The following is a 57,082-nucleotide window of genomic DNA, read 5'->3' as shown; positions in this document are numbered from 1 at the left end:
GCCAGAACCGGACGCGCGCCGCCGCCGGTGCATTCCGTGACATCCTTGCCGGTCATCTCGACATGGATGCCGCCGGCATGGGTGCCTTCCGCACGATGAACCTCAAAGAAGGTCTCGACCTCCTTCAGGATGCGGTCGAAGGGGCGCGTCTTGTAGTCGTTCACGGTGATCGTGTTGCCGTGCATCGGGTCGCAGGACCAGACGACCTTGCGCCCTTCCCGCTCCACGGCGCGGATCAGCGCCGGCAGATGATCGCCGACCTTCTCGTGGCCGAAGCGGCCGATCAGCGTGAGGCGGCCGGCCTCGTTCTGCGGGTTCAGGATGTCGATCAGGCGCAGGAGATCGTCCGGCGCGAGCGACGGGCCGCACTTCAGGCCGAGCGGATTGCGGATGCCACGGCAATATTCGACATGCGCGTTGTCGATCTGGCGCGTGCGGTCGCCGATCCAGATCATGTGGCCCGAGGTCGCGTACCACTCGCCGCTGGTCGAATCGACGCGCGTCAGCGCCTGCTCGTAGCCGAGCAGCAGCGCCTCGTGGCTGGTGAAGAAGTCGGTCTCACGCAGCGAGGGATGCGTCTCGGAATCGATGCCGATGGCGCGCATGAAGGCCATGGTCTCGGAAATGCGATCCGCGAGCTCGCCGTATCGCTCCGCCTGCGGCGAGCCGGACACGAAGCCGAGCATCCACTGGTGAACGTTGTCGAGATTGGCGTAGCCGCCCTGCGCGAAGGCGCGCAGCAGGTTCAGCGTCGCCGCCGACTGCCGGTAGGCCATTTCCTGGCGTTCCGGGTTCGGGATGCGCGAGGTTTCCTCGAACTCGATGCCATTAATGATGTCACCCCGGTAGGACGGCAGCGTCACGCCGTTCTTCGTTTCCGACCCGGACGAACGCGGCTTGGCGAACTGGCCGGCGATGCGGCCGACCTTCACCACCGGCGACGAGGCCGCGAATGTCAGGACGACCGCCATCTGGAGGAAGGCGCGGAAGAAATCGCGGATATTGTCCGCGCCATGCTCGGCGAAGCTTTCCGCGCAGTCGCCGCCTTGAAGCAGGAAGGCACGGCCTTCGGCCACCTCGCCCAAGGCCCGCTTCAGCTTTCGCGCTTCGCCTGCAAAGACAAGCGGGGGAAAGGTGGCAAGGCGCTTCTCGGTTTCCGCCAGGGCATTCGGGTCGGGATAGAGCGGGACCTGCTCGATCGCCTTGCTGCGCCAGCTCGCGGGGTTCCAATCCTTGGCCATGAACCTCTCCTTTCCCGAGCCTTGTCCGGCCGTCTCCCTTCGGGTTCTGTCTTTTCGGGACGGCTTCGCGGGCAGGCCAATCAAGAGGCCATCAACGCTCGGTCGTGGCGTAGTGGCACGAACCGCAGCATTTGTCACGAATGGCTTTACGTGCTTCTCACGAGCACTCGATGAAGCGCGCGCCGCGCTGGGTGACGAGGCGGTCGAACAGTTCCGCCTCGCCGTCGGCCAGCGTCACCGGGCGGGGGTAGAGCGGCGCGGCGCGATCCTTCAGGATGGAGGTCTCGAACCCCTCGGTTTCCGCCATGAAACGCCGCAGCCCGGCCTCCTCGTAAAGTGAGTAGAAGCCCTGCATCACCGCGTCGAGATAGGATTGCAGGATCGCCGCCCCGGTCTGCGAGGCATCCGGCTCCTCCGGCTTGCCCTCGTAGATGAAGAGCGGCACATCCGGGAGGGCGTGGCCGCGAATGGTGATATGGCCTGGCATAACGACGCGGCGATGATAGGCCGCCTCGCGCTCGTCCACCGATGGCAGATGGTCGGCCAGATCGTAGACCACGACGCCCTGCGTCAGCGCCGTTTCATCCGGCCGCACCGACAGAAGCGCCATGGACTGCCCCTTGCGCGGCAGCCAGGCCCGCCGCCATCCCAAGACCTCGGCACGGCGAATGCCCAAGAACTTGGTGCGCAGCGTCCGCTTGTTCACCAGCGAGCCATAGCCGAAATAGGCGATGACCCGCCCCTCACGGGCGAGCCGCTCCAGCTGCGGATCGTCCTGATGAATAGGCGGCTCGACATCAGCCATCCACGCGCGCTCCGCCGCGAATGCGATAGGTCGGCTCGTACATGGTGACCAGCTCCTCTGCCGCCGAAGGGTGAAGCGCCATGGTGCGATCGAAATCGTCTTTGCGCAACTTCGCCTTCACGCAGATGCCCAGAAGCTGCCCCATCTCGCCGGCATCGGGGCCCAGAATATGGGCGCCAACCACGACATTCGTCTTGGCATCCACGACGAGCTTCATCAACATGAACTCCTCGCGGCCCGTCAGCGTGTGTCGCATCGGCTTGAAGCGGGCGCGGAAAATGTCGAGATCGCCGAGATCCTTTGCCGCCTGCGCTTCCGTCAAGCCCACCGTTCCGAGCTCGGGCTGAGAGAACACGGCCGTCGGGATCAGGTCGAAATCCGGCTTGGTCGGCTTGTTCAGGAACACGGTGTCGACGAAGCACATGGCCTCGTGGATGGCGACCGGCGTCAGCTGGATGCGGCCCGTGATGTCGCCGATCGACCAGATATTTTCGGCGCTCGTGCGGGAATAGTCATCGACCTTGATCGCGCCCTTGGAATCCAGCTCGACGCCGGCCTTCTCGCAGCCGAGGTCGATCGTGTTGGGCTGGCGTCCGACAGCGAGCATCACCTCGTCCGCGTCGAGGCATTCGCCGCTTTTCAGATGCGCCTGAAAGCGGCCGTCCGCCTTCTGATCGACCCGAACGAGCGTGTCCTCGCAGACGATCCGGCAGCCCTTGCGCAGCATGGCCTGGTGCAGTTCATGGCGCAGATCGTCATCGAAGCCCTGAAGGATTTCCTTGCCGCGATAGACCAGCGTCACCGCGGTGCCGAGCCCGAGAAAGATATTGGCGAACTCGACCGCGATATAACCACCGCCAAGGATCACGATCGACTCGGGCAGGCGCTGGAGGTGGAAAGCCTCGTTCGAGGTGATGCAGTGCTCCGCGCCCGGCATGTCGGCGAACGGATTGGCGCGCCCACCGGCCGCGATCAGGATGCGCTCGGCAGTGACGATCTTGTCGGTCGCAAGGAGGCGAATCTGGTTCGGTCCCTCCAGCACGGCGCGGCTCTTGAGAATCTCGGCGCCGGCCTTCTCGAGGTTGCGGCGATAGATCTGCTCCAGCCGATCGATCTCGCGATCCTTGGCGGCGATCAGGCTCGGCCAGTCGAACTTCGTTTCCCCGACAGACCAGCCATAGCCAGCCGCGTCCTCGAAGGCTTCGGAATATTGCGAGGCGTAGACGAGCAGCTTCTTGGGAACGCAGCCGCGGATGACACAGGTTCCGCCGTAGCGATATTCCTCGGCGATGCCAACCTTATGCCCCAGGGCCGCTGTTCGCCGCGCCGCGCGCACGCCACCTGAACCGCCGCCGATCACAAACAGGTCGTAGTCGAATGCCGACATGCCAAGACGCCTCTTCCGTCACGAAAAAGGGCGACCGAGTGGCCGCCCTTGTGAATCCTTATAGCGGACGATTCTCGATCGTCACTTCGACTTTGCGGGAGCCGCCGCCGTCGCGGGCGCGAGCTTCTGCATCCCCTTCATGGCGCTGTCGCGCAGGTCGCGAACGATACCGTTGGTCCAGACATCGGCGGCCGCCATCATCTCGCGCGTCGCCTGCGGACCCTGTTTGATCAACTTGCGGCCGGCTTCCGAATTGTAGAACTGCGAGATCTCGCGCAGCTCCTGTTCGGTGAACATCTTGGCGTAGACGCGGGCGATTTCGTTTTCCAGATCGGCGCGGCGCGGCGCAAGGGCGATCGCGCTGTCATCGACCATCTCGGAAATCTTCGACTGAAGATCCGGGTTGTTGACGATCAGCTCCGCCTTGATCTGCGTCGCGGCGTTGAGAAGGATCTGATCGAACTGCTCGCTCGTGTCGATCGCGTCCACAGCCTCACGCGCGGCGGCGAGATGCGACGGGCTGATCTCCTGCGCCAGAGCGGGCGAGACCGCGAGACCCACGAGGGTCACTGCAGCGAAGAGACCGCCACGCAGCGTTTGGCTGAAAACCATCGGACTTCCTACTCCATCAATTCCTGATCGGCGCACCCGTGCCAAACTCCGGTTCGAGCCGCAAGCCCCGAATATCCCGATGCGACCGGCGCGCCTCACGCAGCGCCGAACCGCTCGACACCATCCGGCCCGGCGAGGAGCACGGAGGACGCCAATCCGAGAAAGAGACCATGCTCGACCACGCCCGGAATGGCGTGCAAAGCAGCAGACAGGGCTTCTGGATCGGGAATGAGGCCAAATGATGCGTCGATGATGAGATGTCCGCCATCGGTGATGAAGGGCTTGTCGCCCACCATGCGAAGCCGGATGGAGCCCGAAAGCCCCAGCATCGCGCCGGCCTTCTCGATCGCCAGCGTCGTGGCCAGGACGCCGAAGCCGTTCACCTCGATCGGCAGCGGGAAGGCGCCGAGATGCTCGACTTTCTTGGACGCATCGGCGATCACCAGCATCCGCGCCGAGGCCGCGGCCACGATCTTCTCGCGAAGAAGCGCGCCGCCGCCGCCCTTGATCAGACGAAGCCGCGCATCCACCTCGTCGGCCCCGTCGATCGTCAGATCGAGTTCCGGCAGGTCTTCCAGCGTCGCCAAGGGAATGCCGAGTTCGCCGCACAGTTTGGCGCTGCGCTCGGAGGTCGGTACGCCGACGATCCGCAATCCTTCGGACACGCGGACGGCCAAAGCGCGAATGAAGGCCTCGGCGGTTGACCCCGTACCAATGCCAAGCCGCATACCCGGCTCGACATGGGCGAGCGCCGCACGCGCGACCTCGTCTTTCATCGCTGCCGCATCCATTGCTCTGTCCCTCCGTAGCGCGCCTTTAAGACGTCGCTTTACGATATCGCGCCGCTATCGCCAAACGCTCAGGGTGATCTCGGCACCCGCCATCCCGACAGATCGTCCCTAACGGTTTGTTGATGGCCTGAGCGCCAGACTGTGGCTCGCCTGCGTCAGGCGAAGACCCGAACGGCGTCCCGACCCTCCGTTGCGCCTCGTTCGGGCCTTGTCCGCTTGACCCTCTCCGCTTTGAGGCCAAAGTCCGATCATGAGCGCAGCCCTCCCGATCCATCGTTCCTTGGCCCACGAAGCCCACTTCTTCGAAGCGGCTACCAGAGGACCATCGCAGCGGACCATCGTCTTCGATCTCGACGGAACCTTGGTGGACACCGCGCCCGACCTCGCGGGCAGTCTCAATCATTGCCTGTCCCGTATCGGCCTCCCCCCGCTTCCTCTGGAGATCGTGCGTCCCCATGCCGGTCACGGAGCGCAGGCCATGCTGCGTGAGGCCTACCGGCTGGCGGAGCGCCCGCTTGGGTCGGAGGAACTCGCCGAGCAGACAGCCCGCTTTCTGCAACATTACGAAGCCCATATCGCAGTGGAGTCCGCGCTGTTTCCCGGTGGCCTCGCCATGCTGGATCGGTTGAGCGAAGCCGGGCTGACGCTTGCGATCTGCACCAACAAGACCGAGCGTCTTGCGCGGCGGTTATTGGAAGAAATGGAACTCGCGTCGCGCTTCTCGGCCATCTGTGGGGCCGACACGTTCTCGGCGCGCAAGCCCGATCCGATTCATCTATCCGGCACGATCGAACAAGCGGGTGGCTCGGCGTCAAACGCTCTCATGGTTGGCGATACCGACACGGACATTCTCGCCGCGCGGGCGGCGGGCGTGGCGTCCATACTCGTGCTGTTCGGTTACGATCCGGGCTCGGAGGCCCGTTCGGGCGCGACCTGCTCCATCGAACGCTTCTCCGATCTGACACCGCAGCTGATCGATTCGCTTTTCGAACCTCGCGCCTTGCGTATCCAAGCGGTGTAAAAACAGAGACTTGGCGCACGCAGGCTGAAAAACGCATCGATCGGATTGACGCCCGCGCCGTTCGCTTCTATACGACCACTCACCGCTGGCCGACAACGAACGGCAAGAGCGGGCGCGTAGCTCAGCGGGAGAGCACCTCGTTCACACCGAGGGGGTCACAGGTTCGATCCCTGTCGCGCCCACCATTCAAATCACCGCCTTCCTTAAGATCTACAAGTTGCTCGCGTGTTTCACCAAACCTTGGCGGCGGCACGATGATCCCGCAGGCGTGCGTTTGGTTGCGGCGGCGATCCTCCCTCCGATCATGAACTGACGCCCGCAATCGGTAGCGAGCGGCTCCTTAGGGGAACTCGTTTATCTGCCTATGACTCGCCGCGAGTGTCGAAAGCGAAGGGCAAACCGTGTCGCCCCTCGTTTCCAAGCCTTTTCGGCGCTTACGCCCGGCAGGCTGCGGCGTATGTGGCGAGCTCGCGATCGACGGACGCAATGAGGATGTCGTCCACGCTTCCGGTCTGCCCGAGCCCAACATCCAAGAAAGGCAGGAACTGGCGCATCAGAGTTTCGGGGATCACGCGCCCGTCCAGCGCATCGCGCAAGCGAGCGACGGCGGCTTCCGCCTCCGGGCGATTCCAGTAATAGCGAATGCGGTCGCTATAGCTGTAATGGCGCTGCAGCGCCTGCTCGGCATCCGTGCCGTGATAGTGCCCCTTCCAATCCTTGGGCTCGCGCAGCATGAGATGCTCCATGGCGGCGCGCAGCGGCCGGTCGCCGTAGGTCGGCTCCAACTCGCTCGCCACGAGATCCAGCCCGTACAAGGCCTCGCGCAGAGCGAAGGTGAGACCCGGCCCGACCTTCAAGATCGCATAGCCGTCCCGCACCAGAGCCGTCAGTGCGGCCTGCGACTGATAGTCGGTGGAGTGCGCTTCGAAGACGAGCTTGGGCTCCTCTTCCAGGACAGCATTCAACAAGGTCGCCTTTTCGGGGTGATAGGGAATGACGTTCTCGCTCCCGAACTCCACACCCGGCTGAACCACGACACCCAGGACTCGCTCGAAAACGCCGTCCAACCCGCGCTCCGCAAAAATTCGGCGATGAACCTCGATCGTATGCCGCGCCGCTTCTGGCGCGGTGGGCTGAAGATCGCTGAGAGCGTGGTCGGCTCCGCCGGGCACAGGCACTTCCGTCCCGATGATATAGAGCGGAAGTGGCAGGCCCTTCTCTCGGGCCACAGCGTCCGCCCGGCTGGCCAGACGCGCAGCGCGGCCCGCCGTCGTCTCGTCGTCCAACGCCACCGGCTCGCCGAGGCAGCCCATGGATGCGTCCAGATGAATCTTTCGGAAGCCGGCGGCGACATAGGCTTCGACCATCGCCTCCGCTTTCTCCATCGCGGCCTCTGGCGCATCCCCCTTCCAGGGATTGGGCCCGAGATGATCGCCGCCGAACACGATCCGCGCCGGCGCCAACCCTTCCTCGTCAGCGATCTGCAGAACGAAGCGCACGAAGTCGGCCGGTTGCATCCCGGTATAGCCACCGAACTGGTTGACCTGATTGCAGGTCGCTTCGATCAGCACGTCGCTTTCATCCAGCACCGCGCGTCGCAAGGCGGCGCGGATGACGATCGGATGCGACGAGCAAACGGATGTCACGCCGCGCGGATGGCCGGCGCGTAGGTCGCCCGCGAGACCAGTGAGAAAAGACGACATGTCAGGCCCTCGATGTGTTGGCGATAAAGGTGTCGAGTTCATCGAAGCTGCCCGCGCCTTCCATCGGGCCTTTTCGGGTCACGTTCCGCGCGCCGGCGGCATTCGCGTAGATAAGGGCGCGGTCCGGCGGAAATCCCATGCGCCGGCATGTGAGATAGGCCGCCCCGAAACAATCGCCGGCGCCCGTCGGATCGATCTCTTCGACTTGGAAAGCCGCGCCATCCGTCCGCTCGCCCGAATGGCGGAAAACCGTCGCACCCTTGTCTCCGCGTTTCAGCGCGATCTCCGATACGCCTTGATCAAAGAGAGCTGCGAGAGCCGCCTCCTCGCCCTCGCAGCCAGCCGCCGCCAAGAGTTCGTCCCCGGAGGGGAGCAGGAGATCGGCTTCGGCCACGATTGCTGCGAATTGCCCGGCCGCCTCATGGCTGGAAAGCAACTCCTTGCGGGCGTTGGGATCGAGCGACACCGAGCCGCCGCACTCCGCGATCCGATCCAGTCCGTAGCGGATCAAGTCCCAGGCGCCGGGAATCGACAGGGCCGAGCCCATGACGTGAAGATGCCCTGCCCGATCCAGAAGCGCCTTCGCGGCATCGTCCAAACTGATCTGTCCCGCAGCCGAGCGCGTCAGGTTGAAGACGAAATCGCGTGCGCCGTCCGGGCGATAGCGCACGAAGGCGCTGCCCGTGGGAAGCTCGGGGTGGATCGAGATAGCGGAGACATCCGCACCGTCGCGCTGCAAGCGCTCAATGTTCAACCGTCCGAAATCGTCGTGGCCCACGCAGCCGACAATGCCGGCCGCACCGCCGAGGCGCGCCACCTGATCGATAAAGATGGCCGGCGCGCCGCTGGGGTAAGGGCCCGTCAAAGGCTGCGGCTCCAGAAAGCCGACGCCGGGCGTTTCCGCCATGATCTCCACCAGGATTTCCCCGATCGTCACCGTCGGCCCGAGGGCTTCGGGGGCGAGACCCCGCGCCGTGCGAATCGTCATGTCATCTCCCTCTCGGACCCCCGCGCACTCATGGAACATGTTCGCATCTCGGTCCCAATCATGCTCGTTCGGGTCTTCGCACAGACTGTCGAAGCCCTGTTCAACTGTCAATAAAAGTTTACGCGCGAAAAGCCTGGCGGCTGATTGGCCTCGTGGCTTCCATGCACCGTCGCAGAGAACGCACTGCAGCGAAGCGTAGTTTGCAGTGCGGCGAGGAATTATTGGTTTTCGCACAAACGATATGGGTTACGGATTTGACACATTCTTTTACGCGTGCATAGTTTCGCGCAACGCATCGTAGGAGGAGGAACACTATGCGGATCAAGCGGACTGCGTGGTTGACGGCGTGTTCGATGGCGGCGCTCGGCTTTTCGGCGAGCCTTGCTTCGGCGGAGGACATCACGATCGCCACGGTCAACAACGCCGATATGATCGTCATGCAGAAGCTCTCGCCCGAATGGGAGAAGGCGACGGGCAACAAGATCAACTGGGTCGTGCTCGAAGAAAACGTCCTGCGCCAGCGCGTTACCACCGACATCGCGACCGGCAGCGGGCAGTTCGACATCATGACGATCGGCGGCTACGAGACCCCGATCTGGGGCAAGGCCGGCTGGCTGACGGCTCTGGACGATCTCGGCAGCGACTATGACTATGCCGATCTGATCGCCCCGGTGAAGGCGGGTCTGACCGTGGACGGCAAGCTCTTTGCCGTGCCGTTCTACGCCGAAAGCTCCTTCACCATGTACCGCAAGGATCTCTTCGAAGCGGCCGGGATCAAGATGCCGGAGGCTCCGACCTACGATCAGATCGCGGAATACGCGGCCAAGGTCACCGACAAATCGAAGGGTGTCTATGGTCTTTGCCTGCGCGGAAAGCCGGGCTGGGGCGAGAACATGGCCTATCTCGGCACACTCGTGAACACCTATGGTGGCGAGTGGTTCAACATGGAGTGGAAGCCGCAGATTTCCTCCCAGCCCTGGAAGGATGCGATCGGCTGGTATGTGAAGGCCATGGCTGATTATGGTCCTCCCGGCATCACGTCCAACGGCTTCAACGAAAATCAGGCGCTCTTCGCCACCGGCCATTGCGCCATGTGGATCGATGCGACCTCGGCCGCCGGCCGCCTCTACGACCCCAAGCAGAGCCAGGTGGCGGACAAGATCGCCTTCACCAAGGCACCCGTGAAGGTGACTCCGAACGGGTCATCGTGGGCGTGGTCCTGGAATCTGGCCGTTCCGAAATCGACCAAGAAGGCCGACACGGCAAAATCCTTCGTGAAATGGGCGACGTCGAAAGACTACATCAAGCTCGTCGGCGAAAAAGAGGGCTGGGTGGCCCTGCCGCCCGGCACGCGCCAGTCGACCTATGACAACCCGAACTATCAGAAGGCCGCCCCCTTCGCCGCGACCGTGATCAAGGCGATCGAGTCCGCCGATCCGACCAAGCCGACGCTGAACCCGGTTCCCTATACGGGCATCCAGTTCGTCGCGATCCCCGAGTTTCAGGCCATCGGCACGCTCGTCGGTCAGGCCGTCTCTTCGGCGGTCGCAGGCCAGCAGTCGGTGGACGCCGCACTCGATGGCGCTCAAGGTCAGGTCGAAGCCATGATGGAACAGGCCGGCTACCCGAAATAAGCGGATCGGGCCGGCCTTTCGAGGCCGGCCCTCCATGACCCTTACCCGCCTGTGTCGAGGCTGTTCGTTGAACTCCGGGCTCGCCCCGGATGTCCGAGCTGCGTTCGGCAACTGCCGTGTCGACCGCGAACCCCGCATGGGTTGGTGATCGGATGGCCAAGCCTTTCGTTTCGAGGGAGAACCGATCATGAGCGCCGTCGCTGCCGCTGGTCGATCCAGACGCGCCGTTCGAACCGGGCCGCTTCTCGCGCCGTCGGTCGTCCTTCTTCTCCTCTGGATGATCGTCCCACTGGCGATGACGCTGTGGTTCTCGTTCCAGCATTATAATCTTCTGAACCCGTTCCTGACGGGCTTTGCGGGTATTTCGAACTATCGCTTTCTCCTGAAGAGCGCCGGGCTCTGGAACGCGATCGCCAATACGCTGATCATGACCGGCTCGGTTCTGGCGCTGACCGTCGTCTTCGGGACGCTGCTGGCCGTCGTCTTCGATCAGGACTTCAAGGGACGCGGCATCGCGCGACTGCTGGTCATCGCGCCCTTCTTCGTCATGCCGACCGTCGCCGCGCTGATCTGGAAGAACCTCCTGATGCACCCAGTGAACGGCTTCTTCGCCGCGATCTTTCGCAGCGTCGGGCTGACGCCCATCGACTGGTTCGTCCAATATCCGATGCTGTCGCTGATCATGATCGTGGCATGGCAATGGGTCCCCTTCGCCACGCTCATCCTGATGACGGCGATGCAGTCGCTCGACCGCGAGCAGATGGAGGCGGCGAGGCTCGACGGCGCGCGCGGGCTCGTGATGTTCCGCCATATCATCCTGCCTCATCTCCTGCGGCCGATCTCCGTCGTGGTGATGATCGAGACGATCTTCCTTCTGTCGGTCTTCGCCGAAATTCAGGTCACGACATCGGGCGGCCCGGGCTCCGCGACCACCACCCTCACCTATTTCATCTACCTGAAGGCCCTTCTTCAGTGGGATATCGGCGGGGCCTCCGCCGGGGGCGTGGTCGCCATCCTTCTCGCCAATGTCGTCGCCGCGGTGCTGATCCGCACCGTCGCCCGCAACCTCGAAAACTAGGAGCGCGATCCATGGCCAAACGACGTGCGAGCCGCGCGACATTCTGGGCCGGCGTGATCGGCTGGGCAGCGGCGCTGCTGATGTTCTTCCCGATCTTCTGGATGGCGCTCGCCGCCTTCAAGACCGAGATTGACGCCGTGGCGACGCCGCCGAAATTCTTCTTCGAGCCGACGCTGGAGAATTTCGCCGCCGTGAACCAGCGCGCCGACTACATGCGCTATGCCCTGAACAGCGTGATCGAAAGCATCGGCGCGACGATCGTCTCGCTCGCCATCGCCGTTCCGGCCGCCTATGCGGCCGCCTTCTACCCCGGCCCGAAGACGAAGAACCTGCTTCTCTGGATGCTGTCCACCAAGATGCTCCCGGCGGTCGGCGTGCTTGTCCCGATCTATCTCCTGTTCCGCGATACGGGCCTTCTCGACTCCCGGCTCGGCCTCATCATCGTCTTCACCCTGTCGAACCTGCCGATCGTGGTCTGGATGCTCTATTCCTTCTTCAAGGAAGTGCCGCACGAGATCCTGGAGGCGGGGCGCATGGATGGCGCCAAGTTCAAGGATCAGATGCGCCATCTCCTCCTGCCGCTAACCCTGCCCGGCATCGCGTCCACGGCGCTTCTCTCCACCATCCTCTGCTGGAACGAGGCCTTCTGGAGCCTCAACCTGACGGCCTCGAACGCCGCTCCGCTGACGGCTTTCATCGCCTCCTTCTCCTCGCCCGAGGGCCTCTTCTGGGCGAAGCTTTCGGCGGCCTCCGCCCTCGCCGTCGCCCCCATTCTCGTCTTCGGCTGGATGACGCAGCGCCAGCTCGTGCGCGGCCTCACCTTCGGCGCCGTCAAGTAAGGAAGTTCCCCATGGCCACTTTGCACCTTCGGAACGTCAAGAAGTCCTTCGCGGCGGTGGACGTCATCAAGGGCGTGAACCTCGACATCGCAGACCGCGAATTCGTCGTCTTCGTCGGGCCGTCCGGCTGCGGAAAGTCCACGCTTCTGCGCATGATCGCAGGGCTGGAAGAGATCACCGAAGGCGATCTCGACATCGACGGCAAGCGTGCCAACGACATCCCGCCCGACGAGCGCGGCCTGGCGATGGTGTTCCAGACCTACGCGCTGTATCCGCATATGAGCGTTCGCGAGAACATGGCCTTCGCGCTGAAGCTCGCCAAGGTTCCCAAGGCCGAGCAGGACCGCAAGGTTCAGGACGTCGCCCGCCTTCTTCAGCTGGAGCCCTATCTCGACCGCAAGCCCAAGGCGCTGTCCGGCGGCCAGCGCCAGCGCGTCGCCATCGGCCGCGCCATGGTGAGAGAGCCCAAGGTCTTCCTGTTCGACGAGCCGCTCTCCAACCTCGATGCGGCGCTGCGTGTTCAGATGCGCATCGAGCTGTCGCGCCTGCACGAGCGACTGAATGCGACCATGATCTATGTCACGCACGATCAGGTCGAGGCCATGACCCTGGCCGACAAGATCGTCGTCTTGCGCGACGGGCGGATCGAGCAGGTGGGCACCCCGCTGGAGCTTTATCATCACCCGGTCAACCGTTTCGTCGCGGGCTTCATCGGCTCCCCGAAGATGAATTTCCTCGACTGCGAGGTCGTGAGCACCGGGCCGGAGGGCGTCACTGTGCGCCTTCTCTCGGGCGCGATGCTGCAGGTGCCCGTCTTCGGCGAAGGGGCGAGGCCCGGCGAGAAGCTTCAGCTCGGCATCCGGCCGGAGCATCTTTCTCCCGGCGGGCAAGCCATGCTGCCCGGCGAGATCGTGGTGATCGAGCGGCTCGGCGGCCAGACCTATCTCTACATCCAGGCCGGCAATGGCGACCTGATCATCGCGGAAGCGGGCGGCGACAGCACGGCGCGCCTGCACGAGACCGTGCAGCTCAGCTTCGACCCGAACGCGGCTCATCTCTTCGACGGCAATGGCCATGCCCTGCCCCGGCTCCATCGCCATGCGCTGGCCGGATCGATCCCCAAAGCCGTCCGCTGACTCCTCCTCAAGCCCTTCTCCCAGGGAATATTCCATGAGACTTCAGAACAAGATCGCCCTCATCACCGGCGGCGCGCGTGGCATCGGCCTCGGCTTCGCCGAAGCCTTCGTCAAGGAAGGCGCCAAGGTCGTTATCGCCGATATCAATAGCGAGCGCGCTCGCACGGCGGCTGCCGGAATCGGCCCGGCCGCAACGGCCAAGGCGCTGGATGTCACCAAGGTCGAGGAGATCGAGAAACTCGTTGCCGAAGTCGATGCCGAGTTCGGCGGCATCGACATTCTGGTGAACAACGCCGCGATCTTCGACATGGCGCCGATCAACGCCATCACCGAAGAGAGCTACGAGCGCGTCTTCGACATCAATCTAAAGGGACCACTCTTCATGATGAAGGCGGTCTCCAACGTCATGATCCAGCGCGGTCGCGGCGGCAAGATCATCAATATGGCGAGCCAGGCGGGACGGCGCGGCGAAGCGCTGGTGACGCTCTACTGCGCCTCCAAGGCCGCGGTCATCTCTGCCACACAATCCGCAGCGCTGGCTCTCGTGAAGCACGGGATCAATGTGAACGCGATCGCGCCCGGCGTGGTGGATGGCGAGCATTGGGAAGTGGTCGATGCGGAGTTCGCCAAGTGGGAAGGGCTCGCGCCCGGCGAGAAAAAGGCGCAGGTCGCCAAGTCGGTGCCCATCGGCCGCTTCGCAACGCCCGACGACATCAAGGGCCTCGCCGTGTTCCTGGCTTCGACCGACAGCGACTATATCCTCGCCCAGACCTACAATGTCGACGGCGGCAACTGGATGAGCTGAAGCTCGCGGTGTGCCGGCGCATGCGCGTCGGCACGCCTCCTCTCAAAGCGTTCCCAAGGTCGATCCCATGAAGGCCATTCATTTCGTCGGCAAAGGCGAGGCGCGCTTCGCCGAATTGGCCGAGCCCGAACTCCAGCCCGGCCATGCGCTGATCCGCGTCATGGCATCCGGCCTCTGCCATACCGACATCGACGTGCTCCATGGTCGTTACGGTTCGAGCGCCTTTCCGCTCGTGCCGGGGCATGAATATGCCGGGATCGTGGAAACGGTAGCCGACGACGTGACCGGCGTTTCGGTAGGCGACCGGGTGGTGGTCGATCCGAACATTCCCTGTGGCACATGCCGAGCGTGCCAGCGGGGCCTCACCAATCTCTGCACCGATCTGAAGGCCTATGGCGTCACGCATGATGGCGGCTTTGCCGAATTCAGCGTCGTAAAAGCCAAGCATCTGCATCCGATCGGTTCGCTGCCGTTCGATTGCGCGGCCTTGGCCGAGCCGCTCGCCTGCGTCCTCAATGGATTGGGCGCATCAGGATTCGACAGCGATCCGCGACGCCCGGAGAAGGCCCTCGTCGTCGGTGCCGGCCCGATCGGCCTTCTGCTCGCGCTTGCGCTGAAGGCACGCGGCGTCGAAACGGTGTCGGTGGCCGATCTCAACGAATCCCGTCTCGCCTTTGCCGACAGTCTCGGCCTCGGCGCCCTGCCTTCCGGCTCGGATCAGCTGAAAGGACAACGGCAGGGCTTCGATTTCGTGGCGGATGCGACCGGCGTCGCGGGCGTTGCCGAGAGCCTGATCGATTATGCGAGCGATGGCGGAACCGTCCTGTTCTTCGGCGTCTGTGCGCCGGAGGCGCGCATCGCCATCTCGCCCTTCGAAATATTCCGACGGCAACTCCGCCTCTGCGGCTCGCATTCGCTGAATGGCCAGATCCAAGACGCCTTGGCGCTTCTCCAAGCCGACGACGGAACCATGGCGCGGCTCGTTTCGCACCGCGTGCCCATGGCCGAGATGCTGCCCTTCTTCGAGAAAGGCGGCGCATCCGCCGCCACCATGAAGGTTCAGTTCGCGGCAGGCTGATCGATCGCGTCTTGACGGAGACGGCGCGTCTGTGTGGATCGAGACGGGAGGCCTATGGGCATGGACCGGAGCCGAGAGCACCGGTGAGAAAGGACAGTGGAATGGACAGGCCGGTCAGGACGATGGAGGATTTTTCCGTATTCGTCGGCCTGTCACGTCCGACCGTCTCCAAATATTTCAACGACCCCAACTCGGTTCGCCGCAAGACGCGCGAGATGATCGAAGCGGCCATCCGCGAATCCGGGTTTCGGCCGAACATGTTCGCGGTCAACCTGAATCGCCGCCGCTCCAATATCATCGGAATGCTCATTCCGACATCGGCCGACCCCTTCTACAACGCCCTGACCCGGCGCGTGGAAGCGATCGCGCGCGAGGAAGGCTACCTGACCTTCGTCCTCTCGTCGGATGGCGACCCGGAACTGGAAGAGCGCGCTCTGGAAACGCTGACGTCGATGAACGTCGCGGGGGCCGTGGTCGCGCCGCTGGGGCTTCATTCCCGCGCTGCGGCGCTGGAGCGCTTCTCCGCCGCGATCCCGCTCGTCTATGTGGACTTGCCGCTGGATGAGGGTACGGCCTTCGTCGGGACCGACAATCGTCGCTCGTTTCAGATCATGGTGGATTATCTCTGCCGCTCCGGCACGCCGCCCTGCTTTCTCGGTATGCCGGAGGTCAACAGCAACGCCTCCAACCGCCGCCTCGCCTATATCGAAGCTATGGATCGGTTGGGGCTCCAGCCTCATGTCGTGCCGATCAGCGCCGAGCTGACTTGGGATTTCGAAAGCTTCGGCTTTGACGAGGTGTCGCGCATCCTGCGCGAGGACGGGTTTCCGACTTCGACCCTTCTCTGCGCCAATGATCGCGTCGCCTTCGGAGCGCTGTCCGCCGCTTGGAAGGCTGGAGTGAAGGTCGGGCACGAGGGCGACAGCGCGTTGCGGATCGCCGGGCATGACGATCATCCGCTCTCGCGCTTCGCCAGTCCGCCGCTGACCACGGTGGCGCAGAACTATAGCGAGATCGGCGGGCGAGCCATGGCTATCCTCCTGCGCAAGATCGCCGCCGAGCGGGAAGGCGATCCCGACCTGGACGCTGCGGAAGAGGAGCACGTGCTCCTCCCCTCGCAGATGGTGCTTCGCGAATCCGCTTGACGGCCCTCTCGCTCAGTTGGCGACGACGCGGAGCGATTGATCGTCGTGAACGGCGATGCGCTGCTCCGCCGCGAAGAAGCGGATATGCTCGTCATCCAGTCGGCGCTTCAGCCGTCGATTGAACTCGCGTCCGACCCCCCATTGCTGGAGCGGCTTGCAGCGGATCGCCCCCTTGATCACGACACCCTCCCGGGTGAACCCGTCCACGCCCCACATCTCGATCGGCGCCAGCATCATGTCCCCATAGGTCGCGTCCGTCAGGAGATCGCGGCCGACCTCCTGCATGATCTCCATGGTCCGGTCCACGTCTGCGCCGAAGGCGATGGAAACGTTGAGCGGAAAGATGCCGAAGCCGCGCGAATTGTTCTGCAAGGCCTTGATCTGGCTGAAGGGCACGGAATGAAGCGCCCCGTTTCCGTCGCGGATGCGCACGGTGCGAATCGTCAGGCCCTCGACCGTGCCCGTCCGATCTCCCGTCGAGATGACATCGCCCACCGCGATCGTGTCCTCGAAGATGATGAAGAAGCCGGTGATGACATCCTGCACGAGCTGCTGCGCGCCGAAAGAGAAGGCCAAGCCGATGACACCCGCGCCGGCCAGAAGCGGCGTGACGTCCACACCGATATTGGCGAGCATGGCGATCACCGTGACGACCGACAGCACGACGAAGACGAGATTGCGCAGGAGAGGCAGAAGCGTGCGAATGCGGCCCGAGCGATTGCGCGTCCGGCCTCGGCTGTCGGTCGGCTGAAGCGAATGCGTGACGGCCGTGTCGATCGTCGTCCAGATCGCGTAGATCACGGCCGGCACGAGGATCAGCGACAAGGCCGGGCGCAGGAAACGCTGCCCCCGCTCCGAGCCGAGCCAGCCGGCGAGATCGAACCCCCAGACATCGACCGCCTGCACCAGAACGAAGGCCGCGACGGCAATCTGAAACAGGAGGTGGAAAATATCGAGATAGCGCAGCATGATGGCGCTGCGCAGCGTCACACGCCCACGGCCCATGCTGTCCGCCATGCGCTTGAAGCCGGCATTGGCGACCGCCAGCAGGGCAAGGCCGCCAAAGATGTAGAGAAGCGCACCCGAGCTTTCGAGAATGAACTGGCCGTTGCCTGTGCCTGTGAGGCGCGCGACGACATTGGCGACGACGAAGGCCAGTGCGACCAGATGCCAGGATGCCGCGAGAGCATGGAAGGCCGACGAGAAGATGCCGGACGAATGGTCCTGCCCCTCCCGGTCGCGGTGGCCTCGGATTAGAAGGCTACGCACTGTCAGGCGATGGCGCATGATGAAGGCCGCCGTCAGCACGGCGAGGCCGAGGTCGATCAGCAACGAGGCGACGTCTGCCACGTCGAAGCCCACGACCACTCGCAGCGAGAACTCGCGCAGCACGCCCGCCGTCGCCGCCAGGGCTGCGAGAAGGCCGACCCAACCCAAAAGCCGCCGCTGCGCATAGCCGACGAGACGCCAACCCCGAGAAGGCCCCAGCGCCATCAGGAGATAGTAGAGAATCTGGCGCGTCGCGAGCGCGGCGAAGAGCGGCGAGAAAAGCGCCAGAAACAAACGCCCGTCTTGCCAAGAGGGCGCGAAGGCAGCCGCCCAGCCAGAGGCCGTCGCCACGACAACAAACAGCGGAATGAGGCCGAACGGAACGCATTTGGCGATGGCGCGCGCAATCTGGAAGGCCGTGCCCCCCGGCCGTTGTTGCAACTCGCGATGGCGTCGCAACCAGTTGTTGCGAAACAGGATGAGAACAAGGCCGATGACCACGGCGGCGCCCGGCAGCGCCCATTGAAGGAAGTCGATCGTGGCCTGCCCACCAAGCGAGCTGTCGATGCGCGCCTGAAGCTCATCCACGGCGCGACCGAGCTTTTCTTCCACGGGAGCGCCGAGGCTGGTGGCTTCCATGCCCTGCCCGCTTTCGGCGAGGCTGGAGGAGATCGCACCGATCAGCCCCTTCTCGCCGATGATCGGCGCGGCCTCGTCCTTCGCCGGCGCCTCGGCGGGCGCGCCGGTCGCCTTGCCAGCGTCGGCCGTGCCGGAGGAGTTGGTGCCCAACGCACCTTCCACCGACCGCAATTCGTTCAGAAGTGCGGCCCGCCTCGTATCGTCGGACAAGAGGCCGATCACCCTCTGGAGGGCTTCACGATCGGCCTGCGGGTTCGTCTCCGCGCTGGCGGCGGTTTCCGATTTGGACGCTGCGGCCGTCGTGAGTCCGGGAATAGCGGGGATTTGGGCCCGTGCCGTCGATGGGAAGCCGAGTGTCGCATAAAATAGGCAAAGCGTTGCGATCGCGGCGAAGAGCTTCTGCAAGGAGGCCTCGTTCGGTTTCGCTCCGGACCGCAACGCGAAATCGCTGCCACTCAGCGATCATCAAAGCGTCCGGACCGAGCGCTGTCGGTTTGTCAAAGCCGGGCGGAACTCAAGCCCGTCGAGATGCGGGGTCAACCGCCTTTGATGCTGCCATGCAGCAAAAGAATGGTGAGCTTTTCCCGATCGTCAGCCCCTGGATGGAAATAATATGAATTCACGCAGGCGTGATTTCCTCAAACCCCGTCGGTCGACGCCCTCACCGCTTGCCCGAACGACAACGTGACGCATGTTCTCACGAACCCGTTAGGCGCCTGAGCGTCATAGGACTGCACATCGGGGAGCCTATGATCCCCAAAGCCTGGAAGCATCGAAGGACGCCATGCACGGTCGAGCCCCGGAAACGCCTGCCTCGCCCCCGGCCCTTTCAAGAGAGGCCGAGGTTTCGCCCTTTCGACCCCTCGAAAACTGCCTCTGCGTCGCCGAAGCCCATCGCGCCGCGCTGATCATCGATGCGGATGATTATTTCGCCCATGCGCGCGCGGCCATGTTGCGGGCCAAGCGGCGCATCGTGCTGATCGGCTGGGACTTCGACGCCCGCATTCGCCTCGGCCGATCCGCCGGGGATCGCGCACCTGAAAAGATCGGCGACTTCATCTATTGGCTGGTCGAGCAGAACCCGGCGTTGGAAGTCTTCCTTCTGCGCTGGGACCTGGGCGCTCTGAAGACGCTGACGCGCGGCTCGACCATGCTGACCGTGTTCAAGTGGATGGCCCATCACCGCATTCACACCAAGCTCGACAGCGTGCATCCACCCGGCGCCTCCCATCATCAGAAGATCGTCGTCATCGACGAAAGCCTCGCCTTCTGCGGCGGCATCGACATGACCGAGGAACGCTGGGACACGCGGGCCCATGTTCACCACGACCCGCGCCGTCTGCTGGTTAGCGGCAAACCGCACAAGCCTTGGCACGATGCGACGACGGCCGTGGACGGGCCGATGGCCCTGGCCCTCGCGCAGGTCGCGCGCGATCGGTGGCACGATGCCGGCGGGCGACCGATGGAGCCGCTGGGCCGAGTCTACGATCCCTGGCCGGAGCGCTTGGTTCCCCATTTCGAGAATGTGAGAATGGCCGTATCGCGGTCGAGCCCGCCCAATCCGTCGCACGGGCCGATCCTCGAAATCGAGAACCTCTATCTCGAACAGATCGCCGCCGCGCGGCGGGTGATCTATGCCGAGAGCCAGTATTTCGCCTCGCGGCGGATCGCGGAGGCCATCGCCAAACGCCTGGATGAGGAGGACGGCCCCGAGATCGTCCTGATCAATCCACTGTCCGCGCAAGGCTGGCTGGAACCGCTGGCGATGGATACGGCGCGCGCGCGACTGCACGAAGTGCTACGCCGGCACGACCGGCATGGACGGTTTCGCATCTATCACCCCTTCACCGAGGGTGGCGACCCGATCTATGTGCACGCCAAAATCCTGATCGTGGATGACCGCATCCTACGCGTCGGTTCGTCCAACCTTAACAATCGCTCCATGCGCCTCGACACGGAATGCGACGTGACGGTCGATACCGCGCTTCCGGGCAATTTCGATAAGGCCTCAACGATCCGGGCGCTGCGGGACGATCTTCTGGCCGAGCATCTGAACAGACCGCAGGGCGAAGTCGCGGCCGAGATCGAGCGAACCGGTTCGCTGATCGCCGCCATCGAAGCCTTACGTGATTCCGGCAAGTCTCTGCGCCCCTACGAGCCGCCGGAACTGACGTCGATCGAAGAATGGCTGGCCGACAACGAGGTGCTCGACCCCGAAGGACCGGACGAGATGTTCGAACCGTTCAGCAAGCGCGGGCTGTTTCGCCGGCTGCGCCCCGGCGGGAAATGGCGCCGGAAGAGCTAAAGAAAAAGCCCGCTCCGGGGAGGACGGAGCGGGCTCGAAACGTGCAACGATCTGGGAGGAAGTGTTGCTTGCTCAATAAACCAGCTTTGCTCGTGCAGGAGAAGCGCTGCCTGCACATAGCTCCTATGCAGCGTCTTCCGTGATCCGCGCCGGCGGCGCTTGCCGCGTCGACCGAATACGATCCGCCACGTCCTTCGAGGTCGTATCGCTCGTCTGCGGCAACAACAGCCCGGACAAAGCGTTTCGAATATCGGTTTCGAAGGCCCGCTCGCGCGCCAGACGCCAGGCCGCGCCATCGCGCCCGTCCGGGCGCGGTGCTTGCAGCGTTTCCAGAATGGCGTTGACCATATCGGTCGCGCTATTGGCGAGGCGCAGATCCAGCGGCGGATCGTCGATGCCGCGCAGGGCAACCGTCGTCGCGACGGTGGGCACACCAAGCCCGAGGGTCTCGATCGTCTTGATCTGCACGCCCGATCCCGTGGTGCTGGGAATGACCACCACGGAGCACGACCGCAAGAACGCCCCGGCATCCGGCACAAATCCGGCGAAGCGAACGGAACCTGTCACGGTACCTGGCGGATGGAGCGATTTGCCGCCGACGACGACCTTCACATGAGCCGGCAAGCGGGGTGCGACGGCCGTGAGAAACCAGTCAAGGCCTGCCCGATTGACGTCCCAGACCCAGCTTCCCAATAGACCGACATCGATCGTCGGCTCCGGCAGGGCCTCGGCCGACGAGAGGAAGGGTTGGCCGGGCAAGCCGAAACTGCGAACCGGCGTCTGCGGCGACAGGCGGGCCAAAGCCGCCGCATCGTCTTCCGCCAGGGTCCAGACTTCGCGCACGCCCGCCATCGCCTGTCGCTCGACCGCCAGGAGCCGTTCGCCTTCGCGTCGATAGATCCACGCTTTCAGACGGTCGCGAAGACGGGGCTTCGCCACATCGGACAGGGCGTCGCCATGCCCCTCGTAGAGCTGATGCTCGACATTGTGGGCGATCAGAACGGTCGGCAGATCGGCAGGCAGAAGCGGAAGAAGCCAACTGGCCTGGGCATGATCGACCACAGCCAGATCCGCGGGCACGCTGCGCAAGCGCAGGCGCACGAAGCGGCGCATGGCGCGGGAAACGTATTTCTGCACGGAATAAGGACGCCTCGCCAGAAAGGCCGACGCCATCCAGGCCCCGCTGCGCACGGGACGACCCGCACTCTCGATCGGCCAGTCCACAGGCGACAGGAAACCGACCGGCAGGTCGTCCGCCTGTCCCTCCCGCCGATAGGCGATGACCTCGACGTCGCAGCCCGACGCTTTCAGCGCGTCGATGAAGTTCATGGAGGCGATTTCGCCGCCCGTCATCCGCTCGTGCGGCATGACGGTCGTGAGAAAGAGAACGCGTTTGGGCGACGCCGGCCGATCCACCACCATGGGTCCCTCCTGACGCAGTCGCGCCCATTCCCGGCCGGCCAAGGCGAAGACGGCAGGCCCCCGCTGAAGATAGCGCGAGGCCATTCGCCGAGGGTCTTGCGCCAAACGGTGCAGCCATTCGAGCCCGGCCTTGCGAAAGAATTCGGGCGCGCGCTTCTGCCGCCCGGTCAGGAAATCGATGCTCGCTCCGACGCAAAGCGCCAACCCATGCACCCGCCCCGCCCGGCCGAGATCGTGCGCGAAGAACTCCTGTTTGGGGAAGGATAAGCAGACGAGCAGCAGGTCCCACCGCGTGCCTGCCGTGCGCGCCACCGTTTCCTTCCATTCCGGCGAGCCGATGGAGAGCCTTTGCGCCGATGGAATCAGCGTCAAAGACACCGAGGGAAAGCGCTGCTGGAGATCGCGGAAGGCGTCCATATCGGGGCCGATCACGGCAATCCGCATCGCCGGAAAGAGCGGGCGTTCGAGCAGGTCCCGCGTCAGGTCGGAGCCGGGACAAGGCGTCAGGTGAAGACCCGACAGGCCAGCCAGTCGCGATAGGACGCGGCTGTCGCAAATCTGAAAGAGCGCACCATCATACACTTCGCGCAAGGCGGCGTCGCCACGATGATAGGAAACGACATGGTCCACATTGGGCGTGACGACATAGCCGAATCGCCCCCGCAGCGCCTCGCGGAAGGCCGACCGAACGCCGGCCAGATTCGCGTCGAGAAATCGCATCCCGAGGTAATCGATCGTCGATATCATCCGGTGGCCCTTCCGTATCGGAGCCAAGGTATGAGGACGGCCTTTAACAGGATGTTTCATTCCCAAGATCATCTGTGGACTTGGTTTACAGTGACTTCTTGACGCTTGAGCCTGCGTCATACTCCCATCGTTTCATCCCGTTTCAGCGAGGCCCGATCCATGGTCACTTCCCTTCCGCTCTGGAGCCCGTCAGCCGACCGCGCAGCCGCGTCCGGCATGGCGGCGTTTCGCGCGTTCTGCGAAAAGCGGTCGGGGTCGAGCTTTGCCGACACGCCGGCGCTGCATGACTGGTCGCTGGGACAACCGACAGCCTTCTGGGATGCCGTCTGGGATTTCTTCGGCGTCGTCGGCGAGAAGGGCTCGGTGCCGATCGAGAACGAAAGCGCCATGCCCGGCGCGCGCTTCCTGCCGGGAGCCAGGCTCAACTTCGCCGAAAACCTTCTGCGCCAGTTGGACGGGATCGATGGCGAGGCCGACGCGATCATTTCCATATGCGAAGACAAAAGCGAGCGCCGTTGGTCCTGGAACCGGTTGAGGGCCGAAGTCTCCCGCCTGCAACAGGCCATGGCCGCTGCCGGCATCGCGGCGGGAGACCGCGTGGCCGGTCTTTTGCCGAACATTCCCGAATCCATTGCGGCGATGCTGGCGGCCACCTCGCTCGGTGCCGTCTGGTGCTCCGCCTCCCCGGATTTTGGGCCTCGCGGCATTCTGGATCGGTTCGGCCAGATCGAGCCCAAGCTGCTGCTCACGGTCGATGGCTACTGGTATGCCGGAAAGCGGATCGACCTGCGCGACAAGCTGGCCGAAGTGCTGCCGCAGCTTCCCTCGCTGGAAGGTGTCGTCGTCATTCCGCTGACAGAGAACGGTCTCGATCTATCCGCGCTGCCGAAGGCGATCGGCTGGAATGCCTATATCGAAAACTTCGCGCCGGCCGAGCTGCGCTTCGAGCGTCTGCCGTTCGACCATCCGCTGTTCATTCTCTTTTCGTCGGGCACGACGGGCGCTCCCAAATGCATCATCCACCGCGCCGGTGGCGTTTTGCTCCAGCATTTGAAGGAGCACGGGCTGCATACGGACGTGAAGCCGGGAGACAGGCTCTTCTATTTCACGACGCTCGGGTGGATGATGTGGAACTGGCTCGTGTCGGGTCTGGCGCGCGGGGCGACGCTGCTGCTCTTCGACGGCTCGCCCTTCCACCCCGCGCCATCGGTTCTCTTCGACTATGCCGAGCGGGAGGGCATGACCCATTTCGGCACATCGGCCAAATATATCGACGCGCTGCGCAAATCCGGCGTGCGCCCTGCCGAGAGCCATGACCTGACGAAGCTTCGGGCCATGATGTCCACGGGCTCGCCGCTCAGCATCGAGGGCTTTCGCTTCGTCTATGAGGGCATCAAGGCCGACCTGCATCTCGCCTCGATTTCGGGCGGAACGGATATTGTCTCCTGCTTCGTGCTCGGCGATCCGACGCGGCCGGTCTGGCCCGGCGAGATCCAGGGGCCAGGGCTCGGCATGGCGGTCGAGGTCTGGACGGACGAGGGCAAGCCGGCTGCGGTGGGTGAAAAGGGCGAACTCGTCTGCACCCAACCCTTCCCGGTGATGCCGCTCGGCTTCTTCGCCGATGACAGCGGCGCGAAATATCGCGCGGCCTATTTCGAGCGCTTCCCCGGCGTCTGGTGCCATGGCGACTTCGCCGAGCGCACCGAGCATGGTGGGCTCGTGATCCACGGCCGCTCGGATGCGACGCTCAACCCCGGCGGCGTGCGGATCGGCACGGCCGAAATCTATGCGCAGGTGGAAACAATCCCCGAGATCAACGAGGCCATCTGCATCGGGCAGGAGCATGAAGGGGATGTACGCGTCGTGCTCTTCGTCACGCTGCGCAACGGCGCACGGCTGGAGGACGCCTTGCGCGACACGATCCGTCGGACGATCCGGGCGGGCGCTTCGCCCCGCCATGTTCCGGCCGTGATCGTGGAGGTCTCCGACATCCCGCGCACCAAAAGCGGCAAGATCGTGGAACTGGCCGTGCGCGACACGGTGCATGGCCGCGAGGTCAAAAACAAGGAGGCTCTGGCGAACCCCGAGGCTCTGGACCTCTATCGCGACCTGCCCGAACTCCGCGCCTGAGCGTCAGACGGTCAGATGCTTGCGCACGTCAGGGTCGTCAAGATCGGCCCCGACGCCCTCGAACACGATCTGCCCGCGGTCCATGATATAGACCCTATCCGCCAGTTCCCGGCAGAATTCGAGATATTGCTCGACCAAGAGAACGGCCATGCCCGCCTCCTTCAGGTAGCGGATGGCTCGGCCGATATCCTTGATGATCGAGGGCTGGATGCCCTCGGTCGGCTCGTCCAGCACGAGAAGGCTGGGGCGCGTCACCAAGGCCCGGCCGATGGCGAGTTGCTGCTGCTGGCCGCCCGACAGATCACCGCCGCGCCGTGAGAGCATGGTTTTCAGGACCGGGAAAAGCTCGAACACATGATCGGGGATCGTACGCTCACCGCGCTTGACCGGAGCAAACCCCGTCTGGAGATTTTCCTTCACGGAGAGCAGCGGAAACACCTCCCGCCCCTGCGGCACGAAGCCGATGCCGCGACGCGCGCGCGTATAAGGCGCCTCGCCTTTCAGATCGGAGCCATCCAGCGCGATCTGTCCGGAGCGGATCGCCTGCTGCCCGACGATGGCCCGCATGAGCGAGGTCTTGCCAACGCCGTTGCGGCCGAGGACGCAGGTGATCTCGCCTTTCTTGGCCTCGAGGGAAACGCCCCGCAGAGCCTTCGCCGCGCCGTAGTAGAGATCGACGTTCGAAACACTCAGCATGGTCAACGCCCCAGATAGACTTCGATAACGCGCGGATCGGCCGAGACCTGATCCAGCGGGCCTTCGGCGAGAACATGGCCTTCGTGCAGGCAGGTCACCTTCACGCCCAATGCGCGAACGAAGTGCATGTCGTGCTCGACCACGACGACGGAGCGCGTCTCTGCGATCTCGCGCAGGAGCTTCGCCGTTTCCTCGGTTTCGGCGTCCGTCATGCCCGCCACCGGTTCGTCCACCAGAAGGAGTTCGGGGTCCTGCGCCAGCAGCATCCCAATTTCCAACCATTGCTTCTGGCCATGGCTGAGATCGGCCGCCGGCAGACGCCGCTTGGCCGTCAGGCGAACAGTTTCGAGGATTGTATCGATCCGCTTGGAATCGCTTTCTGACCGTTTGTAAAACAGCGTCGAGAAGACGCCGCGTTGACCTGACAACGCGAGAACCAGATTGTCCTCCACCGTGTGGCTCTCGAAGACGGTCGGTTTCTGGAACTTGCGCCCGATGCCCATGGAGGCGATTTCCGCCTCGTCATGGCGCGTCAGATCGGTGTTTCCGGCGAAATAGACCTCACCCGCGTCCGGCCGGGTCTTGCCGGTGATGATGTCCATCATCGTCGTCTTGCCAGCGCCGTTCGGGCCGATAATCGCCCGCATCTCGCCGCGTGCGACGACGAGAGACAGATCGTTGATCGCCTTGAACCCGTCGAAACTCTTGGTCACGCCGTTGAGATAGAGAAGCGTCTCGCCGCGTGGCGGGCGGCCGGCAGCCTCCTTCTCGCGGGCCTCGGCCAGAAGCGTCGCGTAAGGATGGGGGGAAATGCGCGCCGGGGCCGCGTTCGTCATGCTCATGAGGGTCACTCCGCCGGGCTAGGGTTGGTGGTGGCGTCGGAAGAAACGCCCTTCTCGGCACGGGCGGCGCGGCGGCGCTCGGACAGGGCGCGCCAGCCGTGGTCGATCGTCCCGACGATGCCGCGCGGCAGGAAGAGCGTGACCACCACGAAGAGCGAGCCGAGGACGAAGAGCCAGCTTTCGGGCGCGGCGGCGGTGAAATAGCTCTTGCCACCGTTGACGAGCAGCGCGCCGAGCACGGGGCCGAGGATCGTGCCGCGTCCCCCGACCGCCGTCCAGACCACGACCTCGATCGAGTTGAGCGGCGCGAACTCGCCAGGATTGATGATGCCGACCTGCGGCACGTAAAGCGCGCCGGCCACACCGGCCATGACGGCCGACAGCGTGAAGGCGAAGAGCTTCACATGCTCGGCCCGCCAGCCTAGGAACCGTGTGCGGCTCTCAGCGTCGCGCACCGCCACCATCAGAAGCCCGAGCTTGGAGCGCGTCACGGCCGAGACCATCAGGACGAAGAGCGCCAGCACGAGGGCAGTGGAAGCGAAGAGTGCGGCGCGCGTCGAGCCGGCCTGGATCGAGAAGCCGAGAATGTCCTTGAAATCGGTCAGGCCGTTATTGCCGCCAAAGCCCATGTCGTTTCGAAAGAAGGCGAGGAGCAGCGCATAGGTCAGCGCCTGCGTGATGATCGAGAGATAGACGCCGGTGACCCGGCTGCGGAAGGCGAAATAGCCGAAGAGGAAGGCTAGGAGCCCCGGCACGAGCAGCACCATGAGCGCGGCGAACCAGAACTGATCGAACCCCTGCCAGAACCAGGGCAGTTCCTTGTAGTTCAGGAAGACCATGAAATCGGGAAGCACCGGATTGGCATAGACGCCCCGGCTGCCGATCTGGCGCATCAGATACATGCCCATCGCGTAGCCGCCAAGCGCGAAGAACGCGCCGTGGCCGAGCGAGAGAATTCCGACATAGCCCCAGACGAGATCTAGGCTGAGCGCCAGGATGGCGTAGGAAAGATACTTGCCGAGAAGGGGTACGAGATGGTCCGGCACGCGCAAGGGATGGCCGGCGTCGAGCGCGAGGTTCGAGAGGGGCACGAGCACGGCGACGAGAACGAGAAGTCCGGCGAGCCAGAGGGCACGAGGCCCCAGAAAGCGAGCGGTGATCATGCGTCGACGAACCTTCCCTTGAGGGCGAAGAGGCCGCGCGGGCGCTTCTGGATAAAGAGGATGATGAGGACGAGAACCACGATCTTGCCGAGCACCGCGCCGGCATAGGGCTCAAGGAACTTGTTGACGATGCCCAGACTCATGGCGCCGACCAGCGTGCCCCAGAGATTGCCGACGCCGCCGAAGACCACGACCATGAAACTGTCGATGATGTAGCCTTGGCCGAGATCGGGCGAGACATTGTCGATCTGGCTGAGCGCGACGCCCGCCATGCCGGCGATGCCCGAGCCGAGCGCGAAGGTCATGGCGTCCACCATCGGCGTACGGATACCCATGGCGGCGGCCATACGCCGATTCTGCGTGACCGCGCGCATCTTGAGGCCGGCCGAGGTTCGATTCAGCGCGAAGAGGAGCGCTGCGAAGACGGCGAGGGCGAAGACGATGATCCAGAGCCGGTTCCAGGTGACGGCCATGAGGCCGACATCGAACGAGCCGGACATCCAGGACGGGTTGGACACCTCACGATTGGTCGGGCCGAAGATCGTGCGGACCGCCTGCTGAAGGATCAGCGACACGCCGAAGGTTGCGAGCAGGGTTTCGAGCGGACGCCCATAGAGGAAGCGGATGATGCCGCGCTCCATGACGAAGCCGACGAAACCGGCGACGAGGAAGGCGAGCGGCAGGGCGAGCGCGAGGCTCCAGTCCAGCCATTGCGACGCATGGAGGCGGAGTGTCTGCTGCACGACGAAGGTCGTGTAGGCGCCGATCATCACCATCTCGCCATGCGCCATGTTGATGACGCCCATCACCCCGAAGGTGATGGCGAGGCCGATCGCGGCCAGAAGCAGGACCGAGCCGAGCGAGAGGCCGTACCAGATGTTTTGCGCCTGCCCCCAAAGCGCGATCGTCTGAGCGATCGAAGCGGCGCCAGCGTCGGCAGCCTTTGCGACGGCCGGATCGGCGTCAGCGGTGAAGGCCGAAAGAACGTTCTGCGCGGCACGGTCGCCACGCGCGGCCACCAATTGCGCCGCCTCGCGCCGCTCCTCCGAGGGGCGGTCGGAGCGCAGCACGGCCACCGCCCTCGCCTCGGCAAACCGCGCGCGGATCGCCGGATCGGTTTCCTTGGCGATGGCAGAGTCCAGCACGGCGAGCTGATCGGGCGAGGCCTTATCGAACAAGCTGACGGCGGCGGCCATGCGCTCGGCCGGGTCGCTGGAGCCGAGCGTCAGCCCGCCCTTCAACTCCGCCACGAGCGCGCGAATGGAATTCTTGACGCGAACCTTTTCCAGGCTCGCCTTCGGCGCTTCGCCCAGCGACGCGCCGGTGAGCGGGTCGGAGATGGCGAAGGAGGCTCCCTTGCCACTCGCGATCACGACGCGGTTGTCGGTCTTGGAGTAGTAGAGATCGCCGGAGGCTAGCGCGTCCAGCGTGTTCGACACGCGGGGATCACCCGTCGCGGCCAGCGCGCGCACATTGGCTTCGGTCTCCTCGAAGCTCTTCTTGCCCGCAAAGCCGGCGATGATGGAAGCCGGGTCCGCCCCTTGCGCAAGCGAGGGGCCGGCTGTTGCAAGAGCGAGGCCCAGAAGGAACGCAAGGCCGAAAGCCAGCGCCTCCCAAGTACCCGCCCATCGGGCGCGAAGCGTCTTCAACATGGAAAAGCCTGTTTGGGGAGGGCCGAGACACCGGCCGATCAGACGAGAAAACGGCCCGCCCGCAGCGGGGGGCCGTTTTGCCAAGGTCATCCGCCTGATATCGGCGGACGCGTGGGGCTTAGTTCGAGGCGGCCTTGGCGTCGGCGCCGCCGCACTTGCCGGTCTTCGTATTGAAGTTGCCGCAGTTCATGGGCTTGCGCCAGTCGGCGATCAGCGGCGCCGATTCCGGCAGGTAATCCGACCATGCATCGCCAAGCACGAGGCCGGGCGTCTGATCGACGATCTCGAACTGGCCATCGGCCTGGATTTCGCCGATCAAGACGGGCTTTGTAATGTGGTGGTTGGCGCCCATCGAGGAATAGCCGCCCGACAGATTGGGCACGGCGACGCCGACCATCGCGTCGATTACCTTGTCCGGATCGGTCGTGCCGGCGGCCTCAACGGCCTTCACCCACATGTTGAAGCCGATATAGCTGGCTTCCATCGGATCGTTCGTCACGCGCTTGGGGTCCTTGGTGAACTCCTTCCACTTCGCGATGAACTCTTCGTTCGCGGGCGTATCGACCGATTCGAAGTAGTTCCAAGCCGCGAGATGGCCGACGAGCGGCGCGGTGTCGATGCCGGCGAGTTCCTCTTCACCCACCGAGAAGGCCATGACCGGCGTCGTCTCGGCCGAGACACCCTGGTTCGCCAGTTCCTTGTAGAAGGGCACGTTGGCGTCGCCGTTCACGGTCGAGACCACGGCGGTCTTCTTGCCGGAGCCGCTGAAGTCCTTGATGGCGGAGACTTCGGTCTGCCAATCGGAGAAGCCGAAGGGCGTGTAGTTCACCTTGATGTCCTCGGCCGCGACGCCCTTGGACTTCAGATAGGCTTCGAGGATCTTGTTCGTGGTGCGTGGATAGACATAGTCCGTGCCCTCCAGAACCCAGCGCTGCACGCCTTCCTTCATCAGGTAGTCGACGGCGGGGATCGCCTGCTGGTTGGGAGCAGCGCCGGTATAGAAGACGTTACGCTCGGACTCTTCGCCTTCGTACTGCACGGGGTAGAAGAGGATCGAGTTCAGTTCCTTGAAGACCGGCAGAACCGACTTGCGCGACACGGAGGTCCAGCAGCCGAAGGTCGCGGCGACCTTGTCCTGCGCGATCAGCTGCCGAGCCTTCTCGGCAAAAAGCGGCCAGTCGGACGCGGGGTCCACCACAACGGCTTCGAGCTTCTTGCCGAGAAGACCGCCCTTCTTGTTCTGCTCGTCGATGAGCATGAGCATGGCGTCTTTCAGCGTCGTTTCTGAAATTGCCATCGTGCCGGACAGGGAGTGGAGAATACCGACCTTGATCGTATCCTCGGCGGCATGGGCGCTGAGGCCCGAGAGCATGGTGGCGGCGTAAGCGCCCAAGAGCCAGCCGGCCTTTCGGGAAAGTCGCATGGAAGGTCCCCTCAAATTCGTCGCGGCTCTCATTGCCGCCGAGGGGGACCATCGGCGGAATGGTGAAGAGCGGGTATACGTCAAATGACGTACCCCCTCGCCGCGCGATCCGGCTATGGAGGAAGCGCGCCCTTCCGGCGCTGATCAGGACGTTCGACATGACGGGACGCCAGCGGATTCTTCCGGTGCGCCGCGACTATAATCGCTGGGTCGCGAACCAGACGCTCGAAGACTATGCGCTGCGCTTCACCGCCAAGCGCGCCCGGCGCTGGAGCGCGCCGCAAGTGTCGCAGACGGCGATCGGGGCGATCTCCTTTCTGGCGCTGGAGGCCGTGGGCGGCGCGATCACCCTCTCCTTCGGCTTCTCGAACGCGGCGCTGGCTATTCTCGTCGTCGGCTTCCTTCTGCTGGTGACCGGCCTGCCCATCAGCCTCTATGCCGCGCGCTATGGGGTGGACATCGACCTTCTGACGCGCGGCGCGGGCTTCGGTTATATCGGCTCGACCGTCACCTCGCTGATCTACGCGACCTTCACCTTCATCCTCTTCGCGGTGGAAGCGTCGATCATGACGGCGGCGCTGGAACTCGCCTTCGGCCTGCCGCTCTGGCTCGGCTATATCATCTCGGCCGTGGCGGTCGTGCCCCTCGTGACCCACGGCGTCACCTGGATCAGCCGGTTCCAGTTGGCCACGCAACCGCTGTGGATCGGTCTCAACATTCTGCCGGTCGGCTTCATCCTTTGGCACGATTGGGGCTCGGTCGAAGCGTGGCTGCATTTCCCCGGTCTGAACGCCGGGGAGATGGATGGCCTGTCGCTGGTGAAGTTCGGCGCGGCGGCCTCGGTCATTCTGGCGCTCATGCCGCAGATCGGCGAGCAGGTGGACATCCTCCGCTTTCTCCCCAAGCCCAAGACGACATCCTGGCGCGATCCGGCAGCGCGATCCTGGTGGCTGGCGCTTTTGTCGGCCGGGCCGGGCTGGATCGTGCTCGGTGCGCCCAAGCTCCTGTTCGGCTCCTTCCTCGCCGTTCTCGCGCTGCGGGCCGGCGTGTCGGCCGAACACGCAGCCGAGCCTGCGCATATGTACGACGTCGCCTTCGGCTACGTGCTGCCGAGTCCGGTGGCAGCGGCGTTCCTCACGGCGGCCTTCGTCGTGGTCTCGCAGCTGAAGATCAACGTGATGAACGCCTATGCGGGGTCGCTCGCATGGTCGAACTTCTTCTCGCGCCTCACCCATAGCCACCCCGGCCGCGTCGTCTGGCTAGTCTTCAACGTCGCCATCGCCCTCCTTCTGATGGAACTCGGGATCTACGAGGCGCTAGAGGTGACGTTCGGCCTCTTCGCCAATGTCGCCGTTGCGTGGCTCGGCGCGATCACAGCCGATCTCGCCATCAACAAGCCGCTCGGCCTCTCGCCCAAAGGCATCGAGTTCAAGCGCGCGCATCTCTACGACCTGAACCCGGTGGGTTTGGGTTCGATGGGCTTGGCGACGCTGGTGTCGCTTCTGGCCTTCGGCGGCGTGTTCGGGGAGACGGCGCAGGCGTTGTCGGCCTTCGTGGCGCTGGGTGTCGCCCTCATCACCGCGCCCATCATCGCATTTGCCACGGGCGGACGGTTCTATCTCGCCCGCAAGCCGCGCGCCGAGTGGCAGAGGCGGACGGAAATCACCTGCTCGATCTGCGAACACCCGTTCGAGCCCGAGGACATGGCCTATTGCCCGGCCTATGCAGGACCGATCTGCTCGCTCTGCTGCTCGCTGGATGCGCGTTGCCACGATCTCTGCAAACCCAAGGCGCGTTTTTCCGCGCAGATGGCATCGGCGGGCAAGGCCGCCCTGCCGGAGCGGTTGCGCCGAAGGATCGACGCCAAGGTCGGCCATTATATCGGTGGCCTCGCCCTTCTGGCGGGCGTCATCTCGGTCGTTCTGTCGCTCATCTACTATCAGGCGATCCTGGCCAGCCCCGACGATACGGACGTCATCGCGAAGGCCCTTTGGGCGGCCTTCTTCGTGCTGATGATCGTGGCTGGCGTTTCCACATGGTTCTTCGTGCTGGCGCAGGAATCGCGGCGGGTGGCGCAGGAGGAATCGGCCCGCCAAACACAGCTGCTCCTGAAGGAAATCGAGGCGCATCGGCGCACCGATGCGGCCCTCCAAAAAGCCAAGGAAATGGCCGAAGCGGCGAGTCTGGCGAAAAGCCGGTATGTCGTCGGCATGAGCCATGAATTGCGCACGCCGCTCAACGCCGTCCTCGGCTATGCCCAGCTTCTGGAACAGGATACCGCCATCCCGCAGGCCAAGCTGGGCGGCATCAAGACGATTCGCCGCTCGGCCGAGCATCTGTCGGGCCTGATCGACGGGCTTCTGGATATCTCCAAGATCGAAACGGGGCGGCTTCAGCTCCAGCGCGGCGAGGTGCGCCTCGGCGATTTTCTGGCTCAGCTCGTCGATATGTTCCGCCTCCAGGCCAGCGCCAAGGGGCTGGAGTTTCGGTTCACACAGCCGGAGACGCTTCCCGAAGTGGTGCGGACCGACGAGAAGCGACTGCGCCAAATTCTCATCAACCTCCTCTCCAACGCCGTGAAATACACGGAAGCCGGCAGCGTCGGCTTCGATGTCGCCTATCGCAGTCAGGTTGCCATCATCACCGTGTCCGACACGGGCCCTGGCATCCCACCGCTTGAGTTGGAGCGCATCTTCGAGCCTTTCGAGCGGGGCAGCGCCGCGCAGGGCAAGGCACCGGGTCTCGGCCTGGGCCTCACCATCACGCGGCTTCTAGCCAATCTCATGGGCGGTGACATCAAGGTTTCCTCCACACCCGGCAAGGGAAGCCGGTTCGAAGTGCGGGTGATGCTCTCGGCCGTCGCCGCCACGCGTGAGGCGACCGTCCCTGTTTCCGCCGACCCCGGCGCACCGCTTGCGATCGAGGGCTATGCCGGCTCGCGCCGCACGGTCCTCGTGGTGGACGACGACGAAACACATCGCGATCTGATGGTCGAGGTTCTGCGCCCGCTCGGCTTCATCGTTCTGACAGCGCCCGACGGGCCTGCCGCGCTGGCTGTGACCGCAGAGATGCGGCCCGATCTCTTCCTTCTGGATGTCCAGATGCCCGGTATGAACGGATGGGAGCTGGCGACAGCTCTGCGGGCCAGCGGCCAGACGGGACGCACGGTCATGCTCTCCGCCACCTTCGCCGAAGCGCCGGGGGCCGGCGAAAGCGGGTCCGATGCGGCGGCGCAATTGCCCAAGCCCTTCGACTTGCGCCAGCTTCTGGCGACGGTTCGCGACGTGCTCGGGTTGGAATGGACGAGCGCGTCCAGCAAGCCACCTGTGGAGGCGGCCGAACCGCCGCTCCGCTTTCCTCCGCCCGCCGACATCGCCGAACTTCTCCGCTTCTGCCGGATCGGCTATGCAAGGGGGATCGAACAGAAGCTGGCCGCTCTCGATGACGATCCGCAATATCGACCCTTCACACAGGCGATGAAGGTTCACCTCAGCGGATTCGATCTCAAGCGGCTGGCGGAGGCGCTGGAGACCGCGCGAGATGACTAGCAAGGCAGCGTCCACGCCTGAGCGGGAGCGCGACATCGTTCTCGTCGTGGACGATTCGCCCGATACGCTGCGCATGCTGACGGATGCGATCGAGCTTGGCGGGGCGACGGTTCTCGTCGCGCTCGACGGCGCGCAGGCGCTCGGTATCGCGGAGGCCATCACGCCCGACATCGTTCTGATGGACGCCGTCATGCCGGGCATGGACGGGTTCGAGACGACGCGCCGCCTCAAGGCCGACGCCGCGCTGCGCCATGTGCCGGTGATCTTCATGACCGGGCTCGCGGAAACGGAACATGTCGTGCGCGGGCTGGACGCGGGCGGCGTCGATTACGTCACCAAGCCCATCGTGCCGGACGAACTTCTGGCGCGAATGCGCGTGCATCTCGCCAATGCCCGCGCGGCGCAGAACGCCCGCGCGGCTCTGGACACGGCCGGCCGGTTTCTTCTGGCGGTCGATGGCGAAGGGCTCGTTCTCTGGTCCACACCACAGGCCACACGCCTTCTGGCGGGCGTTCTGGCGGAGGTCGAGGGCCGCCCCGCCCTGCCCACCCCGCTACGCGACTGGCTTCGCGCCGGCTCCCCAGCGCCGCTGCCCCTTGGCAATGAGCTGATGTCGGAAGACGGAATGCGCCTTCAGCTCAGCCCACTCGGCAAGGTGGGCGAGAACGAGCATCTCTTCCGCCTGACGGTGGACGATACGGCCGGGGAGGAAGCTCTGCTGCGCCGGCATTTCAACCTCACCGCCCGCGAGGCGGACGTGCTTCTTTGGCTGACGCGCGGCAAGTCCAACCGCGACATCGCCACCATCCTCGATCTCAGCCCTAGGACGGTGAACAAGCATCTGGAGGTCGTCTTCACCAAACTCGGCGTCGAGAACCGGGCGACGGCAAGCTTTCTAGTGATGAAGACGCTGAGCGAGCGCTGACAGGCTGCCCCTCAGGCCGCCGCGCCCTCGCGGTAAAGCTGCCAGCGGCGGGGGCGAACGCGCAGTTCGGTGCCGGGCTCGCCGCCCTGATCGGCGGGCAGCTCGACCTCGATCCGGTGCCGCTCCGGGCCGAACTCGAACTCGGAGATACGCGAGCCGCCGGCGCGGCGCGACAGCGACACGGTGCCTGTCAGCCCAGGCGCCCCAGCATCCACGAGATCGAGATCGTGCGGGCGCATATAGAGGTTCCAGCGCCCGTCGGCCTCGGCGGTTCGGCCGAGAACGATGTCGCCATGGCGGATTTCGCCGCCGCGCACGTCGACGGGAAGCCGGTTCGACTGACCGATGAAAGAAAAGACGAACGGCGTGCTGGGACGGTCGTAGATGTCGTCGGCCGAGCCGACCTGCTCGATCCGGCCCTGGCTCATGACCACGACCCGATCCGCCAGTTCCAGCGCCTCCTCCTGATCATGCGTCACGAAGATGGTGGTGAGGCCGATCTTGTCGTGCAACTCGCGCAACCAGCGGCGCAGATCCTTGCGGACCTTGGCGTCCAGCGCACCGAAGGGTTCGTCCAGAAGCAGGACGCGCGGCTCGATGGCGAGCGCGCGGGCCAAGGCCACGCGCTGCCGCTGACCGCCCGACAACTGGTTGGGGTAGCGCTTCTCAAGACCTGACAGCTGCACGAGATCGAGCAGTTCGCTGGCGCGGCGGCGGATTTCCGCCTTGCCGGGCCGGGTCGCCCGGTCGCGAACGCTGAGACCGAAGCCGATATTCTCGGCAACGGTCATATGCTTGAACAGCGCATAGTGCTGGAACATGAAGCCGACATTGCGCTCTTGCACGCTCTTCTCGGACGCGTCTTCCGCGCCGAAGAAAATCTGGCCGGCGGTCGGGAATTCCAGTCCCGCGATTAGGCGAAGCAGAGTCGTCTTGCCTGAGCCGGAAGGCCCCAGAAGCGCGATCAGCTCGCCCGAGCGGATATCCAGCGAGACATCATGCAGCGCGGGATAACGATCGAACTCCTTGCGGATATTGCGAACTTTGATGTCCATGAAGCTGTTTCCCAAACTCAATGCCCGCCGCGCGAAGAGGCCATGTCGCCGGCATAGCGCCATTCCAGAAGCGCCTTCAGGCCGAGCGTGATCAACGCCAGGAAGGCCAGAATGGACGCGACGGCGAAGGCGGCGGAGAAGCTGTATTCATTGTAGAGAATTTCGACATGCAGGGGCATCGTGCTCGTCTGGCCGCGAATGCGGCCCGAAACGACCGAGACCGCGCCGAACTCGCCCATGGCGCGGGCGTTGCACAGAAGCACGCCGTAGAGCAGCGCCCATTTCACATTGGGCAGCGTGACCCGGAAGAAGGTCTTCCAGCCGCTCGCGCCCAGCGAGATCGCCGCCTCCTCGTCTCCCGTTCCCTGCTCCTGCATAAGCGGGATCAGCTCGCGCGCGACAAAGGGCAGCGTGACGAAGACAGTGGCGAGCACGATGCCGGGCAACGCGAAGACGATCTGGATGCCCGTGCCCTGAAGCAGCGGCGCGAAATAGCCCTGCGCTCCGAAAAGGAGGATGTAGACGAGACCCGCGATCACCGGCGAGACCGAGAATGGCAGGTCGATCAGAGTGATCAGCAGCGCCTTGCCCTTGAACTCGAATTTCGCGATCGCCCAGGCCGCTGCCAAGCCGAACACGACATTGAGCGGCACCGAGATCGCCGCCACCAGAAGCGTCAGGCGGATCGCGGCCAGCGCGTCGGGCTCGATGATCGCCTGCCAATAGAGCGACAGCCCGTTGCGGAAGGCTTCCACGAAGACAGCGACCAGAGGCAGAAACAGAAAGAAGGCAAGAAAGACCAGTGCGACGGCAATCAGGGTCCATTTGACCGCCGGCGCTTCGCTCGTCACCGGTCGGCGGCGGGTAGGTGCATCGGGCGTCGCGCCCAAGGAGGCGTCAAGCACCATGACCGTATCTCCGCCGGCTCCAGGCCTGAATGAGGTTGATGGCGAGAAGCATCAGGAAGGAGATCGCGAGCATCATGGCCGCGACCGCCGTCGCCCCGCCATAGTTGAACTCTTCCAATCGGATCACGATCAGCAGCGGCGCGATTTCCGAGACGTAGGGAATGTTGCCGGCGATGAAGATGACCGAGCCATATTCGCCAACCGAGCGGGCGAGCGCCAAAGCAAAACCCGTCAGCAAAGCCGGCATGACGCTGGGCAGGACGACGCGGGTCACCGTTTGGAAGCGGTTGGCGCCGAGCGTCGCGGCAGCCTGCTCCACCTCCGCGTCGATCTCTTCCAACACCGGCTGCACGGTGCGCACGACGAAGGGCAGTGACACGAAGACGAGCGCTACCACGATGCCGAGCGGCGTGTAGGCGACCTTGATCCCCAGCGGCGCCAGAAACTGCCCGACCCAGCCATTGGGCGCATAAAGGGCGGTCAGCGCAATGCCGGCCACCGCTGTCGGGAGCGCGAAAGGCAGATCGATTACGGCATCCACGAAGCGCCGGCCGGGGAAGTCGTAGCGCACGAGCACCCAGGCGATCAGCAGGCCGAACACGGCATTGATGAGCGCCGCGAAGAAGGACGCACCGAAGGACAGGCGCAGCGCCGCCAGAACGCGTGGGTCGAGAGCAAGCCGCACGAACTCCTCCCAGCCGAGGCTGGAACTGCGCAGAACCAAGGCCGAAAGCGGGACGAGAACGAGGAGCGTGAGATAGGTCAGCGTGAAGCCGAGCGCGAGACCGAAACCCGGTATGACGCTGGGAGCGCGAAAGCGCGGCAGAACGGACGACGCCATCGCTCAAGCCGCGCGAGGAAGCATTGAGCGCGAAAAAAGCCGCCGCCGGAAAGCCGTCCGGTCGAGCATGTGAACCCCTTCATTCCTGCCGTGACCCGGCATTATCCGTACAAAGAACCCGGCGGGACAAGTCCCGCCGGGGTGAAGTCCCCAAGTCGTGGGAGGAACGCTTGGGGAACGGGTCGCTTACTTGCCCGGCTTGTAGATCTGGTCGAAGATGCCGCCGTCTCCGAAATGCTCGGGCTGCGCCTTCGCCCAGCCGCCGAACTGCGGATCGTCGATCGACACGAGTTCCAGCTTCGGAAAGCGCTCCAGAAGCGCCTTATCGGTCACCTTCTCCGGCTCCGAGGGGCGATAGTAGTGCTTGGCCGCGATCGTCTGGCCGGCATCGCTGTAGAGATGCTGAAGATAGGCCGTGGCGACCTCGCGCGTGCCCTTGGCATCGACATTGCCATCCACCAGCGCGACCGGTGGCTCAGCCAGGATCGAGATGGATGGAACCACGATCTCGAACTGATCGGGGCCGAGTTCTTCCAGCGCTAGGAACGCCTCGTTCTCCCAAGCAAGGAGAACGTCGCCGATGCCGCGCTGCACGAAGGTCGTGGTGGAGCCGCGAGCGCCCGTGTCGAGAACGGGAACGTGGCGATAGATGTCGCCGACGAACTGCTTGGTCTTTTCCGGATCGTTGCCGAACGCTTTGTTGGCATAGGCCCAAGCGGCCAGATAGTTCCAGCGCGCACCCCCCGATGTCTTCGGGTTGGGCGTGATCACCTGCACGTCATCCTTCACTAGATCGTTCCAGTCATGGATCGCCTTGGGATTGCCCTTGCGCACAAGGAAAACGATGGTCGAGGTATAAGGAGCGGAATTGTGCGGCAGGCGGCTGCGCCAGTCTCCGGGGATCTTCTTCGTCGCCTTGGCGATGGCGTCGATATCGGCCTCCAGCGCCAGCGTCACGACATCGGCGTCCAGCCCGTCGATGACCGTCCGCGCCTGCGCGCCCGATCCGCCATGCGACTGGCGAATCGTCACCGCATCATGGCCCTGCCCCTGCCAGAACTTCGAGAATTCGGCATTGTAGTCACGATAGAGTTCGCGCGTCGGATCGTAGGACACGTTGAGGAGCGTCGTCTGCGCGCCGGCCGGAAGTACCGCCGCCATCACGAGACCCATGGCGAGAAGTCCGAAGGAAAGTCGTTTCATGGGTTACATCAAACTCCATCGATAGAATGGACTGATCCTCGCTTTCGAAACGATTCCAAACAAGGCGGCGAAGCGGGCGGTCGATGCCGCCAGAGAGAAAAGAACGATCGCAGCAGGCAGCTTGATGGGAAATTTCTACCCTCAGCCCGGAACGGCTGACTCATTGAGGCTTCGAGGTACGCAACTCAGGAGATGACCATCGTCCTTTTTCCGGCGGCGGCAGCTCCGCAAAAGGAATCGTGCGCAAAAATCCTTTGTCGTAAGGAAAAAAGGGTGCAATTTTAACGATCGAGGGCAGACGCTTAGAAACGAGGAAAACCTCCAACGCTGCCTTCAACGGGAGGACTTCGATGCATCATTCTTTTGATCCCCTCGCCATGGGGCGTGGCCTGACGATCGGGGCTCTCCTGTCTTCGGTGTTCTGGCTGGCGGCTTTGAACATCGCACTGGCGATCTGATCAGAGGGCTCACGGTTCCATTCGCGAGCCGCTGCACGCCCTGTTCGACAAGGGGTCGCCATCTCCCGTGTTTGCGCGTATAGACGCGTCATTCTCGCGTTTGGATCGGCGAGCCGGCTTTCTATGGGTGCCGGAAGGCTGGCCCATTGCGCGATAGGGATTGCGATCCCGCGTGATCAATGGAGCCATGACGGGAAGCGACGGCCATCAGCCGTCGTTCGATGGAACGGCACAGTCTTCAAGGAAAATCCGGTGCCCTTCCGCCCGACTCACCCCGCCCTCGCCGCCGCGCTCGAGGAGCGTGGATACCAAGACCCGACGCCCGTTCAGGACGCCGTTCTCGACCCCAGTGTCGGCGAGCGCGATCTCCTCGTCTCGGCCCAGACCGGCTCCGGCAAGACAGTGGCCTTCGGCCTCGCCTTCGCCAGCACGCTGCTCGGCGAATCGGACGCCCTGCCGGAAGCCGGCGAGCCGCTGGCGCTGGTGGTCGCGCCGACGCGCGAACTGGCGCTTCAGGTTCAGCGCGAGCTGGAATGGCTCTATTCGAAGGTGGATGCGCGCATCATCACCTGTGTCGGCGGCATGGACCCGCGCGCCGAGCAGCGCGCGCTGGCGCGCGGCGCGCATATCGTCGTCGGCACGCCGGGCCGCCTTCGCGACCATCTGGAGCGCGGTCGTCTCCTGATCGGCCGTCTTCGCGTCGTCGTGCTGGACGAGGCCGACGAGATGCTCAATCTCGGCTTCCGCGAAGATCTCGAATTCATTCTGGAAGCCACGCCCGACGAGCGTCGGACGCTGCTTTTCTCGGCGACCCTGCCCAAGCCCATCGTCAGCCTGACCAAGCGCTACCAGCGCAATGCGATGCGAATCGAGGCCACGTCGCGCGATAGCGGCCATGCCGACATCGAATATCGCGCGGTGCGCATTGCGCCGACCGAGTCCGAACTCGCTGTCGTCAACATCCTGCGTCAGGTCGATTCGCAGTCGGCCATCGTGTTCTGCAACACGCGTGAACAGGTCCGCCACCTCCACACCGGGCTCGTCGATCGCGGCTTCGCCGCCGTCGCCCTGTCCGGCGAACTCGGTCAGGCCGAGCGCAATCAAGCCATGCAGGCTCTGCGCGATGGCCGCGCTCGTGTCTGCGTGGCGACCGACGTCGCCGCGCGCGGCATCGATCTGCCGAGCCTTGGCCTCGTCATCCATGCTGAACTCCCCAACGACGCCGAAACGCTCCAGCATCGCAGCGGCCGCACGGGCCGTGCCGGGCGCAAGGGCGTATCGGTTCTGCTCGTATCGCTGTCGCGCCGCCGCAAGGCCGAGCGCCTCCTGTCGGATGCGCGCATCAAGCCGAACTGGATGGCGGCGCCGTCCGCCGACGAGATTCGCGCGCTGGATCGCGAACGGCTCCTGAGCGATCCGATCCTGTCCGAGGAGATCGGCGAGGAAGATCAGGACGTCGTGCGCGATCTCATCGCCAAGCGCACGCCCGAGGAAATCGCCGGCGCCTTCGCCCGCCTGTACCGCCAGCGCCTGCCCGCGCCGGAGGATGTCTATGATCCCGGCGAGCCGCGCAGCGTGAAGCCCCGCCGTGAGGACGAGGGCCGCCCCGAGCGCAGCGATCGAGCCGAGCGCGCGCCGCGTTCGCGCGACGTCGGGCCGACCTCGTGGTTCGTCATGGATATTGGCCGCCGCAACAATGCCGATCCGAAATGGCTGCTGCCGCTCCTCTGCCGCCGGGGCAAGATCACTCGCGAAGACATCGGCGCGATCCGTATTTTCGATCGGGAAACCCGATTTGAGATCGTGGACGCGGCCGCCAAGCGCTTTGCCGCCAGTGCCGAAGGACTGGACGACGACATCACGATCGCCTCGGCCGACGCGCCACCGAAGGGCGAGCGTCCCGCGCCACGAGGCGAACGCCCTGCAGAGCGTTCGACCGAGCGCCCGCGCTTCAACAAAAAGCCCGGCGGCCCGGGCAAGCCGGATCGCCGCCCCGCCGGCAACCGCTCCGAGGGCAAGCCCGAGGGTCGTCCGCGCAAGCCTCGCGCCAACCGGGACTGAGCCAACAAGGTTCTCTGATCGACTGCCAGGCGGGCTTCTCGGAGCCCGCCTTTTTTCCGGGCCGACGGTCCGAGAGACAGCTTAACGATGCTCCGCGATTCCAGGAATTTTCGGAAAGGGCACTGGCCATTCGGCGTGTTACGTTATAACAGTCGGCAAGTCTTTCGAGCCGATGAGCATGTTGCAGCCACCGCGAACCACTGTCCGACCCTCTGCCCTGCGTCGATCCGCATTGGAGCGTGTGGGATTCGTCAGCGTTCCGATCGTGGCGCTCTGGCTCCTCGTCGCATGGGTTCTGGGACACTGAAAGCATGAGCGCTTCCGTTTCCCTCGACGATCTCACGCTGGCCTATCACCGCCAGCCGGCTGTCCGCCGCATTTCCGGCCGTTTCGCGGCAGGCTCCCTGACGGCTATCGTCGGCCCCAACGGCGCGGGCAAGTCCACACTCCTGAAAGGTCTGATGGGCCTCGTTCCCGTGTCCGATGGTCAGATTCGGCTGGACGATATTTCCCGTCACGACATCGCCTATCTCCCTCAAAGCGCCGAAATCGACCGCAGCTTCCCGATCGACGTTCTGGATCTCGTGTCGCTGGGCGCTTGGCGGAAGGCTGGCTTCTTCGGGCGCATCACCGGCGCGCATCTCGCCCGCGTGGCGGACGCGATCCGCGCCGTCGGGCTGGAGGGGTTCGAAAAGCGCGTGATCGGCTCTCTGTCGGGTGGGCAATTGCAACGGGCGCTCTTCGCGCGAATGCTGGTGCAGGATGCGCGGCTCCTGCTGCTCGACGAGCCCTTCACCGCCATCGACGCACGCACCACAGCCGATCTCCTGCGCATCGTGCGCAATTGGAACGCCGAAGGGCGGACGATCATCGCCGTTCTTCACGACATCGAACTCGTTCGCGAGCATTTCCCTCAGACGCTTCTCATCGCCCGCGATCTGGTGGGCTGGGGACACACATCGGACGTCCTCACGAAGGAGCGGCTGCGCGAGGCCAGGAACCTCTCCGAGAACTGGGTGGATCCGTTCGAGAGCGTCGCGGCATGACGCCGGGTGAGTTTTTGCTCGGCCCGTTTTTCGACTACGGCTTCATGGGTCGCGCGATGGTTGGCTGCGTCGCCCTCTCCTTGGGCGCCTGCCCGCTCGGCGTGCTTCTGGTGCTCCGGCGCATGAGCCTTGTCGGCGATGCCATGTCCCATGCCATCCTGCCGGGTGCGGCGGTCGGCTTCCTGATCGCGGGCTTCTCGCTCTTCGCCATGACGATCGGCGGCATCGTCACCGGGCTTCTGGTGGCGGGCCTCGCCGGCATCGTATCGCGCTACACGCCGCTGCGCGAAGATGCGAGCTTCGCCGCCTTCTATCTCGCCTCGCTCGGGATCGGCGTTCTTCTCGTCTCCGTTCACGGGTCGAATGTCGATCTTCTCCATGTGCTGTTCGGCACCGTTCTGGCGCTGGACGATCCTGCGATCCTGCTCATCGCCTCCATCGCGACCGTGACGATGCTGCTGCTCGCGCTTCTCTACCGGCCCCTGGTCGCGGAATGTTTCGACCCGCAGTTCCTGCGCGCGGTCGGCGGCGGCGGCGGCGTTGTGCATATGGCCTTCGTGGCGCTCGTCGTCCTCAATCTCGTGGGCGGGTTCCAGGCGCTGGGAACGCTGATGGTGGTGGGCATCATGATGCTACCGGCAACCGCCAGCCGCTTCTGGTCGTCCACCGTGACGGGGCAGATGATCATCTCCTGCCTCATCGGGCTGATTTCCTCCTATGTCGGGCTTCTGTTGTCCTTTCATCAGAACCTCCCCGCTTCGCCGGCCATCATTCTTTCGGCCAGCGTCATCTATGCGCTGTCGGTCCTTGTCGGCCGAATCGACAGCGTTTTCGTGCGCAGCATTCAGCTCCGCCATCATCCCTGAACCCGGCCGTCCTTCGAGGACATTTCGATGGTCTTTCGCTCGATTTCCCTCGCGCTGGCGCTTGGCGCCTCGACGCTTGCCTTCTCCCCCGCCTTCGCCGAGCCGCTGAAGGTCGTGGCCTCCTTCTCGATCCTTGGCGACATGGTCAAGGAGATCGGCGGCAAGGATGTCGTCGTCACCACGCTGGTCGGCCCCAACGGCGACGCGCATGTCTACGAGCCCACCCCGCAGGACGCCAAGGCGCTCGGGGAAGCCAAAGTGCTGGTCGAGAACGGCCTGAACATGGAAGGCTGGCTGCCCCGCCTCGTCAAGACGTCCGGTTTCTCCGGCGAAACGGTGATCGCCTCCACAGGCGTGAAGCCGCGCGAACTGACCCCCGAGGAACAGGCTCTGGAAGCCGCCGAGGAGGCACATGACCATGGCGGCGAGGCCCATGCGGAGGCCGATCATGATCACGACCATGTCGATCCGCACGCTTGGCAAGATCTGAAGAACGGCGAGATCTACGCCAAGAACATCGCTGCAGGCCTCGCCAAGGCCGATCCCGAACACGCCAAGGACTATCTCAAGCGCGGCGACGCCTATATCGCCGAGATGAAGGTGCTGGACGAGAAGGTCCGCGCCGAGATCGACCAAGTGCCGGAAAACCAGCGCTTGATCGTCACCTCCCATGATGCCTTCGGCTATTTCGGCCAGGCCTATCATGTGAAGTTCATCGCGCCGCAGGGCGTTTCCACCGAGGCGGAAGCCTCCGCACAGGACGTGGCCAAGATTATCGACCAGATTCGCGCGCAGCATATCCGCGCCGTCTTCGTCGAAAACATCTCCAACCCGCGCCTGATCGAACAGATCAGCCGGGAGACGAAGGCCAAGGTCGGCGGTTCGCTTTTTTCAGACGCACTGTCGCCGAGCAACGGTCCGGCCCCGACCTATCTCGACATGTTCCGCAACAATGCGGACCAGATCGTCAAGGCGCTCAAGACCAGCTGACGCCTATTCGGGGGGCCCGCTCGCCGGGCCCCTGTCCGTTCGGTTCCGTCCCATCGCCTGAAAGCTGAACGCCGCTTTCGATGGATAGGCTTCAGCTACAGACTGCGCGATCGATGAAGACGGACGAGATGCTGCCGCCGACGCGGTATCGATATTCAACGGAGGCCACCTGGCGCGAGCGCAGGGCCTTCTTCCACATGCCGCAGCGGGCTTTCTCGTCGCCGCGCCGCCAGACGTTCAGCTCGATCCGCTCGTCCGCAACGAATTGAAGCGTGACGAGACGACCATCGAACGTCACCTCCTCCAGAATGCTGCCATCCCCCTGCTGAGCTGGAAGAGTGGACTGGAGCGTGGAGATGTCATTTCGAACATCGGTCGCCCCTCGAGCGAAGGATACGAAATCGACCCTGTCGCTCAGCAGAAGCGCACCGGTGATTCCAAGACCGGCGAGGCCAGCTATATGCATTCTACGGTCACGAAACGTTAGCATGGACGCCTCCGATCACCGGTTGAGGATCGAAGGTTTCTACCCCAATTTTTGTTGCAATGCCGTGACGAAAGAATTGCGTCGCACCCAAACACTTGGGATTTCCACGACTTCCTGTCAGCGTCGACCTTTTGCCATCTGAGATTGGCGCATCCGGAGCGCGCTGGCGCGCTCGGGCGTCAGCCGATCGAAGCAATGCGGGCAGGACACGCCGGGTTCGAAGCGCGAATCGGTCTCGTCCTCCCGTGTGATCGGCGAGCCGCAGCCGAAACATCGCAGCCAGGACTCCGTCTGGCTCAGCTCATGGCCCACCGCCGTCCGTCCGTCGAAGACGTAGCACTCGCCCTGCCACCGGCTTTCGCTGGCGGGAACATCTTCCAGATATTGCAGAATGCCGCCCTTGAGGTGGAAGACTTCCGAGAACCCGTGCGCCAGCATGAAGGAAGACGCCTTCTCGCATCGGATGCCGCCGGTGCAGAACATGGCGATCTTGGGCTGGCGCGCGGGATCGAGCTTTTCGCGAACGAAATCCTTGAACTCGGTAAAGCTGTCGATCTCGGGATCGACGGCATTCTCGAAGGTTCCGACCTTGGTCTCATATCGATTTCGCGTGTCGATCACGAGAACGTCGGGGTCGGCCAAAAGAGCGTTCCAGTCGGCCGGGGCGACATAGGTTCCGACCTGCCGAGTCGGATCGGCCTCGGGCGCGCGCATGGTGATGATCTCGGGGCGAATGCGCACTTTCAGCCGCGCGAAGGGCCGCTCGGCGGCCTGCGAATATTTCACCTCGCCCTGGTGGACGCCCAGTCGCCGGTCGAGTTCGTCCACCAGCTCGCCAATGGCCTCGGCGCTGCCGGCAACGGTTCCGTTGACGCCTTCGGAGGCGAGTAGCAACGTGCCGAAGATGCCACGCGCCTGCGCGAACTCGAAGAGCTCGGCGCGCAGCGAGACCAGATCCGGAATGGAAACGAAACGGTAAAGAGCGACGATGGTCCAAGTCATCAGGCCCTATACTCCGTGCCCGGCCGGGTATCAAACACCACTTGACTCCACCGCCCCACCTGACGACCTCATGCGCCGATGAGCCTCGATCTCGATACGAATTTTCAGCCCGAGCACGGTCGCCCCGTCGAAGTCGCGCCGGAGATAGTGCGCCTGACGGCGCCCAATGCCAGCCCGATGACCTTCACCGGCACGAACACCTATCTTTTGGGCCGGGACAGATTGCTCGTGATCGACCCCGGCCCGAGGGACGAGCGTCATCTCGAAGCGTTGCTGCGTGCCATCGACGGTCGGCCCGTCGAGTCGATACTGGTGACGCATACCCATCTCGACCACAGCGGCCTGTGCGACGCCTTGAAGGCACGAACCGGCGCCCCTGTCGCAGCGGAAGGCCCGCATCGAACCGCGCGTCCTCTCGCCGCCAACGAGATCAACCGTCTGGACGCCGCCGCCGATCACGCGTTTCGGCCCGACAGGACGTTGCGAGACGGAGAGACCATGACGACCGCCGCCGGGCGGATCACCGGCATCGCGACCCCTGGCCATACCGCCAATCACATGGCTTTCGCACTGGAGGGATCCGGCATCCTCTTCTCGGGCGATCATGTAATGTCCTGGTCGACATCGATCGTCGCCCCGCCGGATGGTGGGATGGCGGACTATATGGCCTCGCTCGACAAGCTCCTGCTTCGCTCGGATACGCTTTATCTGCCCGGACATGGCGGGCCGATCGCCAAGCCCCTCGCCTTCGTGCGGGCGCTGCGCACACACCGGCGCATGCGCGAACAGGCCATTCTGGAGCGTGTCCGCGCCGGCGATCGAACGATTCCTGAGATCGTGAAGGCTATCTATCGCAGCACGCCGGTGGCGCTGCACGGCGCGGCCGCACTCTCGGTCTTCGCGCATCTTGAAAATCTATGCGAGCGCGGGCTGGTGGCGACGGAAAGCGACTGCGATCTCAGCGGACGTTTCGAGCCCTGCTGAGCCGTCAACAGCTCAGCTTTCGGGCGCGACGCCTTCCAGCACCTTCATCGCTTCGTCCAGCCGATCCAGAAAACCCTGGATCAGCCGGCGGTTCTCGCCGAGATCGCGCTCCAGAGTACGCGAAACCGAACGGACATCGACATAGGTTGTCCCGTCATTCTCGACGATACGGATCGTCATGTCGCTCGGGAACGCGAAGAGCGGCGCATAGGCGGTGGCCTGAATTGTATAATCGTCGGAATCGAGATCGGCGAACTCGTCTGTCTCTTCGTCTTCCTCTTCATCAAGACGCAGCGAGTCGCGCAGCGTCGGGATCGGCACGAGCACCGTGCCGGAGACGCCGAGATCAGGCCCTTCCGGGCGCGCCATGTCGGGTGTGCGCACATCGACCAGCACCATGCCGCGCTTTTCCATGGCGGTTCGCGCCGCCTGGAACACGGTCGAAGCCGTCGCCTGAAAGTCGCGCCCGACCAGAACGCCGTCCTGCGTCTGGATGGGCTGCGCGGACAGCGCCATCCCGCTCATCCCCGTCGTCTCGGCCGCATGGCCTTCGGGATATTTCGAGAAGAGATAGGCCGCTCCCAGAAAGGGCGCGGCGGCCAGCCCGCCGACCAGCAGCGCCCCGATGGCCCGGCCGCCCCCGCGCGCGCCGTTGCGCCAGATAAGGAGAATGGCAAAGACCGCCAGAAGCAGCCCCAGCGCCGCCAGCCCGCCCGCCAGGGCGAGCGAGAGCGACAGGACCGATTGATCGAGAAGATGCAGGCGAAAGAACAGGACCGACACAGGAAGCAGCGCGAGGGCGAACAGAGCGAAGTTCCACGCCCAGTCGGCGCTCCGACTACGCCCCGTCAGATAATGTCCCGCCACGTCGCCGCCCCGCTTTTCGTCCTCAGCGGTGTATCAGATGCCGGCGAGGCGCGACAGTTCAAGCCGCGCTCTCGCTCGTCGGCAGACGATAGGAGGCGAACTGCTTGCGCAGCTCCATCTTCTGGATCTTGCCGGTGGCCGTGTGCGGAATTGCGTCCACGAACACCACGTCATCGGGCATCCACCAGCGCGCGACTCGTCCGTTCAAATGATCGATCAAGTCCTGGCGCGTCAGCCGCGCGCCCTCGCGTGGGACGACGACGAGAAGCGGGCGCTCGTCCCATTTGGGATGCGCGACGCCGATCACCGCAGCCTCCGCGACATCGGGATGGCCGACCGCCAGGTTTTCCAGCTCGATCGTCGAAATCCATTCGCCGCCGGACTTGATGACGTCCTTGGCGCGGTCGGTGATCTGCATGGTCCCGTTGGCGTCGATATGGGCGACATCACCCGTATCGAACCAATCGTCCGCCCCGAAAGCCTCCGAGCCCGCCCCCTTGTGATAGGCCGAGGAAATGGCCAAGCCACGGACCTTTAGACGACCGAAACGTCGACCGTCCCGCGGCAATTCGCGGTCCTCATCATCCGTCACCTTGATCTCGACGCCGAACGGGGCGCGGCCCTGCTTGGATTTCAGCGTATAAAGCGTCTCGTCGTCCAAACCGTCCCATTCCGGCGTCGACGCGTTCAGCGTGCCGAGCGGGCTCGTTTCGGTCATGCCCCAGGCATGGACGACCTCCACGCCGTATCGCTTCTCGAACGCCTCGAGAATGGCGCGCGGACAAGCCGCACCGCCGATCACCACGCGCTTGAGATCAGGCAGGAGACCGCCGCTCGCCTGAAGATGCTGAAGCAGCATCATCCAGACCGTCGGCACCGCCGCGCTGAAGGTCACGCGCTCGCTCGTCAACAGCTCATGGATCGACGCGCCATCCATTTTCGGCCCCGGCAAAACCATCGCCGCGCCCACCATTGGACAGGAAAAGGCAATGCCCCAGCCGTTGGCGTGGAAGAGTGGGACGACGGGCATGATCCGGTCGCGGCAGGACAGGTTCATCGCGTCCGGCTGGATCGCGATCATGGAATGGAGAACGTTCGAGCGATGCGAATAGACAACGCCTTTCGGCATCCCCGTCGTGCCTGAGGTGTAGCACATGCCGGCGGCGTCCCGCTCATCGAGCTTGACCCATTGGAAATCCTCGTCCGCCTCGGCCAGCCATGTCTCGTAGGGCACGATGTCGAGCGTGCTCTCCGGCAGATGCGCTTCGTCGGTCAGGATCACGATGCGGCGCAGGCTCGGCACGCGCGGCGCCACCGCTTCGAGGATGGGCAGGAAGGTCAGATCGGCGAAGAGAATTTCATCCTCAGCGTCGTTCATGATCCAGGCGATCTGATCCGGGAATAAACGCGGGTTCAGCGTGTGATAGACCGCCCCCGCCCCGACGATGCCGTACCAGCATTCCAAGTGACGCCACGTGTTCCAGGCCATGGTCGCGACCCGAGAACCAGACTGGATGCCGTCCGCCTGAAGGCGCTTGGCCAAGCGGAGCGCGCGGATGCGGACGTCAGCGTAGGTCGTGCGATGGATCGGCCCTTCCACCGAGCGGGACACGATCTCGCGCGCGCCATGGTTGAGCGCCGCGTGATCGATCACCTTCGTGCATAGAAGCGGCCAGTCCTGCATCAAGCCCAACATCACACTTTCCTCCCGCCCATCGCGCCGCTGCCCGGCGTCTGAGCGGTCAAGTGTTCCGAAGATCACGCGGCTTGTCCAGCCGCCGAGTCCAAGGCGGAATGACGAGGCTTTGAGGGGTTGGTTAGACGCATTGTCCGGGCGCGAAAGCCGCCTCGGCTTTCGCTGGAAATGCTCTAGAACCTCGTGCGGGTTTTAGGTGCAGCCGCCGTGCGGATAGCGCGCTCGAACCGGATGGCCGCCTGCGCGGCAGCCAGACGAGCAATCGGCACGCGATAGGGTGAGCAGGACACGTAATCCAGCCCCGTACGCTCGAAGAAGGCGATGGACGCGGGATCGCCGCCCTGCTCGCCGCAGACGCCGAGCGGAATGTCGGGCCGCGTGCGGCGCGCCTTCTCGACGCCGAGCGCGATCAACTCGCCGACACCCTCGATGTCCAGCGTCTGGAACGGATCACGCTCGATGATTCCCTGCCGCTCATAGGCCGACAGAAAGTTCGCGGCATCGTCGCGCGAGATGCCATAGACGGTCTGCGTCAGATCGTTGGTGCCGAAGGAGAAGAAGTCGGCGACCTCCGCGATCGTGTCGGCGCGAACGATGGCGCGCGGCAATTCGATCATAGTTCCCACGAGATAGGTGATCTCGCGGTTGCGCTCCGCCATCACGAGCTTGGCCACCCCGTCTACGCGCGCCTTGACGAAATCCAGTTCCTTGCGCAGCCCGACCAGCGGCACCATGATCTCGGGAACGACCGCCTTGCCCTTGCGCTCGCCGGCCTCGATCGCCGCCTCAAAAATCGCGCGCGCCTGCATTTCCACGATTTCGGGATGAGAGATGGCCAGCCGGCAGCCACGATGGCCGAGCATCGGGTTGAACTCGTGGAGCGCGTCGATCCGCTCGTTCACGACGGCCACGCTGATGCCGAGCGAGGATGCGGTTTCGGTGATTTCCTGATCGCCCTTGGGCAGGAACTCATGCAGCGGCGGGTCGAGCAGGCGGATCATCACCGGCATTCCGGCCATGATCTCGAACAGTTCGATGAAATCGGAGCGCTGGATCGGCAGCAGCTTGTCGAGAGCCGCGCGCCGGCCCGCTTCGTCGCGCGCCAAGATCATCTCGCGCATCATGGAAATGCGCTCGCCCTCGAAGAACATATGCTCCGTGCGGCACAGGCCGATGCCCTCCGCGCCGAAGGCCCGCGCCGCGCGCGCTTCGGCCGGCGTTTCGGCATTGGTGCGCACGCGCATTCGGCGCGCGCGATCCGAGAATTCCATCAGCGTGGCGAAGTCGCCGGTCAGCGAGGGGCGCTTGAGCTTCGGCGCGCCGGCGATCACCTCGCCCGTCGTACCATCGATCGTTAGCCAGTCGCCATATTCCAGCACTCGGCCGGACGCCGTCAGCGTGCCGGCCTCGGTATTGACGCGCAGCGCCCCCGCGCCGGTGACGCAAGGCTTGCCGATGCCGCGCGCGACAACGGCGGCGTGGCTTGTCGTGCCGCCGCGAACTGTCAGCACGCCTTCCGTCACGTGCATTCCGTGCACGTCCTCCGGCAGGGTCTCGTTGCGAACCAGGATGGACTTGCGCCCTTCGGCCGCCAGCGCGATCGCCTGTTCGGACGAGAAAACGATCTGCCCGCTCGCAGCGCCCGGCGAGGCCGGCATTCCCTTGCCGATGACGACGACCTCTTCGCCGCGCTCGATCGAGGGATGCAGCAATTGGTCAAGCGCCGAGGGCTCGATCCGCAGCAGCGCGTCTTCCTCGCCGATCAGCCCTTCGCGCGTCATGGCGATGGCGATGCGGATGCCCTCCGCCACGCTGCGCTTGAGAATGCGGGACTGGAGCAGGAACAGCTCGCCGTCCCCGACCATGAAATCGATCTCGCAGGCATCGCCCATATGAGCTTCGATGCGTCGCGCGTGGTCGGCCAATGCGCCGAGGTCGGCCGGAAACAGGGATTGAATGCTGGGCGCGCCGAGATCGATCGGCTCCACGTGCGGCTGGATACCGTCGCCGCCCCGGCCGCCGAGCGCGAACTCGCCGGTCAGCTGCGGCTCGCCCGTCTTGAGGTCGCGCGAGAGGGCCCGCCCGGTCCCGGACTTCTCACCCCGCTCGTTGAAGATCATGGCATGGATGGTAACGGCCAGACCGGCGTTCTCGCCGATCCCGTGCACCATACGAAAGGCCCGCGCGACCGGGCCGCGCCAGCTTGCAAAGCTTGCTTCCACTACGCGATAAAGCTGTTCGAGAGGCGATTGCGGCATCGCCTCGCCCACCTCGTCCTCCACGAAGGACAGGTAAGCGCCGATGAGCGTGCGCCAATCCACGAGGGAATGGGGCTCGCCGCCTTGCCAGCCGGAACGCTCGCGCTGCTTGTCGGCCACCTCGTCGAACTCGCCGGGGTCCATGCTATAGACCAGCGAGCAATAGCTTTCGATGAAACGACGATAGCTGCGAAAGGCGAAGCCGAGATCACCGAGTTCCTGCGCCAAGCGCTCGACCGTCCGGTTGTTGAGGCCGACATCCAGAACCGTGTCGGCCAGCCCCGGCATGATGGCGCGAGCGCTGGTGCGCACCGCCAGAAGCAGAGGCTTGTCGGAGCCGTCGAAGGTGCGCCCCGTCACTCCTTCCAGCCATTCGATGGCCGCCAGCATTTCGTTTCGCAGCGCCGGGGGAAGATCGCTCCCCGCCGCCACGGCCTCGCGCCAGGCCGACGTCGAGATCGTGAACCCCGGCGGCACCGGCAAATCGAGAGATGCCAGAACAGCGAGGTTCGAGCCTTTCAGCCCGAGCGCTTCCGTCGCATCGGCCGTTCGATCGGCGGCACCTCGTCGGAAGGTGAACAGTCTTTTGGCCATCGAAATATCTGACTATCCCGGCGGCTTCGAAACCGCGATCACTTCAGCCTGCGATCTTTACGCAAATAGGCGTGCCGCGCCAATGCTGCAGCGCGGCATCCGAGCAATTTCATCTCAAAGATCGAATGGTTCGATCTTTCGATGGTCTCAGAGATGCTTGTCGATGATCGCCGCCATCTCATCGGCCGACATGGCACCGGCATATTTGTCGCCATTGATGAAGAAGGTGGGTGTCGCGGACACGCCGAACTCCTTCTGCCCGGCTTCCTGCACCGCCACGACCTTGCCCTGCAGCTCGGTGTTCTGGAGGCAGGCCTTGAACTGATCCTGCGACATGCCGGCGAGCTGCGCGATCTTCAGGAGCGCGACGGAGGCATTCTCGGCGGCCGCCCAGTCCCGCTGCTGGTCGAACAGGACATCGACCATCGCGGTGCGACGCTCGTCACCAGCGCAACGCGCCAGCATGAAGGCGGCAACGGCGCGCGGGTCGAAGGGGAACTCGCGAAGGATGAGCTTTGCCTTGCCCGTATCGAGATAGTCCTTCTTGATCGCCGGATAGCTCTCGGAATGGAAGTCGCGGCAGTGCGAGCAGGTCATCGAGGCATATTCGACGATCGTCACAGGCGCGTCGGCCTTACCGATCACCACGTCCGGCAGGGCCTGCGGCGCCATGAGCTTGGCCACGTCCACCTTGCCTTCGGAAGCGGGCGGCTTGGCGGCGGACGGGTTGGTGGCGCGGGCCTCCGGCTGGCTGGCGGCGGGGGTCTGCGCCGGCGTCGCGCTTTGGCTCCAGGCCGTTCCCGCCGCACCCAGCGTCATCGCCAGGATGGCCGCGCCCGCGACGAGGACCGTACGTCTGCGCTTCGAAGCCACGCCGGATGTGATGCGGGTCGTCTCGTTCGGGAGGGTCATGATCTCGACTCGGCCTTTCGCGAAAGAAGCCCCATCGGCTTCGCCATGCCCGACCTAGCGCAGGAAATGTGGCAAATCCAACGTAAGCGCGCCTGTCCGCTGGCAAAACCCGTCGAAAACGACTATCGTCCGCCCCGATCGCGTTCGGCGGCGTTGCGCCCGAGCACGGTTTCGCCGAAGCGCTCCAGCGCGGAGCGAAGGCGCGGGTTCTCGATTCGCGAGGTCGCTTCCGCGATCATTTGGCGATCGCCGGGGCCGATCGGCTTGGACGGCACCTTGCGGCTGACACGGTGAATCTGCACGGGCTTCTGAACGATGCGAAGGCGTGAGACGGCGGGATAGCCGAAATAGCCGTTGACCCGCGTCAGCAGGTCCTGCGCTTCGTGCTGAAGGCGCAGGACATAGGCCCCCTCGCAGGCGACCACCAACGTCGCCGGCTCGAACGGATCGTCATCGCTGCGCCTCGGCGGCCAAAGAAGTTTTTCAGGCCGGCATCCCTGTTCGAGCCGGAGGCCGGCGATCTCCGACCAAGCCGAGAGAAGCCCAGCCGTCATTCCCGCCCGTTTGGACACGATCGGGTCCACCAGATCGGACACGAGATCGGCGAGCGGGCGCGGCCCGCGCGGCTTCGACGGTCGTGTGCTCTTGTCTCCTCCGTCCTTCATCGTGTTCCCTTAAGGTCTGACTCAGGGCGAAAATGTCGCTGCCGTGCGATCGTCGCCAGAACGGTTCCCATCGTGCCGAACAACACGATCAACGTCCATTCGTTCAGGAGGACGCCGTGAAACGAGCCGAAGGACACGAGAAAGGCGACGAGAAGACAGGAAACTTCGCGCAGATCGCGCGATGCCGTCCGACGAAACACCGTGACCAGAAAGCTCGCAAAGACCGAGAGCATGAGAACGAGGCCGATCAGTCCGCTCGAAATCGCCTCGTCCAGAACGAAATTGTGCAGGTGCTGGTAGTAGGTAACCATATAGGCGTTGCGACCGGCCTTCTCACCGGCGGCTTCCATCTTGTGCGTTCCGCCAACCCCGATCAGCGGATGCTCGCCGATGACGAGCAAGGCCGATTTCCACATGACGAGTCGCACATCCACCGAACCCGTGACGTCTCCGGTCGCCTCGAAATTCTGCACTTCGCTGACGCCGCTCTCGAAACGCTCGCTCAGCACCCGACTGGCGGGGTAGGCCAAAAGAATCAAGCCAAGGCCTGCGGCAATGGCGAGTTTCCACGAGACGCGGAACCGCCCGCCGCCAGCCACGCGCAGGATATCCGCAAGTGCCGCGAAGACCACGACTACGAGAGCCGCGCGCGTTCCCGACAGAAGAATCGGAACGATCGAAAGATAGGTCCATCCCGCGGCATTGGGCAGCCAGCGCCAAGGGCGAACCGCCGGCAGCCGGGCGGCCAGCCCGACCACGCCCGCCACGTAGGCAAACAGCGCCTCGTTCGCGCCGAGCCCGACGCGATCGCCGACCATGAGATAGTTGATCGGCGTTGCCACCAGCAAAGCCATGAGGGCGAGACGTGCGCCCGTCGCCAGCGCGTCCGCCGGTCGTCTCACGAGGCAGAGCCCGATCGGAAAAAACACGAAGGCCAGCTCGATGGCGGCATAGGAAAGAACCCGGTTCCCCGAGACCGGCTCTCCGCGCAGGAGGCTGAGGCCGATCTGCCAAAGGGACCAAGCGAGAAGCAGGCCGGAGAAAACCACCGGCGCGCTTCGACAAGCACGGTGACGGATCAGAGCGAGGTAGAGGCCGCAAAGCGCGAAAAACAGAAAGGCGGCCTTGCCCGCACCCAGCATGAGGCCGAGTAGAAACACCCCGCCGCCCAGAATGAAAGGGTCGATCCTGCGGCGCAGAAGAAGCGTCCGGCCCATCATGGTCATGCCGTGTGTCGTCCCATGGTCGCGGTGCGCCAGATGCGCCGCGCCAGATCCTGCGTGCGGAAGGCCAGCGTCGGCAGACGCCGCCATGCGGGAAGTTTCATCGCGGCGTACTGGCTGGTTTCCCGCGTCAGGCTGGTCTTCGACAGCGATCCGAAGCCGACCAGATCGGGCCAGATGTCATAGGTGCGCAGGCCCGTCGCCCAGCCGCGCTCCAACGCGACATCATAAGGAAGACGCATCGGGGTGAGCGCATCGGCCAGCCGCCCGGCCGCCTCGCTGCGAACGATATAGGCGGCAGCGCTCCCGGTCGGCCCGAAATAGGTCGCGCAGAGTTGGCGGCCGCGTGGGAGGTCGCGCACCACCTTGCGCGCCGCGCGGCGATGATGGGCAAAGCGCACCACGTCCCAATCGTCCCGATCCGCCAGGGCTTCCAGAACGGGGGCGAGATCGGGCAGCGGCTTGATGTCGTCCTCGAAGATCACGCCCGCCTCCGCCTCGCTGGCGGCGATGCGGCGCAAGGCCGCAAGATGGCTGGCATAGCAGCCATATTCCCCGTCCATCGGCCGCTTCCCATGGTCGCGCAAAAAGCCGGACCGATCGAGAAGCACGCGTTCCGCGTCCGGCACGCTCTTTCCATCCACGGCAGCGACCCGTATCAGGTCGATGCCCGAGGCGGCGGCTTCCGCGCGGATGGCGGCGAGGCGTTCGGGCGAGCGGTCGAGGTTGATGACGAAGAATTCGATCTTCAAGAACATATCCCGCTGGACGGCGGCATCACGGCTGCCGGCGATCAGCGCGTCGGATGGACGCGCGCCCGCCCGAAGTCAAGCCGCGAGGCCGGCATGAGCGAACTGCCGCCTTTTTCGGATCGATTGCTGGGCTGGTATGATCGCCATGCCCGCAGCCTGCCTTGGCGCGTTTCACCCGGCGACCGCGCGCGGGGCGTGCGGCCCGATCCCTACCGGGTCTGGCTGTCGGAGGTCATGCTGCAACAAACGACGGTGGCCGCCGTCAAAAGCTATTTCGCCATTTTCACGCAGCGCTGGCCGAATGTCCAAGCGCTGGCGAACGCGGCCGACGAGGATGTCATGGCCGCCTGGGCGGGGCTTGGCTATTACGCCCGCGCCCGCAACCTTCTCGCCTGCGCCCGCGAGGTAACGCGCCATCGCAACGGTCGCTTTCCCGAAACCGCCGATGCCTTGCGCGATCTTCCCGGGATCGGCGACTACACCTCAGCGGCCATCGCCTCCATCGCCTTCGACGAGCCTGCGCCGGTTGTGGACGGCAATATCGAGCGGGTGACGACGCGCCTCTACGCCATCGAAACGCCCCTGCCCGCCGCGCGCAAGGAGATACGCCTGCGCGTCGCGGAGATGACGCCACAGAGCCGCGCCGGCGACTTTGCCCAGGCCATGATGGATTTGGGTGCTACCATCTGCACGCCTCGATCGCCGACCTGCATCCTGTGCCCTGTCAGCGAAGGCTGCGTGGCGCGACAAGAGGGGCGGCAGGAGCAGTTTCCGAAGAAACTCGCCAAGAAGGCGAAACCGTCTCGGCGTGGTGCGGCTTTCGTCGCCCGGCGAGCGCACGACGGCGCGATCCTGCTCCGCCGCCGACCGGCCTCGGGAATGCTCGGGGGCATGGCCGAACCCTTCACCACGGATTGGAGTTCGAAAACTGACGGAGCGACGGGACCTGACGCGGCGCCCTTCGCGGCCGACTGGCGGCGCGCGGGCGAAGTCACCCACGGCTTCACCCATTTCGACCTGACGCTCGAAGTCTGGCTGGCGACGATCCAAGCCGAGCCGACCGACGCAGGCTGGTGGGCACAGGCCGGCGATCTGAGTGCCGCCGGATTGCCGACGCTGATGCGCAAGGCCATCGAGGCGGCCCTAGCCGCCGCGCCGTCTCGCTAGAGCCCGGCCTTGGCGATGGCACC

45 protein-coding genes and 1 tRNA gene (1 of these 46 cut by a window edge) are annotated in these 57,082 nt (G+C 64.4%); 19 read left to right on the top strand and 27 right to left on the bottom strand.

Annotation, left to right across the window (positions count from 1 at the left end; all coding sequences use genetic code 11):
• The 5 genes from AUL36_RS15960 to rpiA form a co-directional block, all read right to left on the bottom strand.
• Positions 1-1,241: the 5' portion of a class II 3-deoxy-7-phosphoheptulonate synthase gene (locus tag AUL36_RS15960; protein WP_062222351.1), read on the bottom strand. Its footprint begins 142 nt before the window's first position; only the first 1,241 of its 1,383 coding nucleotides appear in the window; the start codon lies at positions 1,239-1,241; its stop codon lies off the left edge, out of view.
• A gap of 157 nt (positions 1,242-1,398) precedes the next feature.
• Positions 1,399-2,046, bottom strand: coding sequence for a gamma-glutamylcyclotransferase family protein (locus tag AUL36_RS15955; protein ID WP_062222349.1), 648 nt, complete (start codon positions 2,044-2,046; stop codon positions 1,399-1,401).
• Positions 2,039-3,433, bottom strand: coding sequence for a glutathione-disulfide reductase (gene gor / locus AUL36_RS15950; RefSeq protein WP_062222347.1), 1,395 nt, complete (start codon positions 3,431-3,433; stop codon positions 2,039-2,041). Before gor ends, AUL36_RS15955 begins: the two co-directional genes overlap by 8 nt.
• A gap of 81 nt (positions 3,434-3,514) precedes the next feature.
• Complete coding sequence (locus tag AUL36_RS15945) at positions 3,515-4,045, bottom strand: DUF2059 domain-containing protein (protein ID WP_058599575.1); 531 nt, start codon at positions 4,043-4,045, stop codon at positions 3,515-3,517.
• Between the two features lie 95 nt (positions 4,046-4,140).
• A complete protein-coding gene (rpiA, locus tag AUL36_RS15940) occupies positions 4,141-4,836 on the bottom strand; it encodes a ribose-5-phosphate isomerase RpiA (protein ID WP_062222345.1) in 696 nt (231 codons plus the stop codon).
• Between the two features lie 250 nt (positions 4,837-5,086).
• Between rpiA and AUL36_RS15935 the strand changes: the two genes are divergently transcribed.
• Complete coding sequence (locus tag AUL36_RS15935; protein ID WP_082655885.1) at positions 5,087-5,857, top strand: HAD family hydrolase; 771 nt, start codon at positions 5,087-5,089, stop codon at positions 5,855-5,857.
• A 110-nt stretch (positions 5,858-5,967) separates the two neighbouring features.
• A tRNA-Val gene (locus AUL36_RS15930) sits at positions 5,968-6,042 on the top strand.
• Between the two features lie 249 nt (positions 6,043-6,291).
• On the opposite strand, the gene AUL36_RS15925 is transcribed toward AUL36_RS15930, so the two are convergent.
• Together AUL36_RS15925 and AUL36_RS15920 are read right to left on the bottom strand one after the other, a co-directional pair.
• Positions 6,292-7,560 carry a D-tagatose-bisphosphate aldolase, class II, non-catalytic subunit gene (locus tag AUL36_RS15925; RefSeq protein ID WP_062222343.1) on the bottom strand — a complete coding sequence of 423 codons (1,269 nt, stop codon included), beginning with the start codon at positions 7,558-7,560 and terminating at the stop codon, positions 6,292-6,294.
• Between the two features lies 1 nt (position 7,561).
• Positions 7,562-8,548, bottom strand: a complete 987-nt coding sequence (locus tag AUL36_RS15920; RefSeq protein ID WP_062222341.1) for a tagatose kinase — start codon at positions 8,546-8,548, stop codon at positions 7,562-7,564.
• 353 nt (positions 8,549-8,901) lie between these two features.
• Here AUL36_RS15920 and AUL36_RS15915 point away from each other — a divergent pair, with 353 nt between their 5' ends.
• The 7 genes from AUL36_RS15915 (at position 8,902) to AUL36_RS15885 (ending at position 16,263) form a co-directional block, all read left to right on the top strand.
• The gene (locus AUL36_RS15915) at positions 8,902-10,182 is read left to right on the top strand and encodes an ABC transporter substrate-binding protein (protein WP_156418427.1); all 1,281 of its coding nucleotides are present in this window, start codon (positions 8,902-8,904) and stop codon (positions 10,180-10,182) included.
• Positions 10,183-10,369: 187 nt separating this feature from the next.
• Entirely contained in the window at positions 10,370-11,260 is an 891-nt protein-coding gene (locus AUL36_RS15910; protein WP_062222337.1) for a carbohydrate ABC transporter permease, read from the top strand.
• An 11-nt stretch (positions 11,261-11,271) separates the two neighbouring features.
• A complete protein-coding gene (locus tag AUL36_RS15905; RefSeq protein WP_062222335.1) occupies positions 11,272-12,099 on the top strand; it encodes a carbohydrate ABC transporter permease in 828 nt (275 codons plus the stop codon).
• A gap of 11 nt (positions 12,100-12,110) precedes the next feature.
• Positions 12,111-13,235, top strand: a complete 1,125-nt coding sequence (locus tag AUL36_RS15900; RefSeq protein WP_062222333.1) for an ABC transporter ATP-binding protein — start codon at positions 12,111-12,113, stop codon at positions 13,233-13,235.
• 34 nt (positions 13,236-13,269) lie between these two features.
• Entirely contained in the window at positions 13,270-14,040 is a 771-nt protein-coding gene (locus AUL36_RS15895) for an L-iditol 2-dehydrogenase (RefSeq protein ID WP_062222330.1), read from the top strand.
• A 67-nt stretch (positions 14,041-14,107) separates the two neighbouring features.
• Positions 14,108-15,118 (top strand): zinc-dependent alcohol dehydrogenase family protein, encoded by a 1,011-nt coding sequence (locus tag AUL36_RS15890; protein WP_062222328.1) that lies wholly within the window; start codon positions 14,108-14,110, stop codon positions 15,116-15,118.
• Between the two features lie 122 nt (positions 15,119-15,240).
• The gene (locus AUL36_RS15885; protein ID WP_058633693.1) at positions 15,241-16,263 is read left to right on the top strand and encodes a LacI family DNA-binding transcriptional regulator; all 1,023 of its coding nucleotides are present in this window, start codon (positions 15,241-15,243) and stop codon (positions 16,261-16,263) included.
• A 12-nt stretch (positions 16,264-16,275) separates the two neighbouring features.
• On the opposite strand, the gene AUL36_RS15880 is transcribed toward AUL36_RS15885, so the two are convergent.
• Complete coding sequence (locus AUL36_RS15880; RefSeq protein WP_062222326.1) at positions 16,276-18,576, bottom strand: mechanosensitive ion channel domain-containing protein; 2,301 nt, start codon at positions 18,574-18,576, stop codon at positions 16,276-16,278.
• Between the two features lie 379 nt (positions 18,577-18,955).
• On the opposite strand from AUL36_RS15880, the gene AUL36_RS15875 reads away from it, so the two are divergent.
• Positions 18,956-20,476 (top strand): phospholipase D-like domain-containing protein, encoded by a 1,521-nt coding sequence (locus tag AUL36_RS15875; protein ID WP_062222324.1) that lies wholly within the window; start codon positions 18,956-18,958, stop codon positions 20,474-20,476.
• Positions 20,477-20,599: 123 nt separating this feature from the next.
• Here the strand turns inward: AUL36_RS15875 and AUL36_RS15870 are convergent, their stop codons facing one another.
• Positions 20,600-22,645, bottom strand: a complete 2,046-nt coding sequence (locus AUL36_RS15870; RefSeq protein WP_062222323.1) for a WecB/TagA/CpsF family glycosyltransferase — start codon at positions 22,643-22,645, stop codon at positions 20,600-20,602.
• Positions 22,646-22,804: 159 nt separating this feature from the next.
• On the opposite strand from AUL36_RS15870, the gene AUL36_RS15865 reads away from it, so the two are divergent.
• Positions 22,805-24,775: an acetoacetate--CoA ligase gene (locus AUL36_RS15865; protein WP_062222321.1), complete on the top strand. Its 1,971-nt coding sequence runs from the start codon at positions 22,805-22,807 to the stop codon at positions 24,773-24,775.
• Positions 24,776-24,778: 3 nt separating this feature from the next.
• Here the strand turns inward: AUL36_RS15865 and urtE are convergent, their stop codons facing one another.
• The 5 genes from urtE to urtA form a co-directional block, all read right to left on the bottom strand.
• Positions 24,779-25,471, bottom strand: a complete 693-nt coding sequence (gene urtE / locus AUL36_RS15860) for an urea ABC transporter ATP-binding subunit UrtE (protein ID WP_062222319.1) — start codon at positions 25,469-25,471, stop codon at positions 24,779-24,781.
• A gap of 2 nt (positions 25,472-25,473) precedes the next feature.
• Positions 25,474-26,313: an urea ABC transporter ATP-binding protein UrtD gene (gene urtD, locus AUL36_RS15855; RefSeq protein WP_244497144.1), complete on the bottom strand. Its 840-nt coding sequence runs from the start codon at positions 26,311-26,313 to the stop codon at positions 25,474-25,476.
• Between the two features lie 5 nt (positions 26,314-26,318).
• Positions 26,319-27,476 (bottom strand): urea ABC transporter permease subunit UrtC, encoded by a 1,158-nt coding sequence (gene urtC / locus AUL36_RS15850; RefSeq protein WP_062222317.1) that lies wholly within the window; start codon positions 27,474-27,476, stop codon positions 26,319-26,321.
• Positions 27,473-29,128: an urea ABC transporter permease subunit UrtB gene (urtB, locus tag AUL36_RS15845; RefSeq protein WP_156418423.1), complete on the bottom strand. Its 1,656-nt coding sequence runs from the start codon at positions 29,126-29,128 to the stop codon at positions 27,473-27,475. The genes urtC and urtB overlap by 4 nt, the downstream gene beginning before the upstream one ends.
• 118 nt (positions 29,129-29,246) lie before the next feature.
• Positions 29,247-30,551, bottom strand: coding sequence for an urea ABC transporter substrate-binding protein (gene urtA / locus AUL36_RS15840; RefSeq protein ID WP_062222315.1), 1,305 nt, complete (start codon positions 30,549-30,551; stop codon positions 29,247-29,249).
• Positions 30,552-30,709: 158 nt separating this feature from the next.
• Between urtA and AUL36_RS15835 the strand changes: the two genes are divergently transcribed.
• Complete coding sequence (locus AUL36_RS15835; RefSeq protein ID WP_062222313.1) at positions 30,710-34,099, top strand: hybrid sensor histidine kinase/response regulator; 3,390 nt, start codon at positions 30,710-30,712, stop codon at positions 34,097-34,099.
• A complete protein-coding gene (locus tag AUL36_RS15830; RefSeq protein ID WP_062222311.1) occupies positions 34,092-35,024 on the top strand; it encodes a response regulator transcription factor in 933 nt (310 codons plus the stop codon). The genes AUL36_RS15835 and AUL36_RS15830 overlap by 8 nt, the downstream gene beginning before the upstream one ends.
• Before the next feature lie 11 nt (positions 35,025-35,035).
• Here AUL36_RS15830 and AUL36_RS15825 read toward each other — a convergent pair whose 3' ends face one another.
• The 4 genes from AUL36_RS15825 to AUL36_RS15810 form a co-directional block, all read right to left on the bottom strand.
• Complete coding sequence (locus tag AUL36_RS15825) at positions 35,036-36,079, bottom strand: sulfate/molybdate ABC transporter ATP-binding protein (protein ID WP_062222309.1); 1,044 nt, start codon at positions 36,077-36,079, stop codon at positions 35,036-35,038.
• Between the two features lie 17 nt (positions 36,080-36,096).
• A complete protein-coding gene (cysW, locus tag AUL36_RS15820; RefSeq protein WP_244496245.1) occupies positions 36,097-36,987 on the bottom strand; it encodes a sulfate ABC transporter permease subunit CysW in 891 nt (296 codons plus the stop codon).
• Positions 36,977-37,828, bottom strand: coding sequence for a sulfate ABC transporter permease subunit CysT (gene cysT, locus AUL36_RS15815; protein ID WP_058599556.1), 852 nt, complete (start codon positions 37,826-37,828; stop codon positions 36,977-36,979). Before cysT ends, cysW begins: the two co-directional genes overlap by 11 nt.
• A gap of 186 nt (positions 37,829-38,014) precedes the next feature.
• Complete coding sequence (locus AUL36_RS15810) at positions 38,015-39,031, bottom strand: sulfate ABC transporter substrate-binding protein (RefSeq protein WP_062222307.1); 1,017 nt, start codon at positions 39,029-39,031, stop codon at positions 38,015-38,017.
• A gap of 710 nt (positions 39,032-39,741) precedes the next feature.
• Here AUL36_RS15810 and AUL36_RS15805 point away from each other — a divergent pair.
• The 4 genes from AUL36_RS15805 to AUL36_RS15790 all read left to right on the top strand — a co-directional run bounded on the left by AUL36_RS15805 (position 39,742) and on the right by AUL36_RS15790 (position 44,452).
• Positions 39,742-41,550, top strand: a complete 1,809-nt coding sequence (locus AUL36_RS15805) for a DEAD/DEAH box helicase (protein ID WP_058633707.1) — start codon at positions 39,742-39,744, stop codon at positions 41,548-41,550.
• A 311-nt stretch (positions 41,551-41,861) separates the two neighbouring features.
• Positions 41,862-42,596, top strand: a complete 735-nt coding sequence (locus tag AUL36_RS15800) for a metal ABC transporter ATP-binding protein (protein ID WP_062222305.1) — start codon at positions 41,862-41,864, stop codon at positions 42,594-42,596.
• Complete coding sequence (locus tag AUL36_RS15795) at positions 42,593-43,462, top strand: metal ABC transporter permease (protein WP_058633709.1); 870 nt, start codon at positions 42,593-42,595, stop codon at positions 43,460-43,462. The genes AUL36_RS15800 and AUL36_RS15795 overlap by 4 nt, the downstream gene beginning before the upstream one ends.
• A 27-nt stretch (positions 43,463-43,489) precedes the next feature.
• Positions 43,490-44,452 carry a metal ABC transporter substrate-binding protein gene (locus AUL36_RS15790; RefSeq protein WP_062222303.1) on the top strand — a complete coding sequence of 321 codons (963 nt, stop codon included), beginning with the start codon at positions 43,490-43,492 and terminating at the stop codon, positions 44,450-44,452.
• A gap of 91 nt (positions 44,453-44,543) precedes the next feature.
• Here AUL36_RS15790 and AUL36_RS15785 read toward each other — a convergent pair whose 3' ends face one another.
• Together AUL36_RS15785 and trhO are read right to left on the bottom strand one after the other, a co-directional pair.
• Positions 44,544-44,918 carry a hypothetical protein gene (locus tag AUL36_RS15785; RefSeq protein ID WP_058599550.1) on the bottom strand — a complete coding sequence of 125 codons (375 nt, stop codon included), beginning with the start codon at positions 44,916-44,918 and terminating at the stop codon, positions 44,544-44,546.
• A 138-nt stretch (positions 44,919-45,056) separates the two neighbouring features.
• Positions 45,057-45,941: an oxygen-dependent tRNA uridine(34) hydroxylase TrhO gene (gene trhO / locus AUL36_RS15780; RefSeq protein WP_062222301.1), complete on the bottom strand. Its 885-nt coding sequence runs from the start codon at positions 45,939-45,941 to the stop codon at positions 45,057-45,059.
• Positions 45,942-46,019: 78 nt separating this feature from the next.
• Between trhO and AUL36_RS15775 the strand changes: the two genes are divergently transcribed.
• A complete protein-coding gene (locus AUL36_RS15775; RefSeq protein WP_062222299.1) occupies positions 46,020-46,925 on the top strand; it encodes an MBL fold metallo-hydrolase in 906 nt (301 codons plus the stop codon).
• A gap of 12 nt (positions 46,926-46,937) precedes the next feature.
• Here the strand turns inward: AUL36_RS15775 and AUL36_RS15770 are convergent, their stop codons facing one another.
• The 7 genes from AUL36_RS15770 to AUL36_RS15740 form a co-directional block, all read right to left on the bottom strand.
• Complete coding sequence (locus AUL36_RS15770; RefSeq protein WP_062222297.1) at positions 46,938-47,792, bottom strand: DUF1499 domain-containing protein; 855 nt, start codon at positions 47,790-47,792, stop codon at positions 46,938-46,940.
• A gap of 58 nt (positions 47,793-47,850) precedes the next feature.
• Positions 47,851-49,488 (bottom strand): long-chain-fatty-acid--CoA ligase, encoded by a 1,638-nt coding sequence (locus tag AUL36_RS15765; RefSeq protein WP_062222295.1) that lies wholly within the window; start codon positions 49,486-49,488, stop codon positions 47,851-47,853.
• 173 nt (positions 49,489-49,661) lie between these two features.
• A complete protein-coding gene (ppdK, locus tag AUL36_RS15760; protein WP_058599545.1) occupies positions 49,662-52,340 on the bottom strand; it encodes a pyruvate, phosphate dikinase in 2,679 nt (892 codons plus the stop codon).
• Between the two features lie 147 nt (positions 52,341-52,487).
• Positions 52,488-53,252, bottom strand: a complete 765-nt coding sequence (locus AUL36_RS15755; protein WP_062222294.1) for a DsbA family protein — start codon at positions 53,250-53,252, stop codon at positions 52,488-52,490.
• 122 nt (positions 53,253-53,374) lie between these two features.
• Positions 53,375-53,917 carry a DUF721 domain-containing protein gene (locus tag AUL36_RS15750; RefSeq protein WP_062222292.1) on the bottom strand — a complete coding sequence of 181 codons (543 nt, stop codon included), beginning with the start codon at positions 53,915-53,917 and terminating at the stop codon, positions 53,375-53,377.
• The gene (locus tag AUL36_RS15745) at positions 53,914-55,143 is read right to left on the bottom strand and encodes an O-antigen ligase family protein (RefSeq protein WP_062222291.1); all 1,230 of its coding nucleotides are present in this window, start codon (positions 55,141-55,143) and stop codon (positions 53,914-53,916) included. Before AUL36_RS15745 ends, AUL36_RS15750 begins: the two co-directional genes overlap by 4 nt.
• Positions 55,140-55,892 (bottom strand): glycosyltransferase family 25 protein, encoded by a 753-nt coding sequence (locus tag AUL36_RS15740; RefSeq protein WP_192843849.1) that lies wholly within the window; start codon positions 55,890-55,892, stop codon positions 55,140-55,142. Before AUL36_RS15740 ends, AUL36_RS15745 begins: the two co-directional genes overlap by 4 nt.
• A gap of 93 nt (positions 55,893-55,985) precedes the next feature.
• On the opposite strand from AUL36_RS15740, the gene mutY reads away from it, so the two are divergent.
• Positions 55,986-57,059: an A/G-specific adenine glycosylase gene (gene mutY / locus AUL36_RS15735; RefSeq protein ID WP_062222288.1), complete on the top strand. Its 1,074-nt coding sequence runs from the start codon at positions 55,986-55,988 to the stop codon at positions 57,057-57,059.
• Positions 57,060-57,082 lie beyond the last annotated feature (23 nt).

Origin of the sequence: Aureimonas sp. D3, assembly GCF_001463805.1 — a bacterium.
GTDB lineage: Bacteria > Pseudomonadota > Alphaproteobacteria > Rhizobiales > Rhizobiaceae > Aureimonas > Aureimonas ureilytica_A.
Note: the sequence above shows the minus strand (reverse complement) of the source record. Positions and strands in the feature narration are given on the sequence as shown.

What these genes read in the sequence shown, in the direction of transcription:
- AUL36_RS15945 (WP_058599575.1), bottom strand. Translation starts at nt 4,045, where the DNA reads ATGGTTTTCAGCCAAACGCTGCGTGGCGGTCTCTTCGCTGCAGTGACC.
- AUL36_RS15920 (WP_062222341.1), bottom strand. Translation starts at nt 8,548, where the DNA reads ATGACGATTCGCACGGCGCGGGGTCTCGCCCCCGAAGCCCTCGGGCCG.
- cysT (WP_058599556.1), bottom strand. Translation starts at nt 37,828, where the DNA reads ATGGCGTCGTCCGTTCTGCCGCGCTTTCGCGCTCCCAGCGTCATACCG.
- AUL36_RS15890 (WP_062222328.1), top strand. Translation starts at nt 14,108, where the DNA reads ATGAAGGCCATTCATTTCGTCGGCAAAGGCGAGGCGCGCTTCGCCGAA.
- AUL36_RS15915 (WP_156418427.1), top strand. Translation starts at nt 8,902, where the DNA reads ATGGCGGCGCTCGGCTTTTCGGCGAGCCTTGCTTCGGCGGAGGACATC.
- urtA (WP_062222315.1), bottom strand. Translation starts at nt 30,551, where the DNA reads ATGCGACTTTCCCGAAAGGCCGGCTGGCTCTTGGGCGCTTACGCCGCC.
- rpiA (WP_062222345.1), bottom strand. Translation starts at nt 4,836, where the DNA reads ATGGATGCGGCAGCGATGAAAGACGAGGTCGCGCGTGCGGCGCTCGCC.
- trhO (WP_062222301.1), bottom strand. Translation starts at nt 45,941, where the DNA reads ATGACTTGGACCATCGTCGCTCTTTACCGTTTCGTTTCCATTCCGGAT.
- AUL36_RS15750 (WP_062222292.1), bottom strand. Translation starts at nt 53,917, where the DNA reads ATGAAGGACGGAGGAGACAAGAGCACACGACCGTCGAAGCCGCGCGGG.
- AUL36_RS15955 (WP_062222349.1), bottom strand. Translation starts at nt 2,046, where the DNA reads ATGGCTGATGTCGAGCCGCCTATTCATCAGGACGATCCGCAGCTGGAG.
- AUL36_RS15800 (WP_062222305.1), top strand. Translation starts at nt 41,862, where the DNA reads ATGAGCGCTTCCGTTTCCCTCGACGATCTCACGCTGGCCTATCACCGC.
- gor (WP_062222347.1), bottom strand. Translation starts at nt 3,433, where the DNA reads ATGTCGGCATTCGACTACGACCTGTTTGTGATCGGCGGCGGTTCAGGT.
- AUL36_RS15835 (WP_062222313.1), top strand. Translation starts at nt 30,710, where the DNA reads ATGACGGGACGCCAGCGGATTCTTCCGGTGCGCCGCGACTATAATCGC.
- mutY (WP_062222288.1), top strand. Translation starts at nt 55,986, where the DNA reads ATGAGCGAACTGCCGCCTTTTTCGGATCGATTGCTGGGCTGGTATGAT.
- AUL36_RS15830 (WP_062222311.1), top strand. Translation starts at nt 34,092, where the DNA reads ATGACTAGCAAGGCAGCGTCCACGCCTGAGCGGGAGCGCGACATCGTT.
- AUL36_RS15755 (WP_062222294.1), bottom strand. Translation starts at nt 53,252, where the DNA reads ATGACCCTCCCGAACGAGACGACCCGCATCACATCCGGCGTGGCTTCG.
- AUL36_RS15935 (WP_082655885.1), top strand. Translation starts at nt 5,087, where the DNA reads ATGAGCGCAGCCCTCCCGATCCATCGTTCCTTGGCCCACGAAGCCCAC.
- urtD (WP_244497144.1), bottom strand. Translation starts at nt 26,313, where the DNA reads ATGAGCATGACGAACGCGGCCCCGGCGCGCATTTCCCCCCATCCTTAC.
- urtE (WP_062222319.1), bottom strand. Translation starts at nt 25,471, where the DNA reads ATGCTGAGTGTTTCGAACGTCGATCTCTACTACGGCGCGGCGAAGGCT.
- AUL36_RS15785 (WP_058599550.1), bottom strand. Translation starts at nt 44,918, where the DNA reads ATGCATATAGCTGGCCTCGCCGGTCTTGGAATCACCGGTGCGCTTCTG.
- AUL36_RS15895 (WP_062222330.1), top strand. Translation starts at nt 13,270, where the DNA reads ATGAGACTTCAGAACAAGATCGCCCTCATCACCGGCGGCGCGCGTGGC.
- ppdK (WP_058599545.1), bottom strand. Translation starts at nt 52,340, where the DNA reads ATGGCCAAAAGACTGTTCACCTTCCGACGAGGTGCCGCCGATCGAACG.
- AUL36_RS15885 (WP_058633693.1), top strand. Translation starts at nt 15,241, where the DNA reads ATGGAGGATTTTTCCGTATTCGTCGGCCTGTCACGTCCGACCGTCTCC.
- AUL36_RS15875 (WP_062222324.1), top strand. Translation starts at nt 18,956, where the DNA reads ATGCACGGTCGAGCCCCGGAAACGCCTGCCTCGCCCCCGGCCCTTTCA.
- AUL36_RS15745 (WP_062222291.1), bottom strand. Translation starts at nt 55,143, where the DNA reads ATGACCATGATGGGCCGGACGCTTCTTCTGCGCCGCAGGATCGACCCT.
- AUL36_RS15775 (WP_062222299.1), top strand. Translation starts at nt 46,020, where the DNA reads ATGAGCCTCGATCTCGATACGAATTTTCAGCCCGAGCACGGTCGCCCC.
- AUL36_RS15795 (WP_058633709.1), top strand. Translation starts at nt 42,593, where the DNA reads ATGACGCCGGGTGAGTTTTTGCTCGGCCCGTTTTTCGACTACGGCTTC.
- AUL36_RS15925 (WP_062222343.1), bottom strand. Translation starts at nt 7,560, where the DNA reads ATGTCGTCTTTTCTCACTGGTCTCGCGGGCGACCTACGCGCCGGCCAT.
- AUL36_RS15900 (WP_062222333.1), top strand. Translation starts at nt 12,111, where the DNA reads ATGGCCACTTTGCACCTTCGGAACGTCAAGAAGTCCTTCGCGGCGGTG.
- AUL36_RS15825 (WP_062222309.1), bottom strand. Translation starts at nt 36,079, where the DNA reads ATGGACATCAAAGTTCGCAATATCCGCAAGGAGTTCGATCGTTATCCC.
- AUL36_RS15910 (WP_062222337.1), top strand. Translation starts at nt 10,370, where the DNA reads ATGAGCGCCGTCGCTGCCGCTGGTCGATCCAGACGCGCCGTTCGAACC.
- urtB (WP_156418423.1), bottom strand. Translation starts at nt 29,128, where the DNA reads ATGTTGAAGACGCTTCGCGCCCGATGGGCGGGTACTTGGGAGGCGCTG.
- AUL36_RS15765 (WP_062222295.1), bottom strand. Translation starts at nt 49,488, where the DNA reads ATGTTGGGCTTGATGCAGGACTGGCCGCTTCTATGCACGAAGGTGATC.
- cysW (WP_244496245.1), bottom strand. Translation starts at nt 36,987, where the DNA reads ATGGTGCTTGACGCCTCCTTGGGCGCGACGCCCGATGCACCTACCCGC.
- AUL36_RS15810 (WP_062222307.1), bottom strand. Translation starts at nt 39,031, where the DNA reads ATGAAACGACTTTCCTTCGGACTTCTCGCCATGGGTCTCGTGATGGCG.
- AUL36_RS15790 (WP_062222303.1), top strand. Translation starts at nt 43,490, where the DNA reads ATGGTCTTTCGCTCGATTTCCCTCGCGCTGGCGCTTGGCGCCTCGACG.
- AUL36_RS15905 (WP_062222335.1), top strand. Translation starts at nt 11,272, where the DNA reads ATGGCCAAACGACGTGCGAGCCGCGCGACATTCTGGGCCGGCGTGATC.
- AUL36_RS15865 (WP_062222321.1), top strand. Translation starts at nt 22,805, where the DNA reads ATGGTCACTTCCCTTCCGCTCTGGAGCCCGTCAGCCGACCGCGCAGCC.
- urtC (WP_062222317.1), bottom strand. Translation starts at nt 27,476, where the DNA reads ATGATCACCGCTCGCTTTCTGGGGCCTCGTGCCCTCTGGCTCGCCGGA.
- AUL36_RS15870 (WP_062222323.1), bottom strand. Translation starts at nt 22,645, where the DNA reads ATGATATCGACGATCGATTACCTCGGGATGCGATTTCTCGACGCGAAT.